The following is a 57,671-nucleotide window of genomic DNA, read 5'->3' as shown; positions in this document are numbered from 1 at the left end:
TCGTTGATCATGGCTTCGAAAAGCTGGGATTTTTCACAATTACTCCAATCGGCATTATTGCGACGATTACTGTCATTATTTATTTAGTATTAGTACGCAATGTGCTGTTGCCGAATGAAGAAAACCGTTCGCAGTCAAGTGCGGGGTATAAGCTTTCTCCAAAGAAAATTGCTAAGGAATATGATTTGCATGATAAGCTGTTCCGCGTTGTCGTTAGCGAGCATTCGACAATCATAGAACAAAAGCTTGCTGATTTGAAGCTTCCGGCAACCTACCATATTTATATTATGAAAATAAAACGCGGTGCCGCGCAGGAAGGGATTAATTTACGGCCGATGACGTACCAGGAGCTGGCGGGTCCGACAAGTGTTATACATGTCGGCGATGAGCTGTATGTTCAAGGTTTGGCCGATGATGTAGCACGCTTTGCCCATGATTATAAGTTGACTGTTCAACCGTTTGAAGATCATGCGAAAGAGCTCGTTACGAAGAAAATTGGTGTAGCGGAAGTATTATTAACACCGCAATCACGTCTTATTAAGGAAACGGTCAGTAAAATCGGATTCCGTGAAAAATATAATTTGAACATTTTAGGAATCAACCGTAAAGGCGATTACTTACTGAAAGACATGGCAGATCAGAAGCTGCGTTTCGGTGATGCGATTTTAGTGCAGGGAACATGGGATGAAATCGAGCTGTTGTCCCGCGAAACGCAAGATGTTGTCGTAGTAGGGCAGCCTCGCGAGTTAGCAGGAGCAATTGCCGCAAACGGAAAGGCACCGATTGCCGGTATTATTATGCTGCTCATGATAGGACTTATGGTGTTTGAAGTGTTCGACGCCGTTATTGCTGTATTAATCGGGGCTGTTCTTATGATTATTACAGGCTGTTTGCGCAATATGGATGATGCCTACAGTAAAATGAACTTCGAAAGTATTGTGCTCGTAGCGGCAATGCTTCCGATGGCGACAGCGCTTGAGAAAACAGGGGGGATGACGATTCTCGCAGAAGGCATTATCAGTGTGCTCGGTGATTTCGGTCCATATGGTGTACTAATGGGGATTTATTTATTAACCGTTGTTTTCGGGCAATTTGTTAGTAATACGGCAACAGCGGTACTGTTTTCGCCGATTGCCATCACTGCAGCACTTGCTATGGATGCGAACCCGTATACATTTATGATCGGGGTAGCAACTGCTGCGAGTATGGCTTTTGCGACATCGATTGCATCTCCGACAAACTCCCTTGTATTAACAGCTGGTGGCTATAAATTTATGGATTTCGTCAAAGTCGGTGTTCCGTTACAGGTTATCATGTTTATTATCATGATGATTGCAGTACCGTTGCTGTTTCCGTTTTAAATGGATAATTTATGAACACACGGAAAGATTAGACACAAATACCTAGGCCATTTCAAAATGTGCCCAGGTATTTTTTATTGTCCTAAACAGAATTCCCGGCTGTCTTCCTCACCTGCAAACGATAGCGGTAAGGGGTTAACTGATAGTATTCCCGAAATACTTTAGTGAAGTAATTGCCGTCCGTAAAGCCGACCATTTCCGCGATTGCTCCGATGCCCAAACTCGTTTCTATTAATAACTTTTCGGCTTGTTGTACGCGATACTGCTGCAAATATTTCCGGAACGGAATGCCACGTTTTTTTGAAAATACATTGCTCAAATAATTGGTGCTTATATTTAATTCATTCGCCGCATGCTGTAATGTCAGCTCAGCATTGTTATAGTCGCGCTCAATTATTTCAACAGCCAACTCCGTATAATCGGCAATTTGCTGTTGCTGCAAATTTTTCCTCGCATCGATCAAGCGTTGTGTAAATAAAATAAATTCCTGTACAATCGCATATAAAATCGGATGCTCTAAAATAAAATGGAACAGTGCGCGGTATTGCTGTTCCATTTTAGCTTGCTGCTGCAGATGATACTTCATCATAAATCGGCGGATTTGCGCTAAAATACTTGTCAAATGAATACGCACATCATCCTGATGGTAATAGGTAGAACCTTTTGTTAGCGTATATAAAAAAGTTTTAATCGCTTTTAAATCACCGTTTTCAAGGCTCGTGATCCAAAGCTGCTGTTCCTCTGGAGTTAAAAGCGGATCAAGTCTTGTCACATGAAGTGTTTGCGAGCTTTTAAAAATATGGGAATACCCTTTATAAAAGCGCTGAGCCAAAGTCTTTTTACATGCTTGATACATAGTAAGCAATGTTGTCTCCTTACCGTCATAGACAGCAATATTCAGCGATTCCCCACTGAATTTCTCCCATTCCTGGCTCATGATTCGAAGCTGTCTGAATAGATTGGTAAAAACATCGATATCAACAATACAAATCACCCGGTTTTGCAGCGGCAGGGCAATAAGGTTTTGAAAAATAGGCAGTTCAATGAGCCACTCATACAGCATAAAATTATGCTCGTAATCTGCACACTCGATTAAAAAGAAGGACTTTCCATCCAATGAGAAATTTCCTGGCTTATTTAAATACAAATCCGAATATAATTGGGTCTCGACTGGAATAGTACTGCTTGACGTTGCTGCCGATTTAGTCGAAGGGATTTTCAGCAAAGCAGACTTTAATTGCTCCAAAGGTATGGGCTTCACAAAAAGATCGATTGCTTTTAAGCGTATTGCTTTCATAGCTTGCTGAAAAATAGGCTCCGCTGTAATGCCGATAACGGGGATCGCCTGCTTTTGTATAAACTGCTCTATAGAAGGAGAAACAAGTTCCATTTCAATAAGAAGTAATTCGGGCTGAGTTTCTTCAAAAGCTTCAATTATTCTACTGCCATCTATTACGCCAATTACTTCAATTTCCCGCATAAAATAATTTTTTAAATACCACTCAATTCCTGCAATTTCTTCAAAATCCCGCTCAACAATTAAGATTTTCAATCGAACACCACCTTTAATAATTACTAATTCATATATAAATACTACAATTCATTCAATTTAATTTTACTTTATTCAAATATTACTACAATCGATGTTCCTATTCTATTTATTCCGAATTGAAAGAAAATTAGAATGATAATAACAAAGGAGTGGTGGGATGACAAAGTACCAGGAGGAACAGGAACTGCCGAAAGTGGCACAATTTGAAGTTAGCATTTTCATGAAAATGGTGTTTTGCAGTTTAATCGGGATTTTTAGTTTTTTTATCACATTCGAATGGAATGGAAAAACATCGATTTTAATCGACCATATGGTAAGTGCATTCACGACATTCACACCAACGTTAGTAAACGGGTATGTGTTGGTTCTTTTAGTACTTGGAGCATTTTATCCATTTGTCACGAAAAAGTGGAATACCTCAAAAGTAAACATGGTGCTATCAATTTTTAAATTGGGCGGACTGGTTGCCGGGGTAATGCTTATTTTTGGATTTGGTCCGGCATGGTTATTTAATCCGGATATCGGTCCGTTTTTATTAGAAAAACTTATTAAGCCGGTAGGACTCGTCATTCCAATCGGATCGGTTTTCTTAGCACTGCTCGTTTGCTATGGCTTACTTGAATTTATAGGGGTACTCATGCAGCCGGTAATGAAACCGATTTTCAAAACGCCTGGCCGTTCAGCAGTTGATGCGGTAGCTTCATTTGTTGGCAGCTATTCGGTTGGCTTAATATTGACGAACCGTGTTTATAAAGAAGGAAAATATACAGCGAGAGAATCAGCCATCATTGCTACAGGCTTTTCTACAGTTTCAGCTACTTTCATGGTAGTCGTTGCGAAAACATTGGATTTAATGGAATACTGGAACTTATTTTTCTGGGTGACATTAGTTGTGACATTCGTCGTTACAGCAATTACAGCCCGAATTTATCCGTTAAATAAAATTAAAGATGAATATTATGAAGGTTCAACACCTCAGCCTGAAAAGATCGTAAAAACTGATCGTTTAAAAGTAGCCTGGGCAGAAGCGGTTGAAGCAACAAAGACCAACCCGTCTTTACCTAGAAACTTATACATTCATTTAAAAGACGGATTTATTATGGCGATGGGGGTCATACCTTCCATTTTATCCATTGGACTATTAGGGATGGTGTTGGCAATTTATACACCGCTGTTTGACTGGTTGGCATACATCTTCGCGCCATTTACGTATTTACTGCAAATTCCGGATCCGATGCTGACAGCTAAAGCGTTGTCATTATCAATTGCGGAAATGTTCTTACCGGCAATGATTGTAACAGAAGCAGTTCTAGTAACGAAGTTTATCGTAGCAGTTATTTCGATTTCAGCTATTTTATTCTTCTCTGCTGTCATTCCGGTAATTTTATCGACAGACATCCCGTTATCAATTCGCCAAATGCTCATTATTTGGTTTGAACGAGTTGTCTTAACACTCATTATCGTTACGCCAATAGCATTTATCTTATTCTAACTTCAAATTAAAGGAGAGATTTTTTATGGTATATAAAACAAACATCCGTGCACCACGTGGTTCTGAGCTTTCATGTAAAGGGTGGACACAGGAAGCGGCAATGCGCATGCTGATGAACAATCTGGATCCGGAAGTAGCGGAAAATCCGGATGAGCTGGTTGTATATGGCGGTATCGGGAAAGCGGCACGTGACTGGGAAAGCTACGAAAAACTTATTGCAACATTAAAAGAACTGGAAAATGACGAAACGATGATTGTGCAGTCCGGAAAACCGGTTGCAGTATTCAGAACACATGAAAATGCACCGCGCGTACTGATCGCCAACTCGAATCTAGTGCCTGGATGGGCGAACTGGGACCATTTCTATGAACTGGAAGAACGCAATTTAATGATGTACGGGCAAATGACGGCAGGCTCATGGATCTATATCGGGGCACAAGGTATTTTGCAAGGAACATATTTAAGTTTTGTGGAAGCAGGGAAAAAGAAGTTTGGCACAGCCGACCTTCGTGGTAAGTGGATATTAACTGGTGGTATGGGCGGTATGAGTGGTGCCCAGCCATTAGCCGGAAAAATGGCGGGAGCGGTCATTTTAGTTGTTGAAGTGGACCGTGCACGAATCGAACGCAAAATAAATGAAGGCTACTGTGATTACCTTGTCGAAACAGTAGATGAGGCGATTGAACTTGTAAATAAGTTAACAGCAGCTAAAGAACCTGCGTCAATTGGTTTAGTAGGAAACTGTGCGGACATTAACCGTGAGCTGTTAAACCGCGGCATGATCCCGGATTTCGTGACAGACCAGACATCTGCCCACGACCCGATTAACGGCTATATTCCAAACGGGATGACATTGGAGGAAGCACTTCAACTGCGTAAAAAAGATGTAAAAACATATGAGCGCCGTGCGAAGGAAACGATGGCAGAGCATGTACGAACAATGCTTGAATTCCAGCAGGCTGGTGCGGAAACATTCGACTACGGAAACAATATCCGTGCGTATGCAAAGGAAATGGGTGTAGAAAATGCTTTTGACTTCCCTGGGTTTGTACCTGCCTATATCCGCCCGCTGTTCTGTGAAGGAAAAGGGCCATTCCGCTGGGCAGCACTTTCAGGCGACCCGGAGGATATTTACAAAACAGATGCTTTGGCGAAGGAAATGTTTGCTGAAGACACAGCATTAGTAAACTGGATTGACATGGCACAGAAAATGGTGAAATGGCAAGGCTTACCTGCCCGTATTTGCTGGTTAGGTTATGGTGACCGCCACCGCTTTGCCCTAAGAGTGAACGAGATGGTCGCAAATGGAGAATTGAAAGCACCGATTGTATTCGGCCGGGATCATTTGGACTCCGGATCAGTCGCTTCACCAAACCGTGAAACGGAAGGGATGCAGGACGGATCGGATGCTGTATCAGACTGGCCATTATTAAATGCGCTCGTAAATACGGCAGGAGGTGCAAGCTGGGTGAGCATTCATCATGGCGGCGGTGTAGGAATGGGTTATTCGCAACATGCCGGCCAAGTACTTGTAGCTGACGGCACAAAGCTGGCAGCAGAAAAAATCAATCGCGTGCTTATTTCAGACCCGGGTATGGGGGTTGTACGCCATGCAGATGCAGGCTACGACATTGCAGTTCGCACAGCAAAAGAAAAAGGTATTAATATGCCGATGCTAAAAGGATGATGAACTTTGGCTATTTTAATAAACAATGCAAATGAAGTATTAACAATGGAAAGTGATGTAAAATTACCTCGCCGACGTGAGCAGATGAGCGAGCTCGGCCTGAAAAAAGAGGTAAGTGTATTAATTGAAGGAGACCGGATTGCAATGATTGCGCCTCTTGATGAAATAAAACAGGAATATCCGCATCTAGTAAGCGATGCCGAGGTTATTGATGCACGAGGGAAGATTGTCATGCCGGGCCTTGTTGACTGCCATACACATTTAGTGCATGGGGGGACACGTGAACATGAGCTGAATATGCGCCTTGCCGGAAAGTCCTATATGGATATTATGAATGAAGGTGGCGGAATTCACTATACGACGACAAAAACACGTGAAGCGAGTTTTGATGATTTATGCGATAAAACCGTTCAGCATCTAAACGAGTTTTTGCGTCACGGCGTTACGACGGTTGAAGCGAAATCGGGCTACGGTCTTGATCTTGAAAACGAACTTAAACAGCTTTATGTTGTGAAGAAACTGCAGGAAGAGCATGTTGTCGATATTGTCTCGACTTTTATGGGTGCACATGCTGTTCCGAAAGAGTTTAAAGGCAATGAAGATGAATTCGTGAAAATTATCATAGAGCAGATGATTCCGAAAGTGGCGGAGCTGGGACTTGCGGAGTTCAACGATGTCTTTTGTGAAAAAGGAGTGTTCACACCTGCGCAATCCCGTCTAATTTTGGAAGCAGGGAAAGCTTACGGGCTGACACCGAAAATTCATGCAGATGAAATCGAACCATATGAAGGAGCCGAACTTGCTGCAGAAGTCGGGGCCATCTCTGCAGAGCATTTACTCGTTGCTTCAGATGAAGGAATTGCTGCAATGGCAAAGACCGGTACGATTGCTGTACTCTTGCCTGGAACTGCCTTCTTCTTACGCGCACCGTATGCAAGAGGCCGCCTAATGGTAGATAGCGGTGTACCTGTAGCGATTTCAACGGACTTTAATCCGGGTTCGTCGCCAACGATCAGCTTGCCGTTCATTCAAAATTTGGCGTGCATGAACATGGGAATGACGATGGAAGAAGTACTTTGTGCAACGACAATCAATGCTGCACATGCGATAAAACGTGCCGATCAAGTCGGTACGCTCGAGAAAGGGAAACAGGCGGATGTACTGATTTTAGACGTCCCAAATTATAAACAGCTTCAATATTTCTACGGGATGAATCATACCGATACTGTAATTAAAGCAGGAAACGTCGTTGTGAAAGGTGGCAGCTTAATGTGAGCAAGTTCCTAGTAAGTCCGGCAACTTCTTGGAATCGGGTTGAATCTGAAGATTTGAAGGTAAAAGACTGGATTGTGCCAAGTTATGGGGAGCTTTCAGATAACTTTGATGTGGTCATTACAGGAGTACCGCTGTCACGTTCATCGATTAGTGCTTCAGCAGCTTCGGAATATCCAGATTTTTTCCGAAAAAGCTGGAATCTGTTTACTACGTATTCAATTGATGAAGATTTAGATGTGCGGGAATTACGGGTCGCTGATGTCGGCGATGTGAAAATGCACGGAACGAATATTTTGCAATGTCATGACAATATCGAACAGGCGATGACGGGTGTATTGAATGATTGTCCTGAAAGCTTCTATGTACAAATTGGCGGAGATCATTCGATTACTGCACCGGTTGTTAAAGCATTTGCTAGTACATCCGGTAAGCGAATCGGTATTTTGCAGTTCGATACCCATCTGGATTTACGTGATACGGAATCAGATGGCCCGACAAATGGCACACCGATCCGCCAGCTGTTGGATGCAGGGGTAGTACGAGGAGAAGATGTTTATAACATCGGGCTGCACGGATTTTACAATGCCCCGAGCCTTATTCGTACTGCAGATCATTATGGTGTAAATCGTATTACATTAAAGGATTTCCGTCGTCGTGGCGCGGAGTCTGTAATAGCGAATGTGATGGAGGAACTTTCCAAGAAAGTGGATCTTGTTTACGTGACAGTAGATATGGACGTACTTGATATTGCATACGCACCGGGAGTTCCTGCTTCTACACCGGGTGGCATGCGGACAGATGAGCTGTTCGATTTGCTGTATGAAGTAGGGAAATACGAAATTGTAAAAGGTATGGATTTCGTCTGTGTCGACCCACATCGTGATACACGTGAATTGCAGACGGTAAAAGCTGGAGTGTACGCGTTTTTAACGATGATGGTATCGAGATTTGTTCATTTGAAATGAAAAGCCGACCGAATTTCTTTTTTAGGGAATTCGGTTTTTTTATGGAGGGAACATAACAAAAACGGATTAAGAATTAAATCTGGGGGTAAAGGAGGAAAGAGATTAATAACTACAGGAGGTTGTCAAATGGCTGCTAAAAAGGAACTAGCATTACATGAACAATTGGAAGTCCATGAAGTATTAATTTTTAAAACGACATGTGTTACAAAAGGGAAGTTATTCTCACCTCTTGTTCAAGACAAGAAACTTAAGGAAATCCTTGATGAGGATCTTGAACTTTCCGTGAAGGCAATTAAAGATCTGAAAAAATTACTGAAAGATGCAAGCAACTAAGGAGGCAGAGACAATGGCAACGAAAAAATCAGAAGAAACAACTGAACAGCAACTGGACCTGGATTTGGATGTATCAATGATTGACGATATGGCGATTGCTACTGACCTGCTTATCACATCAAAAGCAGCAGTTCGAAACTTGGCGGTAGCGATTACTGAAACAGCAACACCGGCTGTTAAACGAATTTTACGCCGCGAACTGGATAACGCGATTGATACACACGACAAAATTGCACAATATATGATTAAGAATGAAATGTATCATGCCTATGATTTACAAGAGCAGATGGAGCATGATCTTGAAAAAGCAGACATTGCATTAAATGTGGCGAAAAAATAATTAAATGGGCTGTTTGAAAAGTTTAACCGCTTTTCGAATAGCCCATTTTTTATGGTTTTCTAATAACCTCAGAGATCTTCTAATATCCGCATTCAACCTTCTAATAAATCTTCCATTTTCTAATAAAGTATATGAACTTTCTAATATCAATCCCCGATTTTCGAATATAGGGCAGAAAGTTTCAAATAACACCCACGAGTTTTCTAATATACTCTAATATCTTCTAATAAAAAGCCAACTGCCATACAGGAAAATTTATGAAACTATTCCCTGACCCCATTCGTAAATAATAACAATTACTTTCATAAAGGGAGGTCTGGCATGAAACGTAAAATCCTGTTCGCATTCTTCGGAGCACTGCTCTTACATATTCTATATTTCACCGCACAGCTATTAATCGGTTTAGTTCAAACATTTTTCTACAAACCGCAATTCGCACCGGATACGGTTGAACTACAATCTGAAATTACATTCGGCTTTGTTAACCAAGGATCCCCAATATTACTGCTTGGAAGCTACATTGGGGTAGCACTTCTTATATTCGCTGTGCTCATTTTAAAAAAGAAAGGCGTGAACAGCATTGATCGAAATTAACGGAAAATATACAAACGCTAAAATTTATACGAACACACCACAGGAATTAGCAATTCAGCAAATTGATGAACTCGTTAATCAGTCGTTTATGGAAGGAACAAAAGTACGGATTATGCCCGATTATCATGCCGGAAAAGGCTGTGTAATCGGCACAACGATTCAGTTGAATGACCGTGTTGTGCCGAATCTTGTTGGCGTTGACGTAGGGTGTGGGGTTCTCGTTTCGGAAATCGGTAAAGGCACAATTGACTTTAATGAACTCGATACAACGATCCGACGTTTCGTACCAAGTGGTAATGAAATCCATGAAACTGCGCTAAAAGTGGAAGATACAGAACGTTTTGCGAATGAAAACTTCATCGCACGCGGCTTGCAAAATGAATATACAGGACGCTCGCTAGGTACATTGGGCGGCGGCAATCATTTTATCGAGCTTGCAAAAGATGAGACAGGGGTTCATTATTTATTGATTCATACGGGTTCGCGCTATGTCGGGGCAAAGGTGGCGAACTGGCACCAAAAGCGTGCATTTGAGTCGTTGCAGCGTGAAGATTTATCCGAAAAAATTGCGGAACTAAAAGAAGCCGGAAAAAGCAAAGACATTCAAAAAATGATTAAAGCATATAAGAACGAAAATCCGGTTGTGCCTAAGGATTTGGCATATTTAGAAGGCGATCTGTTCCAGGAATATATTGCCGATATGAAACTGGCTCAGCGTTTCGCGCATGAAAACCGTATTCATATTGCCAAGACAATCGCGGAACATATGAAGTGGGAATTCGCGGAGCAGTTTGATTCCGTACACAATTATATTGATACGGATGCCATGATTTTGCGTAAAGGGGCAGTGCGGGCAGCAAAGGATGAAAAGCTCGTCATTCCAATGAATATGCGAGAAGGTTCACTTATTTGTATCGGAAAAGGGAATGCAGACTGGAATGAATCCGCCCCACATGGAGCAGGCCGGATTTACTCGCGGACAGCTGCGATGAAAAACTTGTCGATGGATGATTTCAAACAGACGATGCAAGGGATTTGGACAACGTCGGTAAGTGAGGAAACGCTCGACGAAGCACCAATGGCCTATAAGCCGATGCAGGAAATTATCGAGCAAATCGGCGAAACGGTGACAATCCAAAAGCACGTGACACCGGTTTATAATTTCAAAGCGAGTGATAAATGGAAGAGATAGGACGTAATTAAGCTTTCTCTATAAATAGACTACTTCTAATAAGGACAATGTAGCCATTTGGTGCCGTAAATTATTCGGTGCCAAGTGGCTTATTCTTTTCCGCCGAGTACTGTCATCGAAAGCGTTTTTCTCAATTATTAGAATTAAGGGAATATTCTTATGCTATAATCATCTAAAGTAATAATTGCCAAAAATAGAGGTAATAGCATATGGAAAGAAGCTCATTAAATTTTCGTTTTTTTAAGTATAATACCATTCTAGCAATAATGATTTTAGTCATAAGTTTATTTTTAACCTATTTTATTATTGGAGAAATTGTAGAAGAGGAAATGGGTGAGCGGGCACTGGGGATAGCGAAAGTCGCCTCGGAACACCCAGCTATTATAGAAGGGCTGAAACAACCCCAAACAACATCGGAAATTCAAGGAATTGCGCTACAGTTCCAACAAAATGCCAATGCTGAATATGTGGTTATTGGTGATGAAAATGAAATCAGGTATGCACACCCCGTAAAGGAACGAATCGGAGAAAAAATGGTTGGTGATGATAATGACAAAGCGCTAATCGATGGAAAAGACTATGTTTCAATTGCGGAAGGGACATTAGGTAAAGCACTACGGGGTAAGGCACCTGTAAAAGACGAAAACGGGAAAATCATCGGTGTCGTTTCAGTTGGCTTTTTATTTACCGATATCTTTTCAGCAAATATTATTTATTCCAAGTATTTAATAATAGTATTTTTTATTACCATTATATTATCTATTATCCTGGCCACTTATTTCTCCAATAAAACGAAAGCACAGTTATTGGATTATGAGCCTCAGGAAATTGTAAAAATACTGTCAGAGCGAAATGCTATATTAGAATCGATTCGAGAAGGCATTATTATGGTTGACCGAAACGGTAATATTACGTTAATTAATCAATCTGCCAAGGCGATTTTACGGAGTGGGGAATCTGAGGTAGGCAGAAATATTAGTGAAGTTATTCCGAACACACATTTAATTAAAGTGATGGAATCTGGCCATGAACAATTAGATCGGATGATGACCATCAATGGTGTGAAAACGTTAGTAAACCGTGTTCCGATTATTAATAAGGGGGAAGTAACCGGTGCGGTGTCCAGTTTTAGACCGTTTGAAGAAATTGATTTAGTTGCAAATGAACTATCACAAGTAAAACAATATATCGAATCCCTTCGAGCGCAAACACATGAGTACAATAACTTTTTATATACGATTTCAGGGTTGATTCAACTGAAGGAATATGATGAAGCGCTATACTTAATTCACTCAGAGCGAATTGGGAACCATGCGCTAATATCCTTTTTAAATGAAAAAATACAAGATACGTTTATTTGTGGTCTAATCATAGGATTCTATAATAGAGCAAAAGAGTTAAAAGTTACATTATTACTGGATGAAGATAGTTTCTGTGGCAAGCTAGGTCAACATCTTGAAAAGCATTTACTCATTTCAGTCCTAGGAAATTTAGTTACGAATGCCTTTGAAGCGGTAGAGCATTTAGATGAAGAAGAACGCATTGTACGAATTTATATTTATGAAGATGAAAAAGAGGTTATTTGTGAAATTGAAGATTCAGGGAATGGTATCGATGAACAAGTAATCCACAGTATATTTGAGAAAAAGCAATCCACAAAGGGCGAAGAACACCGAGGCTATGGTTTGTATATCGTCGATGAAAACTTAAGAAAATTAAATGGTTCGATCGCAATTGAAAGAGGAGAATTAGGAGGGGCACTATTCATTTTTTCAATTCCAAAAGAGGGGTGAGTCATATGGAGAATACAATTGAAGTATTAATCGTTGAAGACGATATCCGTATTGCTCAAATACATGAAAAGTTCATTGAGCAAATTGAAGGTTTTAAGACGATAGGAATGTCCCATACAGTTGAAGAGGCAAAAATTTGGCTAGATACAATAAAACCAGACCTGATTTTGCTTGATATATACTTTGCCGATAACTTGGGGACAGAACTAATTGATTATATTAGGCAAAAAGATATGGATACCGAAATTATTTTAATTACGGCAGCAGCGGAGGTTGAAATTGTAAAGAAGGCATATGCGAGCGGGGTAATTGATTTTTTATTAAAACCATTAACACTACAGCGTTTCACTGAATGCCTTCTCAACTATAAAGAGAAAAAAACAATCTTAAACTCCACCGACCGGTTGCAGGCCGAAGATATAAAAAAACTGTGGAATAACCTTACATATACAGGTGAACTCGAAAAGGGAAACAACCCTAAAGGCATTGATTCAGTGACAAAGGAAAAAGTAGTAACTTATATTCAAAACTGTGATGAAGGGATTACTGCCGAAAAGCTAGGCAATGAAATAGGGATAAGTAGAACAACAGCGAGGCGTTATCTGGAACATCTAATGGATGAAAAGGTGATTTTTGTTGAGCATATTTATGGGTACGTTGGTAGACCGGAACGCCGATACTTCATAAAAAAATAAACAATCAAGAGTATGTCATAAAAAGACATGCTCTTTTTTATGCCGTGATGTCGTGAACAATATGAACAATATAGCCAGTATGAAAATAAAAGACAATAGTTTCGTTATATATAAAAAAGACACATTATCATTTTTAATTAAGATAACGCTTACATAACGCGTAAAACAGAAGGGGGACTATTTTATGACATTGAAAAAAAAGCTACTAACTTTATTTTCAGCAGCGGCGTTAACACTTACATTAGCAGCTTGTAGTGATAGTGAGGGGACATCATCAGGCGACAAAGATTATCCAACAAGTAACTTAACAATCGTGGCACCATCCGGAGCTGGCGGGGGATGGGATTTAACATCTCGTTCGATTGCAAAAGTTATGAATGAAACAAAATTAATCGAAAAACCAATAACAGTAGAAAATAAACCAGGTGGTGGCGGTGCCGTATTCATGGCAACATACGCAACGAAAGAAGCAAAAAATGATTATATGTTAATGGTAAAATCACCACCGATTTTAATTAATAACTTAAAGGCAGAAGGTAATAGTCCTTATGGTTATAAAGATACGACACCTTTAGCACAGCTTACGAAGGATTTTGGTGCAATTGTTGTCCGTGCTGATTCCCCATACCAAACGTTAACGGATTTATTAGATGCTGTTAAAGCAGATCCAACAGCACTTACGATGGCTGGCGGTTCAGCTCCAGGTTCTATGGATCATTTAGTTACAATTTTACCTGCATACGAGTACGGCATTGACCCTAAGGCAGTAAAATATGTTTCTTATGATGGTGGCGGTGAAGCGATGGCGGCATTATTAGGGAATAACGCCGATGCAATCGGAACAGATATTTCAACTGTAACACCTTATGTGAAGAGCGGAGACGTTCGAGTTTTAGCAGTTACAGCACCAGAAAAATTAACACTTGAAGGTCTGGAGGAAATCCCGACATTATATGATCTAGGGATTGAGGCAGAGTTTACTATTTGGCGCGGTATTTTCGGACCTAAAGATATGTCTGATACAGCTAAGGATTATTGGGTTGAAAAATTAACAGAGTTAAATGATAAAGAGGAATGGAAAGCTGAATTAGAGCGTAATGGTTGGGAACAAGACTTCCGTGTAGGCGATGATTTCACGAAATTCCTTGAAGAACAAGAAGGTACGATTACTGAAATTTTAACAGCTTTAGGTATGCAAAAATAATTAAACGATGATATGGGCATGTAATTGCCCATATCTGCTTTATAGGAGGTGTACAACGATGAATTTAAAATTTGACCGTGTTGCTAGTGTTGTATTTTTGATGCTAGGAATACTGATTATCGTCGAATCCCAAAAAATATCTGCAAGTGCGTACGGCTCTGAAATTGGGCCGAGTACATTTCCGTTTGGATTAGGAATAGCTTTAATTATATTAAGTATTTTACTATTTTTTGAAACGGTTCGTCATAAGGCGATGTATAAAAGTGTTGAAGATAAAGAAGGGGAGAAATTCTCTAATTATAAGCAATTTCTAATTATTTTTATTTCAGCGGTTGCTTATGCATTTTTACTTGAAAAACTAGGTTATTTAGTTACGACCTTTGCATTTTTATTAATTTCATTCCAAACACTTGAACGAGGAAAGTGGGTTAGCTCGATTATAGTGGCAGCTGCGTTTTCAGCAATTATTTACTTCGGCTTTGTGAACGTATTAGGCGGATCATTACCTAAATTCCCACTCTAAATAGAAAGGAGGAGCTGATATGTCAACGGTACAGTACTTATTAGACGGGTTTGCTATTGCTTTTCAGTGGCATAATATTTTATTCGCATTATTAGGTGTAATTATTGGAACGGCAGTAGGCGTATTACCGGGAATTGGACCAATGAGTGGTGTCGCATTATTAATTCCTGTTACGGCTACATTAACATCTGGTTTACCAATAGAAATGGCTGCAACTAGTTCAATCATCTTGCTAGCTGGAGTATACTACGGTGCAATGTATGGTGGATCTACAACATCTATTTTATTAAATACACCAGGTGAATCTTCTTCGGTTGTTACAACGCTGGACGGGTATCAAATGGCACGGCAAGGAAGGGCTGGAGCTGCCTTATCAATTGCGGCAATCGGTTCGTTTATCGCAGGTATTATTGCGTTAATCGGGTTGGTTCTATTAGCCCGACCATTATCAAAAGTAGCAATCAATTTTGGACCGGCAGAATATTTTTCGCTAATGCTGTTAGGTTTGGCAGCGGTAAGTGGTTTAGCGGGTAAATCAATCACGAAGGCATTAATTATGACGGTTCTCGGCCTACTTTTGGGGACAATTGGAATAGATGCCGTTTCAGGAATTGCCCGATTTACATATGACCAGCCGGTTTTATTTAGCGGCATTGAATTTTTAACAATTGCTGTAGGTTTATTTGCCTTAGGTGAAGTTTTCAAAACGATTTTTGAGAAGGATGGCAATGATGAACCGATCGCAAAAATCAATCGTATTTTACCTACAAAAAAAGATTTAAAAGATAGTGCAGCACCAATTACACGTGGCTCATTCCTTGGCTTCTTTTTAGGGGTACTGCCAGGTGCTGGGGCGACACTTGCTTCCTTCTTTGCTTATATTACAGAAAAGAAGATCAGCAAAAATCCAGAATCATTTGGTAAAGGAAACATTGCCGGGGTTGCTTCACCAGAATCCGCAAATAATGCGGCGTCGGGTGGTGCGATGATTCCGCTATTAACATTAGGAATCCCGGGATCTGGAACGACAGCTATTTTAATGGGTGCGTTCATTATGTACAATATTCAGCCAGGTCCATTATTATTTGAGGAACACCCAGATGTAGCGTGGGGATTGATCGCCAGTATGTTCCTTGGAAACTTAATGCTGCTTGTATTAAACATGCCATTAGTTCGTGTTTTCGCTAAAATTATTCAAACACCGAAAAGATATTTACTGCCTATTATTATTGCAATTTCATTTTTCGGTGTATATGCAGTTCAATATACGATCTTTGATTTATTCTTACTGTTAGGATGCGGTGTTGCAGGCTATTTCTTTGCAAAAAATGATTTCCCTGTTGCCCCACTAGTTTTAGCGCTTGTGTTAGGCCCAATGATTGAAAACAACATGCGACGTGCTTTAACAATTTCTAATGGAGAATACAGTATTTTCTTAGCAAAACCACTTTCATTAATCTTCTTGATTGTTGCGGTTTTATGGATATTAATTCCGATTCTTATGAAATTACGTGGGAAAAATGTAATTATTAATGAAGAAGGATGAGTTAAGCTACTAAATCGTGTTTAACAGAAAGTTGCCGTCCAAATTGGGGCGGCTATTTTATTTGAAATAAATAGAATATGTAGGGGGACTATGTGAGATGAAAAGTGTGCGTCAATACAAATCAGGAGCGGCAGATGTTTTAATTGTGGAAGAAGTAGAAGTACCTGCTATTCAACAGGGAGAAGTATTAATACAGGGGCTATATACGAGCGTAAATTATGCTGATATTAAAACTCGAATGGGTAATAAAGGTCAAAGTACATTTCCCATCACATTAGGCTTAGATATTGTAGGCCATGTCATCGAAAGTAAAAGTTCTGCATTTCAAAAAGGGGATTATGTTTTCGCATTCCCTAAAGGGGGATCTTATCAGCAAGTAGTGGCGGCGAAAGAAACGTTAACCTTTAAGATTCCCGAAGCGATCGATCCATTACAAGCAGCTGCTCTACCAACAGTGACTATTTTATCTGAGATTTTACTCAATCAGATTGGTGAAGTACAAAAGGAAGATACAATTGTCGTACACAGCGCGGCCGGTGGTGTGGGGACAATGCTTGTGAAGTTGGCAAAACATTATGGCGTATCAAATATCATTGGAACTGTAGGGGATTTAACTAAAAAAGATTATGTTCTGAGCATAGGTGCTGATGATGTGTTTACTTACGACAGCTTTGTAGATGGCGTTAAGCAACATACTAATGGTAAAGGGGCACAAGTAATTTTTGATTCGGTTGCTGGTGATGTTACAAAGGCAAGTCTTGAATGCTTAGCTAATTTTGGTACATTAGTTCAGTTTGGAAATAGCAGTGGAAAAGCTGGCGAAATATCAACAAGTGATGTGCATAATAGCTGCCGAAACATAAAAGGTTTCAGCTTAGGTACAACTCGTAAGGAAGCTCCAGCTCGATTAGCTCCCGTAGTTGAGCGAATCATTCCATTGTTCGAAGGCGGGCAATTAAACGTTCCGATTACTCGAGTATTCGATTTAGAGGAAGTTCAGGAGGCACATCGTTTAATTGAAAGCAGAAAGCATCAAGGGAAGGTTTTAATTCGGCTTTTATAAAATGAGCTCAATTATTATAGATCCGAACTTTATGAACAATTTTAGTCATGTATGAAATATATATGTTTTAATCGGTTGTTGATTCATTGAGTTTCCCTTTCTAAGAGGCCAAAATAAAGGCTAGAAGGGGATGAAATAGATGGCAACAACGACTGCAGTATTGCATGAACGAATAGATTTCCTTACTTTATATAAAAAAGAAACAAACAAGTCAGAGGATTGGCTGAAAGAGCGGTTGGAAGAGGCTCAGAATCCGGAATTTAATTTAACGACAGATGAACTTACGTATGGGGCGCGGGTTGCATGGCGCAACAGCAATAAATGCATCGGACGCCTGTTTTGGAATAGTTTAAACGTATTTGATGAGCGCCATTTATTAAATGAAGTTGAAATTTATGAAGCGCTAATAAACCACATTGATTTTGCGACAAACAACGGAAAAATCAGACCTGCTATTACACTGTTTGAAGCGGACCGTGTGCGCATTTGGAACCACCAGCTAATCCGTTATGCAGGCTATGAAACAGATGATGGGATTGTTGGAGATTCCGATTCACTCGAGTTTACGAAAATCTGTGAAAGCCTCGGATGGGAAGGTGCACGTACAAACTATGATGTACTGCCGCTTGTTATTCAAGTGGATGATCGTGCACCAATGTTTTTTGATCTTCCAAAAGAGCATGTGCTTGAAGTGGCGATTACCCATCCGGAATATGATTTTTCGCAATTAAATATGAAATGGTATGCAGTCCCAATTATTTCAAGTATGCGTTTTAATATTGCCGGCACCGATTTTCCGGCAGCGCCGTTTAACGGGTGGTATATGGGAACGGAAATCGGGGCGCGCAATTTAGCGGATACGTACCGCTATAATTTCCTGCCGAAAGTAGCCGAAGCAATGGGACTGGACACTTCGGTGAATGCGTCTCTTTGGAAGGACCGTGCACTTGTTGAACTGAATGTTGCGGTTCTTCATTCCTATAAAAAAGCGGGTGTAAGTATTGTCGACCATCATACCGCTGCCCAGCAGTTTCAGCTGTTTCAAAAGCAGGAACATGCAAGCAACCGTGATGTAACGGGAAACTGGGTATGGCTTGTGCCGCCATTATCTCCTGCAACAACTGATCTGTATCATGAACCAATTGCCAACACGATCAAGAAACCAAACTATTTATATCAGCAACAGCCATATTAAAAATAGGTATGCAGGAAGCGAAAGCCTCTGCACACCTATTTCTTTATCTTTTATTTAACATAATTTGAATCAATTCATCACGATCGATTAAATAAACGTCATTGATGTCGGCAAGTTTTTCCGCTTGGCGGGTAAAATGACTGTTTGTGACAACCCATGCTTCTGTTGCCTCATACATCTTCACTGCGCCGATAATTTCCTGTACCGCTTTTACACCGACCGTACCGGAATAGCGTTTTGCCTGGACTGCAATAATATCTTTTCCGTCCTTTAAAATTAGGTCGGCACCGTAGTCACCGCTCGTTGCGGTATAGCTCACTTTAAAACCGCGTCGTTTAAATAACTCGCCTAAAAACCTCTCGAAATCCTCACCGGTCATTTTATCGACTTCGCGAATGCCGGACTTTCGTAACTTCCTCGTCTTCAGCGATCTTAGCCAAATTTTAAACGCGATATATAGTACGAAATAAGCGACAATTCCAATACCGATGCCTTCAGCTGTTCGCGTTACATAAAAACCAGCAGCACCGGCCGATGCGATGAAAAACAGCGGGATGACCGGCAGGCGTTTTTTATTTCGTCTTCTCTTTTTACGCAATAGTTCTGTACTCCTTTTATTTACTAACGCTATTATATCATAAAAGGGTACATACGTTTGGTTATATCGTACGATTGTTTGAGCTCATAAAGGAAGCGAAAAATAACAGAACAGAAATTATAATAAACAGCACAATCGGAATTGACCAGCTGTCAGTTAAATCATGAACATAACCAAACAGAACCGGTCCGATTGCGGCAACGAAATAACCGATTGACTGTGCGAAGCCGGAAAGTTCAGCCGCATCATACGCTGTCTTTGTACGCAATGAAAACAGCATCAGCACTAAACCAAACGAAGCCCCGCCTGCAAAACCTAATAAGATCATCCATACGACGGCTAGGCTTGTCCATTCCATCAACACACCAGTAAAACCGACTAAGTAACATATCGTAAAGAAAACGACGATTGGCCGTTGTGAAGCGATTTTACCGGCGATAATCGGAATAATAAATGTCATCGGAATTTGCGAAAACTGCATAACGGACACCATCCAACCGGAAGCTGTAGCATCAAGGCCTTGGCTAATAAAAATCTCCGGTATCCACGCAGACGAGCAGTAAAATATAAATGATTGAAAGCCCATTGCTCCAGCGACTGCCCAGGCAAGCGGGGATTTCCACATCTGCGTTTTCTTTGTTTGCGAAGAGGGCATATTTAATTCGACCTTTTCCTGACGCAAAATCGGCAGCCAAATTAGCATTGTAAGAATACCTAAAATAATCGTAATACCAGCTGCGATTTGCCAGCCTGCACTTGCAGCAATAGGATAACTGAAGCCTGCAGCAAGTCCTGAAGAAATGTTCATCGATACGGAATAAATCCCTGTTAATAAGCCGATATGTAATGGGAATTTCCATTTAAAAAAACTAGGGATAAGGACATTACCAAATGCAATGGCGACCCCGATTAATATTGTTCCTAAAACGAGTAAGGATGTTGCCCCAAGTGAACGCAATACGATCCCTACACATAGCAGAATGACGGAATAAAATAATGTCCATTCCATCCCAAACTTACGCGCAATTCGTGGTGCAAATGGTGAAACGACCGCAAAGGCAATTAAAGGGATAGTCGTTAAGAAGCCTGCAAGAAAGTTCGATATCCCAAGGTCGTCACGAATAAATGAAATAATTGGACCGATTAATGTAATCGGTGTACGTAATGTTGTCGCAAATAAAAATACGGCAACCATAAAATAGATGAGTGTTCGGTTGGATAGTATTTTTTTGCTATTTTGATTTAATTGTTCTGTGTCCATATTAATTCTCCTTTTGACTAGTAATATAGTTTTGAGTAGTGTGAATACTCTTAAAAAACAGAATAAAGGTGAAGCCATTGCTATCAAAAAAATGTTATGTTAGACTTTTAATCAATTAAATAAAACATTACCTCATGTAGATGTATGAGGTAGAGGTCGCAATCATTAAGACTAGTATAGCTGAGATTAAGAAGAATCGGTGAAGCTTTATGAAAGGAATGGTTGCCGAAGTGTTATTTTTCTTCTTGAAAATAATGCTGGGGCTGTTTTCGATAAGGAACAGAACTGTCACATGTGTGAGCATGTGTTGAGCTATCTTTCAAGTTTGATGAGGTGTAAATATAACCATCACAAAAACTTGTGGTGGTTTTTCTTTTTACGAATTTATGCGAGAGTGGCTAAAAAGTTGCGGGGAGTGGCTAAAGAATACAAGAATTTGGCTAAAAAACATATAAATTTGGCTAAAAAACCACCTCAATTGGCTAAAAATTTAAAGCAGCTAATGAAAAGCCGCACTTATTGCAACAGTATTGGCTAAAACAAGGGAGTTTTATATTCATGAGTGAGATTAAAATAGATCAGCTCGGCAACAACAACGAGCTGAAAAGAGGATTGAAAAGTCGCCATGTAACGATGATTTCACTTGGCGGAACAATCGGTACAGGTTTATTCTTAGCATCAGGTGGTGCGATTGCACAGGCAGGTCCTGGCGGGGCATTGCTCGCATATGCACTGATCGGCGTTATGGTGTATTTCTTAATGACATCATTAGGGGAGATGGCTGCCTATATGCCAACTTCTGGTTCGTTTAGTACGTATGCAACAAAATTTGTGGATCCGGCATTAGGCTTTGCGCTTGGCTGGAACTATTGGTACAACTGGGCAATTACAATTGCAGCAGAAATTGCGGCTGTTTCGTTAATTATGAAATACTGGTTCCCGGAAAGTTCTTCAATTTTATGGACAATTTTATTTATCGTAGTTGTTTTATCATTTAACTTAGCTTCTGTAAAAGCTTTCGGTGAAGCGGAATACTGGTTTGCGATGATTAAAGTCGCGACAGTCATTGTCTTCATCATTGTGAGCTTCCTAATGATTTTCGGAATTTTAGGCGGGAACGATCCGGTCGGCTTCACAAACTTCGTTAAAGACGACGCACCATTTAATGGCGGTTTCCTGGCATTATTCGGTATTTTCCTTGCAGCCGGTTTCTCATTCCAAGGTACGGAAATGCTTGGGGTTACGGCAGGAGAAACAGATGACCCGGGCAAAAACATTCCAAAAGCTGTACGTTCAGTATTCTGGCGTATTTTACTGTTCTACATTTTCGCAATCGGTGCAATTGGATTGCTTATCCCGTATACGGATTCACGTCTTTTATCAGAAGATATTGCGACAAGTCCATTTACATTAGTATTTGAAAACTTAGGTGTGGCGTTTGCGGCCTCTGTTATGAACGCGATCATTTTAACGGCGATGTTATCTGCAGGGAACTCAGGGTTATATGCAGCAAGCCGTATGCTTTATCAGTTAGCGGTAGAAGGAAAAGCACCGAAACTATTCATGAAAGTAACTTCACGCGGTATTCCAATGTATGCACTGTTAGCGACATTAGCAGTCGGTTCATTAGCATTCCTGGCATCGTTTTTCGGTGACGGTGTAGTATACATTTGGTTATTAAATGCTTCCGGTATGTCCGGCTTCATAGCCTGGCTGGGGATTGCAATCAGTCATTACCGATTCCGTCGTGCCTATGTTGCACAAGGACATTCATTGAGTGATTTACCATATGTATCGAAATTCTTCCCATTCGGTCCGCTATTTGCGTTTGCCCTATGTATGATTGTCGTGCTAGGTCAAAACTATATGGCTTTCATGGGCGGAACAATTGACTGGTACGGTGTTGTCGTTTCATATATAGGCTTACCACTGTTTGCCGCTTTATGGTTTGGCTATAAATTTAAACACAAAACGAAAATCGTTCCTTTAGAGGACTGCGATTTATCGAATAAATAATTTCTGGAACGTAATGTGAGCTTTGAGGCTTTACATTGCGTTTTTTTGTTTATGAGGATTATTTGTCCTGAATTGAGGAATAAGTGAGAGTGATTGAGGATTATGCTAGACTGTTTGAGGATAATTTGTACAAAAGTGAGGAATAATTTCCTCGAGTATGATGGCTGCAAGAGTGGTATTATAGAAGAAACAAAAATTGAGTAACACTGAAGAATAAGGAAGTGAAAACATGCCTATTTCAAAAGGTTTCTATAAAAAAGTATATCCGTGGTTAATAGCGGAAAATAGCGAAGATGTGTTGTATCGACCGTTTCTTACAAAGGGGAACCCGTACAAATCTCGTATTTTCCTAGTAAGTTCGCATGCGGTGCCGTTATTTAAAGTGGAGGACCGAAGCGAGCAGATTTTTGCGGAGTCATTAGTGAACAGAGAGCTTTTCCACGACCTTTACTTAAGTGAAATTAAAGGGGCGCCTCGGGAATTTAAAGGCTCGTTACAGTTTGAAAACTGGCTGGAAAACCAGCATCATGAACAGCTCATTTATACATCGTTAAATACGTATCAGATGGAATCAACGGATATAGCGAAAGTAACTAAAAAAGAGGATACAGCTAATTTTGAGCGAGGAAATCTCATTTTTAAAGAAGTGGTAGAAGAGTTTCAGCCGGAAATTATTATTTTGCAGGGGACTGCCGCATATGAGCAATTTAAAGCGCGGTATGCTGATCGGTTAGCTATTTTTAATGAAGATGTGACAAAGGTCCAATTACTGGAACAGACCGGCCCATTCGCGGAGATGGTTTATGAAGATGGTAAAAAAGTGTCAATTTTCGTTACCCGCAGCATGAGCTACTTTGGCGCGGACGGTTCGAAGTTCGAACAATTTAAAGAGAATTTAGCTAAAATATTAGAAAATAATGCCTAAAACCGAACATTATCCCACATATAATTTACTTTTTAACCAAATTTCCGAAAAATAAGAATAATTTTTTTATTTAAATGTTATTGCAAACTATCATTTCCATGATTATAATTGGAACATTCATATTGTTAAATTAAATATTCGCCACTCATATAATAGCAAGGATAAGGCTTGCAAGTTTCTACCGGTTTACCGTAAATAAACCGACTATGAGTGAAGCATGCTTAATGAATGTATTTGTCCAATTATTATAGATTTGCACAAAACATTTGTTATTACTTTTGAACTTACTCGGAAGTCTTGCTCCACTCATTGTAGGGAGCTTGCCTTTCGAGTTTTTTGTTTACATTCAAATGGGAAGGAGCTTTTATCATGAAGCTTTTAAAGGAAAAAATAGAAAAAGAGGGCCAAGTGCTTTCAGATACAGTATTAAAGGTAGATTCGTTTTTAAATCATCAGATTGACCCGTTGTTAATGAAAGAAATCGGCGACGAATTTGCGAGACGTTACTCGGACCAAATCATTACAAAAGTATTGACGATCGAATCATCCGGTATTGCACCTTCAACATTTTTAGGATTAACACTAGGTGCACCTGTTGTCTTTGCACGCAAACGCAAATCACTGACATTAACGGACAACCTGTATACATCAAAAGTACATTCATTCACGAAAAACGAGACAAACGAAATTTCGGTATCAAATAAGTTTATTACGGCAGATGATAATGTCGTAATTATTGATGACTTTTTAGCAAATGGCGAAGCATTAAAAGGCTTAATCGACATTGCCAACCAGGCCGGTGCAACAATTGTCGGTGCCGGTATCGTAATTGAAAAAGGCTTCCAAGAGGGCGGGAAAATTTTACGCGAGCAAGGAATGCGCATCGAATCATTGGCAAATATTAAATCATTGGCAAACGGCAAAGTAGAATTTTACGATTAATTTAGCAACTCACATTTTTAAAAGGTAATAAGTTTAGACGATGTAAATTGACTCAGCAAGAGTACACATATATTGGAGGAAAACTTTTTATGAATAACACGAAAGCAACAATGCTTGGGATTCAGCATTTGTTGGCAATGTATGCAGGAGCCATTTTAGTACCGTTAATTATCGGTGGGGCATTAGGATTCAGTTCAGCACAAATGACGTATTTAGTAGCGATCGACATTTTCATGTGTGGGGTAGCAACACTGTTCCAAGTATGGAAAGGGAAAGTAGTCGGCATTGGTTTACCGGTTGTATTAGGCTGTACGTTTACAGCGGTAAGTCCGATTATCGCAATCGGTTCTGGCGGCGGCTTAGGTGATGTTTACGGCGCGATTATCGCATCGGGTATTATCATCGTGTTAATCGGTGGTCTTTTCGGGAAATTAATTAAATTCTTCCCGCCTGTTGTAACAGGTTCGGTTGTAACGATTATCGGGATCAGCTTAATTCCAGTTGCTATTAACAATATGGCTGGCGGACAAGGGGCAGCAGACTTTGCATCAGGTTCAAATGTGGCATTAGCGTTTATTACATTATTAGTTATTTTAGTAATTTATCGCTTCACAGTTGGCTTCGTTCGTGCGATTGCAATTTTACTAGGTATGGTGTCAGGTACAGTAATCGGTATATTCATGGGCAAAGTGGATTTTGCCCCAGTTGTTGAAGCGTCTTGGCTGCACATTATGCAACCATTCTACTTAGCAACACCGACATTCAATGCTTCTGCTATTTTAACGATGACATTGGTGGCAATGGTATCACTAGTTGAATCAACAGGTGTTTACTATGCATTAAGTGATATTACAAAAAAAGATTTAACTTCAAAAGATTTATCTAAAGGGTACCGTGCAGAAGGGTTGGCATCGATTATCGGTGGTATTTTCAACGCCTTCCCTTACACAACATTCTCACAAAACGTAGGACTGATCCAAATGTCAGGCGTACGCGACCGCAAAGTAATCTTCATTACAGGCGGTATGCTAGTAGCACTTGGATTCCTGCCAAAATTAGCAGCATTAACTACGATTATCCCAACACCAGTACTTGGTGCAGCGATGCTTGCAATGTTCGGTATGGTTATTACACAAGGTGTCAGAATGCTAGCACCAGAAATCGCAAAATCAATGGAAAACGCAATGGTCGCAGCACTAGGCGTCGGTCTAGGAATCGGCGTTGCCACAGTACCAGGCATTTTCGAAAACCTTCCGTCATGGATGTCGATTTTGACTTCGAATGGGATTGTAGCTGGGTCTGTAACGGCGATTTTCCTGAATGTGTTGTTTAATATGATTGGGACGAAGCGTGTTGATCCGATGCATGTTGGGGAAATAAATTAAATAAATGGTTCTAATGATTACCCCACATTCTCGTTAGAATTAGAACGTTGTCGCCTATTTTGACTATTAATTTAGTTGAGGTGGGTGATTTTTTTTGCGTAGAAAAGTTTATAAACGTGATTTTGAAGAGGAAGCAGAGGTACAACAATTTACTTATGACCATTCGTATCAGTTTTTTTGAATGGTAAAAAAGCTCTAAATGTACGTAAGCCAACAATGATAGCTTATGAAGAACACTATCGATTTTCTGTAAATGGTTATCTTAATGCAAGAATTCGGTTTTTAAAGACTTTCTACTCGTTTTTAGAAAATGAAAATCTTATTAAAAATAATGTGATGGAAGGAATTAAATTTCTTTGTAGATGCTTATAAAGCTGAATTGATAACTGACGAAGAGATAAAAAAATTACTAAATGGACAAAACTACACCTATAATGGCGAGATAAGGGTACTTCTAAGAGAAGCCTTAAACATGTCTTCTCTTGTTTAAAGCTTCTTATTATAACTATATCTCTACAGTGTGAATAATCTTATAAAATTTAATAGGTTTAGTAATACTATAACTACCTGGAGTTTTTATTGGTGGTGGGGTTTCTTTAGAACATGAATTGGTTAGAGTCACTCCCGCCCCGTTGATTTTCTCCATTTTATCTACAAAGAAATTTGTACATAAATGATTACTATTTGAATTTAGCTTATTAAATGTAAAGTTAGGAGCATAAAAAATATTGCTATGAATTTTTAATTTTTGGATTTTTGTTTCTCTCTTAATATCTGAAACGATATATATATTCATTTTAGCAGTATTTGTTGCTTTTAGAGAATCTAATTTATCAAATATACTGTCTTTCTTAGTATCACATATCACAATATCTACTTGTGCATCATTTATGTTATCTATAATTGTATTATATTTATCATCTTTATTATTGTTGCCGCTCTCTTGAATATCATTAACATACCATACCGAATTATTCTCAAATTTGTGAGTGCCTAACTTTAAATGTGATTTACTAATTTCTGGATTAGAACAACCTTTTCGATAATTTTCGTAGTTATTTTGTAATAATTCTAATTTATTCTTATCATGTGCTGCTAATTTTAAATCACGTTGGCATTCGGGTTTGTTTTTAGTATTACCTTTACAATTTTCACTAAGATCAAAGCCATTAATAGTCCAATTATTATTTTTAAGATCAGGAATAGAAGCTTCAGAATCAAATTGATAAATAGGTAATACCCACCAATTTTCTGGTGAGTCATTAATGGGAATAGATTTACTAGAATTATCGGTAATCTCCCCCGATTCATCTAATACACCTGATTTAATTTGAGGCATATATTCTAATTCAATCTCTTGTTTAATTGTACGAGTTTTTCCGCTAATATTCCCAGTAGATTTGATAATCACACTAAGTTTTTGCCCGGGATCGGGGGAAAAGTCTTTACAAGGTATTTCAGAAGTGGAACCTTGTTTACAAGTGAATACGAAGTTTGCTTCACTATTCGGTGTTTTAAAACTATCGTAAGTTAATTCAGATTCAGTCGTAATATGATTTTTCAATTTGCTGACAAAAGAATTTAAAAATAATCCGTTAAAATAACTGGGATTGAAACAATTAGCATCATTTGAATCTGTAATGCATCGGGCTACTGCTGGAATTGTAAATTGTTCGGCAAAATCAACAAACTCCATAATTTTTACTGTTTGAACGTTTAATCCACCTTCTGCAATATAGTATACTGACTGATCAACTTTTTCATTTTTTGAAGTTAGTAAAGAATTAGCGTTTATTGTAAGCAAGCCCAGTCCAATAACTGAAATTAGAACTATTGCAAATACAACAATTATCATTGTATACCCATGTTCTTGACGAATATTTTTCATATTATAACTCCTGTCTCAAATGAATTTCGGTATTTTTACTTGAGGAGCAATCAATTTTGTTATCTAACTCTAAAGAAATGACGTTTTCTGTAATGCTAACGTTAAAACAGCCTATGCCGGAAAGGGTTTCTGTTTTTACATCGTTAGTATATTTAATTAATTCCTTTTTTTGCTGATTACCTTCTAAAACATATTTAACATTTCTATTATCGGGGAATGTTAATTTAAGTTGATATCTACCAATTTCTACATCTTTTGAGCGTCGAATGTCCTTTGTAATAACTTTTAGAGCATATGAAATATTAAATAAATCTCCTGTTTCTTCTGTTTGTTGTTTATTTTGATTTGCACTAGAATTAATAATACTGAAAATAAAGATAGCGATAATAGAGGTGATTACTAAAGCGGCAAGAACTTCAACTAAAGTCATGCCCCGATTCCTTTTTATTAAATATTTCATCAATTAATTCCCCCAACGGAAAATAGTTTCCATTACTACTGAAGTGGTACTATTATCTTTCGGTACACTTACAATAACATTAACTAAATTATTATTAGGATATTGGGTATTTGCAGCTAATTCAATCCAATCACTTTCATCATATATAAGAATCCCGTTATCATTTTCATTGGTTAATACAAATCTTTTACAATCTATTCCACAGTCGATATCATCTTTATAGGTAAAATTTTTATTTACATTACTTAACTCAATAACTTTGTTTGCAGGGTTGTTGAGCCAGAAAGCATTTCGATTTGAAATAAACCCGTAAAGCTCTTCCATTTCCTGCTGGGCAATATATGTAGCATCTACAATGGATTCAGAAGCAACATGTGTTTTTTTAGACTGTATAAAAAAACTAAAAAAAGATAATAAAATAATCGTAATCAAAACAATGGAAGCCACTACTTCCACTAACGAAACACCACGTTCTTCCTTCAAGAATCTCACCGTATCCCTCCTCTTTTCTCATAGATTTAAATTAATGAATAAATAACGGTAAATATGCTATTCGAATTATATATGTAAATATGAATAAATGAAACAATATAGGTAAATAGAAATATTTAAAAATAAAATTAATAATTTAACAAAAAATTCATAGTCATAAAGTAATCTGTCGTGTATTATAATAGTATCATAAATAGAGATTTGGTAAAAGTGATAAAAATTAGTACATAAAACAAGGTATACAAGATAATATATTGAATTAGTTATAATATCTTCCATAACCTTTTTGTATAAAATAAGTATATAAATTTTGTTTATTCTTCATATATCATATCAATATATTTTAGTAGTTACATAGACCTTATTCATTATACTGGTTAAATTAGAGCGATTATACGGAGTGAGCAAATGAAAATTATCTTTAGGTCAATAATCCCATCAACTTTAGCGGCAGTTCTATTATCAATTTGGATTCCAAACTTTATAGCAAGTTCCATTGCATCGGCCGATAATAATGCGGTTGGTTCAACTATTGGTGGTATAGAAACAGGTGATTTGAAGGGTGAGGAATTAAAAGCCATACTGACAGAGGCTGTCAATGACTGGTATGCCCAAAACCTGACTGTTACTGGTGGGGGGACTTCCATCGAAGTGAGCTCTTCCACATTCCAGTTCGATATCGAAAGTACAGTCGCGAATTATGAGAATCAAGTTCATAAGTCCTGGTTTGCCTTCTGGGAAGAGACACCGACTGTACATCTTCCTTTAACTGTTTTCCCTAGTGAGACGGTGAAAAACGAGATTAGTAATGTTTCATCTTGGGATACGGAGGCGACGTATAGCAGTGTCGAATTGAATGCTGCGTATTTAAAAACAGCTCCTGTTGAAGCGGTAGTCACTGATTTAACGGTTCTCGAAACAGACAGGATTTCGCTGTCGATTGAACCAATGCCGGAAGGGGCTATGGGGATTAATGAGCTCGTTATTGCTTTGCATGAAACGGTAATAGAGCCGCAAATGGTATTTTCGATGATTGAAAAGCTTGGAGATACGATTAACTTGGCAAACCGCGAAGCCATTAATTTTGTCGCCTCGAGTTTATATAATGCCGCACTGAATAGCAATGCGGAAATTGTAGAGCGTCATTCGCAAAATACAATCCCTTCCTATTTAAAGCCTGGCTTGGAAGCGAAAGTGGACCTACTTGCAAATGAGGATCTGAAATTCGTAAATGCTTCATCCCATCCCATCGTTCTGAAATTGACAATGGAGGAAGGGAATCTAAAGACTGAAGTATATACACCGGCAAAGGAAACGGAAGTAGATATCACGGTATCAAGGGATGAAGAGATTCAGCCCCGCACAATTACACGTTACTCAGCAGATTTGGCAATTGGACAGAATGAACAAATACAGGAAGGTGCAAAAGGTTTACGCGTCTCGGTATATCGTACGGCATTTGATGAGCAGAAGCTCGTAAGCCGAGACTATTACCCGCCTGTTGACCGGATTATCGTGAAATCTTCCAGAAAGCCGGTAGTGCAGCCATCATCAGAGAGCTTAAACAACGACCCAGCCTATCAGGTAGATTTAGATGGGGACGGTTTCCCGAATGCTGACACGACAAACGGAAATGGAGAAACGAACGATTCACAAAACACTGGATCAACCACATCAAGTAGCGGGACTCAAAATAAGAATTCGGACGCATCAAATAATTCCGCGGAAGGCGATGCAGAAGAAGACCTTCCACCTGGAAGCTATTACGATAAAGGCGGAAATTTAATCACTCCAAAATAAGGGGGGACGTAGATATGAAGGCGAAATCGAGAAAACGTTTAGGAGACTTGCTTTTAGAGTCGCGCGTTATAACCGAATCACAGCTAACTTATGCACTTGAAAATAAAAGCCGGGACGAAAAGCTCGGGGACTTCTTCATTAAAGAGAACATCCTGACGGAACAGCAGCTCATTGAAGTACTGGAGTTTCAGCTAGGTATTCCGCATATCACTTTAAGTAACCATGTTATCGCGCCGGAACTGCTGCAGCTTGTACCGAGGGAACTGGCGAAGCGTACGAATATTATGCCGGTGCGTCGGGATAAAAATAAGCTGCTCATAGCAATGGCAGACCCGATGGATTATTTTGCTATAGAAGAAGTACGGATGGCAACGGGTTGTCAAATTGAAACAAGTATTGCAGCGAAGGATGATCTGTACCGGACCATTACAAAATACTATGATCTGCAGGCTTCGATGGATGCAGCGTTAACTGAAATAGAAGTGAACACACCGGAAGTACAGCAGGAAATTACCGATGAAGATTCGGCTATCGTACGGCTTGTAAACCAGATCATTAATAACGGAGTTGCGCAGCGTGCATCCGATATTCATTTTGACCCTCATGAGACCGAATACAGAATACGGTATCGTGTCGACGGAGTGCTTCGAACAGAGCGTTCTCTTCCAAAGTATATGCAGAATATGATGACTGCCCGTGTAAAAATTATGGGCGGACTGAATATTACGGAAAACCGGATTCCGCAGGATGGGCGGTTTAAAGTTAATATTGAATTTAAAAATGTTGATATTCGCCTTTCTACATTACCGACTGTATATGGTGAGAAAATCGTTATGCGTATTTTGGATATAAGCAATGCCGCAACTGACATAGCACATCTTGGGTTTACGAAAAATAACGAAGCAATTTTCAGGAAGATGATTGGGAAACCGAATGGTATTGTGCTAATTACTGGCCCTACAGGTTCAGGTAAATCTTCTACGTTATATGCAGCACTGTCGAACTTAAATAATGAAGGCGTCAATATTATTACGGTTGAGGATCCGGTTGAATACCAGTTAAACGGTGTCAACCAGATTCAAGTGAAAGAAGAAGTCGGTTTAACGTTCGCAGCGGGATTACGTTCGATTTTGCGTCAGGATCCGGACATTATCATGATCGGGGAAATCCGGGATCTAGAAACCGCGCAAATCTCGATTCGTGCATCGTTAACAGGGCACCTTGTATTAAGTACATTGCATACAAACAGTGCGATTGAATCGGTATCCAGACTGCAGGATATGGGAATAGAACCGTTTCTCATTTCTTCTTCCCTAGTTGGAATAATGGCGCAGCGACTTGTACGTCAAATTTGTCGGGACTGTACGACAGAAATAGAGCCAACAATCCGGGAAAGACAAATTTTTGCGAACAACGGATTGGAAGTTAATAAGATACGAAAAGGCCGCGGGTGTGCAGCTTGCGGAAACACGGGCTATCGCGGGCGACTTGCTATTCACGAATTACTGCCTGTTGACCGCGGATTAAAAGATCTCATTTTAAACGGTGCAAGTAGCTATGAAATTGGCGATTATATGCAAAATGCCGGACATAACACATTACTGCAGGACGGGTTAATGAAAGTGCTGGCCGGAGTCACGACGACAGAAGAAGTGCTGCGTGTGGCCACGATTGATTAGGGGGAATGGACATGACATTGACTATACAGGAATTACTGCAGCGTGCGTATGATGAAAAAGCATCCGATTTACATGTCACTACCGGCATCCCTCCTGTTTATCGTGTAAATGGTCAATTAAAGCAGTATGGCGATGTAATTGTAACGGCAGAAATGATTGAGCAAATGGTGATAGACCTAATACCTGCCTACAAAGCAAGGGAATTCGAGGAAAAGGGTGAAACGGATTTCAATTATTCATTGGAAGATCTTTGCCGATTCCGTGTAAATGCGTACCATCAGCGAAATGTCGGGGCAATCGCTGCTCGTCTCATTCCGAGTCAGATCCCGTCAATTGAATCATTGAATATGCCAAAAGTGCTGTACGATTTGGCTGAAAAACCTCAAGGGCTCATTTTAGTAACGGGTCCAACAGGTTCAGGTAAATCAACAACGCTCGCAGCAATGATTGACTATATTAATGAAACAAAATCAAAGCATATCATTACGCTGGAAGATCCGATTGAATATTTGCATTCACATAAAAAATCGGTAGTGAATCAGCGGGAAGTCGGAATTGATACCGGCTCATTTGCGAATGGCCTGCGTGCATCACTCCGTCAAGATCCGGATATTATTCTAGTTGGGGAAATGCGAGATTTAGAGACTATTTCTACAGCGATTACAGCAGCGGAAACAGGTCACTTAGTATTTGCTACACTCCATACATCAAGTGCACCGACGACAATTGACCGGATTATCGATGTGTTTCCGCCGCATCAGCAAGGGCAGATTCGAATACAATTGGCAAATGTATTGCAAGGAATTATTTCACAGCGATTATTCATTCGAAAAGATAAAGCGGGTCGGGTTGCCGCAACAGAAATTCTGGTAAGTATTCCAGCTGTCACAAATTTGATACGAAATGAAAAAATTCATCAAATCCCAAGTGTGATGCAGACAAACCGAGCATTAGGGATGCATACATTAGAGACATCCATACAGGCGCTTGTTTCTTCGGGAAAAGTTTCGTTGGAGGAAGTACGGCCCTATTTGAATGTGGGTGATTACAGTTGACCGTATTTAAATATGTAGGACGAACAAAAATGGGAGCGACGCAAAAAGGGACGGTTGATGCAGCGAATAAAGCAGCCGCCATTTTAAAGCTTCGTGAAAAGGGCATAAACCCTCGTGAAATAGAAGAATCGAAAAGTCTATTACATATGGAAGTCAGCCTAGGCAGCAAAAAAGTAAAAACACAGGATTTTGTTATTTACTGCCGTCAGTTTGCGACACTGATCCGCGCGGGTGTATCACTTGTTGAAGCGACCGATATTTTAGCTAAGCAGGCAACGAGCAAGCCGCTGAGAAGGGCACTTGAAGCGGTGGAAGAGGATATTCGTTCAGGTATTCCATTTTCGGATGCGGTAAGGAAGCATCCGAAAGCTTTTCCCGAGCTGTTCGTCAATATGATGCGGTCAGGTGAAGCGACAGGGAATATCGACGATACGCTGGAGCGCCTGGCGAACTCGTACGAAAAGTCCTTCCGCTTAATCAAAAAAGTGCAATCGACGTTGACATACCCTGCGATGCTTTTAGTCATGATCGTAGTTGTTGTATTTTTTATGCTGATCTTTATTGTCCCGACGTTTGTTGAGTCTTTTGAATCGATGGATGCCGAACTTCCGACTTTAACGGTATGGACAGTAGCGTTAGGGGAGTGGCTGAGACAATATTGGTGGCTGCCGATTGGTGCCACAGCAATTGGCGGGTTTCTATTCCAGTACTTGTACCGGAATAATAAACAGTTTCATTACAACGTCCATTATATGATGCTGAAGATGCCGATATTTGGTCCGCTTTTGCAGAAAACCGCGATTGCAAGATTGACGCGCAATTTATCATCACTATTTAGCAGTGCGGTACCAATTTTGCAGGCATTGACAATTTCACAGAAAGTGTCCGGAAATCCCGTTGTAGGAAAAGTGGTACTCGATGCACGGACAAGCCTAGAAAAAGGGAGTACGTTAACGGAGCCGCTTGAAAAGAGCTGGATTTTCCCGCCGATGGTAACGAGTATGACGAGAATTGGTGAGTCTACAGGGTCTCTTGATTATATGCTGGAGAAGATTGCAGATTTTTATGAAGAGGAAGTAGACAGAAATGTCGATACTTTAAAATCTCTAATTGAACCATTAATGATTGTGATATTAGCAGGTGCAGTTGGTCTTATCGTAGCGGCAATTTTCTTACCGATGTTCAGTCTTTATGAACAAATGTAAACGGAAAAATTAAACGGCGTTTTGCAAGGAGGCATCGAAGCAATACAAAGCGTCAGTGCAAAAATAAAATCGAAACAAAATATAAAGGAGGAAGTAATATGTTTATTACATTAAAAAAACGTATTAAAAATGAAAAAGGTTTATCTTTAGTTGAGCTTTTAGCAGTAATTGTTATCTTAGCGATTGTAGCGGCAATTGCAATTCCAGCTATTGGGAATATAATAGATAATTCTCGTATAAAGGGAATAAAAGCAGATGTAGCAAATATTGTTAGTGCTGCTCAGATTTACTATGCAGATACTGGAACAACAACTGGATTTGTTGTGAATGGGTCTAATGGAGTTGGAGACAAATATGTAAACCTAGGGAGCGCTAGTGTTACTACTCCGGTAGCAGTTGATTCTACGGGTAAGATGACAGCGGGAGTAATAACTAAAAGTGGTAAAACGTTGACTATTTCTGGAACAACTACTTTAGAGGAACTTAAAATAGATGATAGTAATGTGACTGCTGTAGAGGGAAAATGGAAAATTGAGAACAAAAAATAACCTATTGACGATCTTAAATAATCATCCCCCAAAGAACACCCAACCCAACAGCGCTTGGGTGTTCCATTGAGTGATGATTGCGCCATCTAAACAGGCGCTTCTCAAAAAAGGCATTACATTAAAGGTTAAAGGGGAGGGTCCCTCTATGTTCAATATGAAAAGAAAATCGCATGTATCCATTGTCATTAGTGATTATGTAATGCGTGCACTCGTTTTAAAAGGCGCAACAGTGGATCAGCCCGTTATTTATGAAACGCCCTTACCGAAAACTGCGGTTCAAGAAGGGGTTATTCTCGATGAAATGGCGATGTATGAACTGATTAAAGCAAATGTGCAAAACTGGGGCGGAAGAAAGCAAAATGTGCGCTTCCTTGTGCCGGATACATCGATTTTATTAAAAACATTCGAACATCCTGCTGATATCAGCGGTAAAAACCTGAAGGAATATGTGCAGATGGAAGTGGGTCAGTCGATTCATCTGCCGTTTCAGGAGCCCCTTATTGATATACATGACTCGATTGAAGGGGATGGGAAGGCTGTTTTATTTGCCGCACCGCCTGATGAGGTCGGGAAGATGATCGGCCTCCTATTGGACAACCATTTGCATCCGCAAGTGGCTGATATTCGGGCGCTATGTAATTTAAGGTTGCTTGAACATATCCAGTTCATCGATACGAACCGTACATATTTGGTGACGGACTGGTTAATCAATGAATTGTCGATTTGCATTTATTCTAACGGGGAAGTAGAGTTTCTGCGATTCCAGACGATTGATACGAATCCGGACAACTGGCAGCAACATGTTGTTGAAAATGGCGAGGTTGAATTTAACTATACAGCTAATTTGGATGATTTCCGTACAGCCACTACAGATCAGGTATTGGAAATCGACCGTATGATGAACTTCTTTAAATTCTCTCTCCATAAAGGTGAAAGAGAAGTTGATGAAATCGTCGTTATGGGAGATCATCCGTTACTGCAGTCAATTGAGGCACTGTTGAATGAAAATCTGCCGACACCGGTAAGCATTGTCAATGATAAAGTAATCAACGAGCATTTTCCGAACTGCAAAGCAAAGCATGCGACTTTGCTCGGACTTGCTTTAAAGGAGGTTAACGAATGATTCCGGATATTAACCTTCTGCCTAAAATCGAAAAAGGTGCGACGAGTTTAAAGTTAGCCTTTATTTTAGTTGGGATTTTATCGATATTAACAATAGGCTTGCTGGCAATCACTTATTTCAGTGCGAAAAGCGAAATTGCAAGTGCCGTACCGGAACGTGATTCGTTATTGGTGACAAGAGACACATTAAATGCCGAAGTAGCTTCATCGCAAACAGGGAGTAAAGGTTCATTGGAAGAATCGGTTGCTTTTGTGGAGCGTGTTTCATATCGCGTCTCGCCGATTATCATCGAGACGCGAAATTTATTACCGACAGATACATATTTACGTTCTTATGGATTTTCTGAGACAGGCGTACAAGTAGCGGTTGATTTCGAGACATTGAATGCTATCTCAACCTATGTAAGCCAGCTGGAAAAAAGCCCGTATTTTAGTGATGTTCAAGTGGGGACAATTCAAAACTTTGAACTTAACCCTACTGATGAAGAGATTAATGATACACAGCAATTCACGGAAGTACCGCGATATAGCGTGGAAATTTTCCTTGTAATTGATCAATTGCACGTAGCTGCTGGAGGTGAAGAGTAATGAATTCCATCTCAAGTAGTAAAAACGGGACACTCCTCATTGTAATTGCATTGGCGATGGCTTTGCTGTTTGCAATGTATTACTATATCGTCAAACCAAAGCAGGATGAAGAACAGATGATTCGTTCTGAGATCAACAGCCTTCATAACGAAATTGCGGTTCTGGAGGAAACAATAGCAACAGACCAGTCACAGCAGTCCGAGACGAATGCAAACGAATTTGCTTTACGTAAAAAAGTACCGGATAACCGGGAAATTGACGAACTGATTTTATCCATTGAAGAAATACAATATATAACAGATTCGCGTATTCAAAGCATCGAGTTCAACAACTATAATGCTCTCGTATCCAGTTCAGGGCTTCAAGATCCGCTTTCTGTACCGGAAACGGAAGAAGGGACAGCAACTGAATCAACAGAGAGTGCTGACCAAACGGAGGACGCGGAAGTTTCAGAGGAATTGCCCGTTTCCACAATCGCTGTAGAAACATTGCCGCCTTCACTGAAGTTCGTTACATTTAACATCAATGTTGCTGCGCCAAATGATGTAAACTTGCTGCAGTTCATTGAAGAAATTGAAAACAAAGAACGCGTCATGCGGATTGACATTATTAATTTCGCGCTTCCGGGTGAAGAAGACAAATTTACAGAAGAAGCATCAGAAATCGTAACAGCCGATATTCAAGTTACTACTTTCTACTACGAGTAGGCATTTATTCGAATATATAATTGTGTAAAAATTAAAAGTCACTGCCTCTGTTCTAAGTTGTTGCATAGTGTCCCCTTTGAAAGTGAGGATTAAAATGCATTTGAGGATTATAGACTCACGATTGAGGATTAAGATACCGTTATTGAGGATTAATCTGTATCAAGTGAGGATAATCTGCCCCAAACTGAGGATTAAGTTTCTCATGGGGAGCTGAGTTGACACTAGAAAGCGTCCGACCCAAAATGGAAATCAACCACTTGATATATAGCAGGTACAAGTAAGGAGCATCTAAAATGGAGATTATGTATACAATATTTGCGGGAATATTTGGTTTGGTATTCGGCTCGTTTTACAATGTAGTCGGATTACGGGTACCGAAAAAAGAGTCGATTGTGACACCGCCATCTCACTGTGTCCATTGCAATCGACGTTTAAGCGCTTTTGAACTCGTACCTGTTTTTTCGTACATATTTTTACGAGGAAAATGCCGAACATGCGGTGTGAAAGTATCGCCGATTTACGCTTTTACCGAGCTTGTAACAGGACTGCTGTTTGCATTTGCTACATGGCAGCTCGGCATCACATGGGAATTGGCAGTAGCTTTATTGTTTATTTCGCTATTGGTCATTATCAATGTTTCGGATATTGCGTACATGCTTATTCCGGATAAAATATTATTGTTTTTCCTGCCGTTGCTAATTATTGGAAGAATTCTTTCGCCGCTTGACCCATGGTGGGATAGTATTGCTGGCGCAGCAATCGGATTTTCAATTCTACTATTAATCGCAATCATTTCTAAAGGTGGAATGGGCGGCGGAGATATTAAGCTGTTTTTACTGATCGGTTTGGTATTAGGAACATTCAATACGTTATTAACCTTATTTTTAGCTTCAGTGATCGGGATGATTGTCGGAATCGTCATTTTGAAAATCCGTGGGAAAGGGCGCAAAACCCCTGTACCGTTCGGACCATCAATTGCTATTGCCGCAATCATTGTTTATTTTTACGGTGACCAGCTCATTGATATGTATTTAAATTTATTATAATAAAAAGGGGTGTCCTGAAACTATTTTCGGGGCATCCCTTTAAATATGACTTAATAATCTAATATGATTTTCTCAAATGGGTGATTAGTTAGAAGCTCATGTGTTGCAAGTTCCACTACTTTTTCCACAGTATCTCCTAAAACTAATATGCGGTAATTGCCAAAATCATTATAATAGGCATCTGCTTCAACGTATTTAGTAGTTTCATTCTGTATATTTCTGCGAATATTTACGACGATTTCATAACCATCCTTTACAAATTGGATTTTTTTCAATAAAAACAACCTCCTCAACAATAGTTTATTACCGGCTAAAAGTAATTGACTAAACTTGTTGGAAGGTTGTGTAGGATCGTTAAAAATTATTCAGCATTTGGATAAATCATCGTTTTTGGATCAACGTAACGCTCAAATTCCTCTTCAGTTAAAAGCCCTGATGCGATGGCCGCATCTTTTAATGTTGTGCCTTCTTTATGCGCCGTTTTTGCGATTTTCGCCGCATTTTCATAACCGATATACGGGTTTAACGCAGTAACAAGCATTAATGAATTTTTCAGGTTAGCGTCCAATACTTCCATATTCGGCTCGATACCGACTGCGCAATTGTCGTTGAACGATTTCATCGAATCGGCCAACAGACGTGCTGATTGCAGGAAGTTGTATATGATTACTGGCTTGAATACATTCAATTCAAAGTTCCCTTGTGAAGCTGCGAAAGCGATTGTTGCGTCATTGCCGACAACTTGTGTCACGACCATTGTCATCGCTTCACTTTGTGTCGGGTTTACTTTACCTGGCATAATTGATGAACCTGGTTCGTTTTCAGGAATTGTAATCTCACCGATACCCGAGCGCGGACCACTTGCCAGCCAGCGTACATCATTGGCAATCTTCATTAAATCCGCCGCCAATGCTTTTAATGCACCGTGTGCTGTCACAACTTCATCATGACTTGTCAGTGCATGGAATTTATTTTCCGCAGATGTGAATTCAATGCCTGTTAGTTTGCTGATTTCTGCAGCTGTACGTGCACCGAATTCCGGATGGGCGTTAATGCCTGTACCAACTGCAGTACCGCCAATCGCAAGCTCCTTCATGAACTGCGTGTTCACCATAATCATTTTTTCGCATTTTAACAGCATATGGTGCCAGCCGCCAATTTCCTGACCAAGTGTAAGCGGTGTTGCATCCTGTAAATGCGTACGACCGATTTTAATAATATCGTTAAACGCTAGCGCTTTTTCTTTCAATGTCGCCTGTAACAGCTTTAAGCGCGGCATTAAGTAGTTCTCTACGATTTCGACTGCAGCAATATGTAGCGCAGTAGGGAATGTGTCATTCGAGCTTTGTGATTTGTTGACGTCATCGTTTGGATGAACTTTTTCATCCGAGCCGGCTACCGTCAGCTTTTCATTCGCCAAGTGGGCAATCGTCTCGTTCACATTCATGTTTGTCTGTGTACCACTGCCTGTTTGCCAAACGACAAGAGGGAAGTGTTCATCCCATTTGCCAGCAAGAATTTCATCGGCTGCTTCCACAATCGCATTTTTTTTCACATCGGACAGCTTGCCCAAATTATTATTGGCGATGGCCGCTGCTTTTTTCAAAATAGTCATGGCACGAATAATTTCGATTGGCATTCTTTCTGTGCCAATTTGGAAGTTTTCCTTGCTTCGCTGTGTTTGTGCACCCCAAATTTTATCTGCTGGTACACGAATTTCACCTAAAGTGTCTTTTTCAATGCGGAATTCCAACTAAATCATCTCCTTTAATATATGTATACCCAAATTTTCATGAAAAAATGGCAAATCGTGTGAGGGGATTTGCCATTCTTTCAGGAGAAAAGATAAATCCTTTTATCTTTTCGAAATATGAGAAAAGTAATTAATGAGTTTCGAATCTGAACTGGGGGGAACAGTATCGAAAAGGTTTTACTAACCTTACAATGATAATGATAATCTTTATCAATTAGAAAGTCAATACTTTTATTAAACAAATTTTTAGAAAATTCTATTTGCTGAATCTCCCAATATGTAAAACAACGCCGAAAGCACCGAACCAAATAGGATACTTTAGACGTTGTTGTTTTTGGTATTCACTTAGGAAGTCATCCCCTTAATTTTGTTAAACTATTTTTACATAAAAATCGCGACCGTTTGTCAGTTCAGGAATTTCTATATTTTTTTCGTTCTTATAATAGTCTGAAATAATATTTGCAAGACCCGCATAGCCATTTAATAATGTTCCTTGCTTAATCTCTTTAGCGATATTATGGAACTCAAAATAGTGAAGCGCATCATCGCTCAACCCGTATAAAATTCTTTCGATATCTGCAAGGGGAATGTTGATGCCTCTAGTATATCGGCACTCACGTTTATACGTATGGTGCGCGATATTAATTGGTGTTGTTTCATTAATCATCGTCAATTGGTTCATAATGTGGCCTCCTTGAATAGTAAAATATAATTTGTTTAATATATTATACCCCAAAACGAACGGCTGTAATCAGAATATTTACTAAATTTAGACATTTGCATATTTTTTACCAATCATCTCCTTGCTGCATTTCCTCAGCCACCATTTGTAAATCATAAGCATTGATCATCAACATCTCATATTCATCATGCTGTTCCATATACTTTTGGATGAGGCTAAGCACATATTTTGGGGACCCTTCATTTTCTTCATCGTAGACGAGCAATGTCGCATCCGTGTTATCGATAATAAACTTGTCCTTTTCGATAAACTGCCATGGAGCTTCATAAGGGCGCTTCGTCACGCTTGTCACAAAATCGGCCTTACTTACTATATGCATATAGGTCTCTTGTTTATGCTCATTCCAATTCTTTTCCTGTTCCAAGAATGGGGTGATAATGGAGTATTTGAGTTCCGGGTAGTTGTTTTTAAGTTCAAGTACAACTTGTGCCGCCCATGTTTCAACACCTTGCTGGCCGCTGATCACGACCCATTCTAGCCCATCTTCTATAAGAATGCGCAGCTGGTTTTCCAGTGCCTTTTTAATAACCGGGACACCAGGATGTTTGTCATTAAATATCCCCAGTTCATGTGGACGGTAGCCTGTAATATAAAGTGATTTCATCATAAGTCTCCTTTGCTTAACCATCAATAAAATAAGGGCACTATGCATAACACAGCGCCCTCTTAATATACTATTTATTCACTAAAAACATCTTTAATCTGCTCGATTGCCCAATCTAAGTCTTCTTTTGAAATGATTAAAGGTGGGGCGAAGCGGATTACTGTGTCATGTGTTTCTTTGCAAAGTAATTTACGTTCTGCCAGCTTTTCGCAGTAGGGACGAGCTGATTCGTGTAGCTCAACGCCTATGAAAAGACCGCGCCCGCGCACTTCTTTGATCACCGGGTTCTCAATTGTCTGAAGCTGTGCTTTAAAGTAGTCGCCAAGCTCCAATGAACGCTCTGTCAGCTTTTCATCTATTAATACATCAATCGCTGCAATCGATACGGCACATGCCAGCGGGTTACCGCCGAAAGTCGAGCCGTGTGAACCTGGATTGAAAACACCAAGGATATCTTCATTTGCGACAACTGCGGAAATCGGATAAACACCGCCGCCTAGCGCTTTACCTAAAATATAGACGTCTGGTGTAACATCTTCCCATTCGCAGGCAAACAGTTTTCCTGTCCGTGATAAACCTGTTTGGATTTCATCTGCAATAAACAGAACATTATTTTCTTTACATAGTTCAAACGCTGCTTTTAAGAAGCCTTCTGTCGGGATAATTATACCTGCTTCTCCCTGGATCGGCTCGACGATAAATGCCGCTGTATTCGGTGTAATGGCTTCTTTCAATGCATCAATATCTCCGTAAGGAACTAATGTGAAGCCCTCCAGCATCGGACCGAATCCGCGCTTATATTCCCCTTCCGAGGATAAAGACACAGCACCCATTGTACGACCGTGGAAATTGCCGTTACAGCCAATAATTTGCGCTTTGTTTGCTTCGATGCCTTTTACTTCATATCCCCAGCGACGGGCTGTTTTAATGGCCGTTTCGACAGCTTCAGCGCCTGTATTCATCGGCAGCACCATATTTTTGCCCGTTAGTTTACTGACCTTTTCATACCACACGCCTAATGTCGCACTATGGAAAGCACGTGACGTAAGTGTCACAGCATCTGCCTGATCTTTTAATGCCTGGATAATTTTCGGATGGCGATGACCTTGGTTTAAGGCAGAATACGCGGAAAGCATATCTAAATAACGATTGCCTTCAGGGTCTGTCACCCAAGAACCTTCTGCTTTTTCGATTACGATCGGAAGTGGGTGATAGTTATGCGCCCCGAATTTTTCCGTAGTTGAAATAAGTTGTTCTGATTTTGATTTTGTTGTCATGATGAAATCCTCCTTAAGCAAATTTACTTGTAAAACAGATAAATCCATTGCAAAAGACAGAAAAAATTTACATATACGATGCAGGTTTCTTCCAAATTAATGTTAACAGAATACCGAAGAAGATGACAACCGTTGCAAAGTAATATGGGTAGTTAATATCAATATCGAATAACATCCCGCCTAAAATCGGACCGAAAATATTCGCTAAACTTGTGAACATCGAGTTCATGCCCCCGACGAAACCTTGTTCATTGCCGGCAATTTTTGATAAATAACTCGTAACGGCAGGACGGAATAAATCGAAGCCGATGAAGACGATACATGTAACAAGTAAAATAGCAAAATATGAACTGACAACAGTCATTAAAAATACGAGAATGCCCGATAAAATCAAGCTGTAGCGAATGAGTTTAATTTCTCCCCATTTTTGTGCAAGCCGGTCAAACAGCACTACTTGCGCAACTGCTCCGAAAATCGCGCCACCTGTAATAATGATTGCGATATCCATAGGGGTAAACCCGAATTTATGATCGACAAACAGACTAAAGAACGATTCGAAAGCCGCGAGTCCAAATGATGCGACAAAAATTAAAATAAATGCGATCAAGTACATCGGTTCTAAAATGCGTTTGAACCCGGATGTTTGAACCGGTGCATTTTCCGTGTTTTCCGCATTGCGTTCCGGTTCACGCAGTAAAATAATCGATAAGATTGCTGCTGTTGTACCGAGTGCTCCTGCAAAGTAGAAGGGCACACGAGTACCGAAATCGGCTAAAAATCCGCCGATGCCGGGGCCGATAATGAAACCAGTACTAATTGCCGCACTCATGTAGCCAAGTGCTTTTGGACGTGTTTCCATTGTCGTAATATCCGCAATAAAGGCCGTAACAGCAGGCATAATAAACGCCGCACTGATCCCTCCTAACACACGGGAAATGAAAAGAACTTCTATCGTTTTCCCTAAACCGAATAGAAATTCCGAAATACCGAAAATAAATAATCCGAGGACGATCATAATTTTACGTCCATATTTATCAACCGCTTTACCAGCGAGTGGTGAAACAATCAGTTGTGCAATTGCGAATGCTGCTGTCAAATAGCCGATAACTTGGCCGCTTAACTGCAGTTCATTCATTAGAGTAGGGAGTACCGGGATAACCAAACCGATTCCTAGAAAGGCGATGAACAGGTTTAATAATAGTAACCCTAATGTTATTTTATAGTCTTTCATTTTTATTGCTCCTTATTAAGTTGTGAAAAAATCGTTAATCCGCACTTCTTAACATAAACCCTACAGTAGCTATAGAGTCAATAGAACTGTTTTAAGTAAATGTTAAATTTAGTTAAAGCAGCTTAATCTTTAATTCCACGATGAACTGGTCCTCTTCGTTTGGAGAATAGTTAAGAGGCATGAAGATTTCATAGACAACCGGAACAACCTGTAAATGATGCTCTTCTATATAATGATAAAGCTTCTGGTATTGTGTTAAATACGTGTCCCGTTCAAAAATGAACGCAATGCATACATAGCGTCCTGCAGGTATCGTTTTCACGTCCATATCAGTTGTTAAGTGGGTAATATACCGGTCTGTGATGAGCGGTGTAAAAACATGACTGTAATGCAGTTCATCCAGGCTGTCATATTGCTCGTAAGGAAAAATGCATCCATACCGATTGCTCAGCAAGCTGTTTTCAACTTCCAATGTTTTAATTAAGGAACTGTAGTACGTATTTGGAATATAGTACGGCGTCAGTTCATTTGTTTTAATCGATAAAATACGGACCGATTCTTCATTTTTGAAATAGACCGTATCCATTACATCGATCGCCAGCTGTTCTTCCATCTGCCTTTTCGTTTTATATAAGGACTGCTGAATTTCGTACATGCGATTCATTTGCTGTTCAATGACACTTTCCTGCTGCTTCAAAAAGGAGAGAAGTTCGGCAGGGGTGAACTGTTGCGCTGCTTTAATTTCCTCCAATGAGACACCGATATATTTCAATGATTTAATAATATCCAAATGGTAAAATTGTGAGTCTTTGTAGTAGCGGTAATTTGTTTTAGGATCGACATGGGAAGGTTTGAATAAGCCGATCTGATCGTAGTAGCGTAATGTTTGTATAGAGATATTCGTCAGTTTGGAAACCTCGCCGATTGAATAATGTTTTTCTTCCATAGGATGTCCTCCGAAGTACAATGTTATCGGTATCTTAACATTAATCGGGATAGGGGGTAAATTATTTTGGGAAACGGAAAAAATCACACCTCCATATTTCATGAGATGTGATTGAGGTTCAATATTTTATATTCGCAGTTAGATGTACAGGACTTTTTCTGCTGTAGAAATACCCTACCAGTAATAATACAAGCGCGACTGTAACGGTACCTCCTGCAAACAGCAGGGGGGCTTTAAACGTGCGAAAATGAGTTTCCAGACGAGATGCGATTACCGGTCCGATAATTTGCCCGATAGCATAGAACGTAGTCAGTATCGATACGACATAGTTGCTCTGCTTTGGAAACAGCTGTCTGGCATAGGCAGTCGACATTGTTACGAGTCCGACAAACGTAAAACCAAACGACATCGCCGACACTAATACGCTCCATGCAGATTGTGATAAGACAGGAAGCAGAATGCCGATAATCTGCAAGGAATAGGCTGTAGTCATCATCGAAACCGTAGAGAAGCGAGACATGCATTTCATCCAGATCGGTGCCGACGGAATAGCAGCCAGCCCGGCAAGTACCCAACTATATCCGGCATAGGCACGCAGTGATTCGATATTATAAATAATGTCGACTAAGAAAGTGCCTGTAATAATATAGCCGAGTCCTTCCAAGCCGTATGCAATAATCAGCCATGGCATAAACCCGCGCCAAATATTGTTGTCAGCAGACTTTGGTTCCTTTATGTGATTCGCAACGCTTAACTTTCGCCATAAAAAGATTGTCGTTGCTAAAAATAAGACAGATAATGCGCCAAGCCCAAGCCAGGACCCTTGCCAGTTAAAGCTTGCTTCAAAGAATGGTACGAAAAGTCCTGATAACGCGATACCCAATCCAACTCCGCTAAACAAATAGCCGCTCCAGTGGGTTAATAAATTTGCCGCTAAATAATCCATTACGATACTTGATGTAAGAACAAATATGAAGCCGCTCGTTAAGCCGGCGATAAAACGTAAAAGTATCCAGATTAAATAAGATTCAACCAATCCCATTAAAATGATTGAGAACACATTCAGAAATACATTTATTAATAGAAAGTTCTTTTTTGACTTGTAAACAAAGCCGGCACCTAAAGCTCCGATGAAATACCCTATATAATTGCTTGATGCGAGCCAACCGCCTTGTGAAAACGATAAGTTTTCATCAACACGCATGAACGGTAAAATCGGTGTGAAAGCAAAGCGGCTAATCCCCATTGCAACAGCTAAAAATAAAATGCCCCCTAAAATAACACTGAAATGTTGACGGTTCATGAACATCCCCCCTGGAAAAAACATCCCTTAAAGTAATTGTAACACTCTTAAATTCAAGAGTAATAGAGAAAATACCCGCAAAAATGAGAGAAACTAAAAAAGAAAAGAGATGAAACGAAAGTTGGATACTTCCGTTTCATCTCTATATAATCCCCTTATGAATGAGCAGGTGCTCCCTGTTTCCCTTTGTGTTTTGTACTTTCTTCTTCCTTTGCGCGTTGTTTTTTCATTTTGTTGACATTCGAGCGCATTAATAAAGAAATCCCTAATGAAATTGCAATTAAGAAACTGAATAAGTAAAACAATGGTACATAGCTATTTGCAGCTTCATAAACAGTTGATGCAATTAGTGGACCGAAAATCCCACCAAGTGACCAAGTTGTTAATAAATATCCGTGGATAACACCAAGTTGTTTCGTACCAAATAAATCACTTGCAAATGCTGGTAAATTCGAGAAACCACCGCCATAACAACTAACCACTAAGAAAATGAACAGTTGTAATAAAATAGCGTTCGTTGTGAATGGTAGTGTAATAAAGGCAATTAATTGAATCGTGAAGAAAATAACGAAAACGTTAGAACGCCCGATATAATCTGATCCTGCTGCCCAAAGTAAGCGACCGCCACCATTAAATAAGCCCATTAATCCAACCATTGCTGCAGCTGCAGCTACAGATAAACCTGCAATTTCCTGCGCCATTGGAGAAGCAACAGAAATCAACATTAAACCAGATGTAACATTAATTAAATGCATTGCCCAAAGCATCCAGAACTGCTTTGTACGAACAGCTTCACGAGCAGACATTTGTGCAATTTCAGTTGTTTTTGCTTTTCCTGATGCAACAGCTTCTTCTACTTCGCCCGGTTTAGGCGGAGCGATATAAAGTGCACCAAGCATCATTAATACAAAATAGCTAATTCCTAAAATAAAGTAAGTGTTTGAAATACCGAAAGACTCCATTAAGTTTACGGCAACCGGCGCTGTAATTAAAGCACCTGAACCGAATCCTAATACAGCCATCCCTGTGGCTAAACCACGACGGTTAGGGAACCATTTAACAAGTGTTGATACTGGAGCGATATAACCGATCCCCATTCCAAGACCGCTTAATAACCCGTAAGTTAACCAATATAAGACAACCGAATCCATAGCGATTGCAATCCCTGCGCCACCTTGACCTAAACCAAAGAGTACTGCGGCAACCATTGCTGCTTTTCTCGGTCCTAATTTTTCTACTGTACTACCAAATAGTGCGGCAGCAAAACCTGCTAACCCCATCATAATTGTAAACGCAATTGTAATTTGCGATGCATCCCATCCAAGCTCAGAAGCAATTGGATTTTTATACACACTGTATGCATAAGCTCCACCGATCGAAAGGTGAATAGCGATTGCTGATGCAGCAATTAACCAACGATTCTTTTTCAAAAATATTCCCCCTCACACAAAAATAAATATCGGTTATACGACATTTCTCTACTTGAAGTAGTTATGTCTAAAGTATGAACGTCCATGTACAATAACTTAACATTAACTTATTATGTTGCGCAAGTAGAATTTCTTAAAATAAATTATCTCGAAAAAACATATATTTCTCTTTTGGGTAACAAATCTGTACTTAAAGTAAATATTTTTTGATGGTTAAATGGCGCTTTAACGTTGATAAATCAAGGTTTCTCAAGGGTTGAGTGTTTGTTCAATATAACAATGTATTAAGGGGAGGATAATATTGTAAACTATAATAAATTCTATTTAAATAACTAAAAATACTTAGTTGTACCCATAATTTCTCTTAAATGCATAAAAGAAATTTACTAAAAATACTTTTGAACTCATAATATAACAGTTACTAATACACATGGAATTAACTCGATATATGCTTTATGCATTGATAAATCAACGTTTTGAGGGGGAGTTAGTCCAGAAAACCTTTCTCTTTACTAATTTTTATTAAGTATGTTGAAACTGTTTATAACAGATTGCAGGAAATGAAATTTTTGAAGTTACGCTGAAGAATTATGATTAAAAAAGAAAAATTTTTAGAGTATGAAAGAGTTTTTTGTTTTATTTACTTAAATAAAGCCTGTGAAAATGGCTTTAAAATCACATAAAAAATGGAACTGGAGGGATATGTATAAAAATCCTTGTTCCTTATTTATGGTCAAATAAATTAATTGACGTGTTACGTTCTGTTCTCTAAAGTCAAATTAGTGATAAGAAAAGAGGCGAATTTTTATGAAAAAAATAGATCCGAAACAATTATCCGAACGTGAAAATTATAAATTTTTGATTGGTTCCATCATTCCGAGACCGATCGCTTTTGTTACATCCGTTTCTGAAGAAGGTGTCGTAAATGCTGCACCATTTAGTTTCTTCAATATAGTGTCTTCAAATCCTCCGATGGTTTCGGTAAGTATCCAACGGAAAAAAGGGGAGAAAAAAGATACGGCAAGAAATATTATTGAAAAAGGGCAATTTGTTGTACATATTGTCGATACTGAAAATGTAAAGCAAGTAAATGAAACTGCAGCTAACTTACCGTCAAATGAAAGTGAAGTAGCACTTGCTGGAATGTCATTAGTAAAGAGTGACAAAATTGATGTTCCAGGTGTAAAGGAAGCGAAAGTCCGCCTTGAATGTGTCCTTGAAAAAGCGCTGGAACTTGGCGGCGATGATGAAACTGCAGGCTGCGACCTGATCATCGGTAAAGTCGTATACTATCATATAGAAGAAACTCTGTATGAAGATGGTCGAATTGATCCGGCAGGACTTGGCGCAATCAGTCGTCTTGCTGGAAATGACTATGCAAAAATCGGTGAGCAATTCACAATTAAACGCCCGGAGTAATAAAGGAGAACAACAAAGATGCAAATTAAAACAATTGAATTATTTAATATTGAATTACCATTAATTGAACCATTTATCGTAAGTTACGGAACTTATCCGAACATGCCGTCGATTATTGTAAAGATGACATCACAATGCGGTTTAGTCGGCTGGGGTGAGGCAGTGCCGGATGAACATGTGACAGGTGAAACATTGGAAGGCACTTATGCTGTTTTAAAAAATACGCTGGCACCAGCAATGATTGGGGAAAACCCGATGAATTTTGAAAAGATCCATGCCAAAATGGATGCGCTCATCTACAGTGCACCGGCTGCCAAAGCGGCAATTGATATCGCTTGCTTTGATCTGACAGGGAAAAAACTTGGTGTACCTGCCTATCAGTTAACAGGCGGGCGTTACTATGAGAAGTTCCCAATTACACATGTGTTAAGCATCGGAACACCTGAAAAGATGGCAAATGAAGCGGCAGAACGTGTAGAAATGGGATACAACTCATTCAAAATGAAAGTCGGACGCGATGTAGCGAGTGATGTTGCCCGCATTAAAGCAGTGCGTGAACGTGTAGGAAATGAAATTGCCATTCGCGTTGATGTCAACCAAGGTTGGGTAAACAGTTCAACGACGATGCAAGCAGTTCGTGAGCTGGAGCAGTTGAACATCGACTGGCTTGAACAACCGGTACGTGCGGATGATATTGATGGCATGGTTGAAATTAAATCGAAAACATCGATTCCTGTCATGATTGACGAAGGTTTACGCGGTGTACGTGAAATGCGCGAAATTATTGCAAAGCGTGCAGCGGACAAAGTGAATATTAAATTGATGAAATGCGGGGGAATGTATCCTGCGATAAAGCTTGCACATATGGCGGAAATGGCGGGAATTGAATGCCAAATTGGTTCAATGGTCGAGTCTTCGGTCGGTTCAGCGGCAGGTTTCCATGTTGCCTTTTCGAACAAAGTATTTACGAGTGTGGAATTAACAGGACCGTTAAAATTCTCAAAAGATATCGGAAACCTTCAATATAAAGTCCCGTATATTCAGTTGAATGAACGTGCAGGTTTAGGTGTCGATGTGGACGAAGCGGTTTTAGCGGAATTAACACGTGACCATAGTGTGGTGCAGTAAATGATTGCGTCAGGATGTTTAGGAAATGAACGATATGAAGTTTACTTATTGGATGAAACACATATTCCGGAATTAATTACTTTGCAGCAGGAAGTAATCGATGCACTGCCGGACAAAGCAATATTGCAGCCGCTTGATAATGAAGAACTGAGCTTTATTTTAAGCGGGAACGGACTGATGATCGGTATTTTCGTTGAAGGAAAATTAATCGCATTCCGGGCATTGCTGGAACCGATGATAGATGAAGAACATTTAGGCTATGATATTGGCTTGAAAACAGAGGATGAATTGCGAAAAGTACTGTATCAGGAAATTTCCAATGTGCATCCGGATTATCGCGGTTATCGTTTGCAGCGTACGATGGCAGACATCATTATGCAGCAAGTGGATGAATCGAAATTTAATACCGTTTGTGCAACGGTCATGCCGGGCAATATCGCAAGTTTGAAGGACAAGTTTTCGCAACATATGCATATTGCAGCATTGAAGCTGAAGTATGGCGGGAAACTGCGCTATGTATTTATGAAGTCACTTCCTTATAAGGAATATGAGTGGACTGAAGAACGACTTGTCCCAATGGAAAATACAGAGGCACAGCAGCAGCTTCTAAAATCAGGCTTTATCGGTATATCGATGAGTGCGGAAGGGCCGAACTGGCTTATTCAATATGTAAAATAATAAAGGATGTGGCGATAATCAGTTATTCGCCACATCCTTTATCGATTTAATTCCGTACATGTCGTATGAATACTCCTTTAAATATCATTGTCGTCAAAGCAATCTAGATCGTAGCAATCACTGTTATCTTCGTATAGGTAAGATACGTCATTTTCGTCAGATGCAATGTAAGTATAGTTTGGCATGTGTATCAACTCCTTTTCATAATTATAAAATATTCAGAAAATTAAGTAAAGTACTTTTTTAAAGGAAACCAACTTAAACAAGTGGCGATAAATGCCGTGAGATCTATATTTATAGGCATTGGTTTCGCTTTCATTTCTATGAAATTACTATTTATTTAACTCGTTTTCATACAGGTTTTCATACATAATTGGCCATTTCTTCTATGGTTTAATGGTAATCGCTAATGTCTTACAAAATTCTCTAATGTAACTTAGTAGATTTTTTCTTTTCTTAAATAGTTATAATATTCAACATGAAAGATTAATATACTATATATTAGTCAAGTTTTATATAAATTCTGTATTTTAAAGAATAATTTTCTGCTTTATGATAATATGTTTGTAATTAATTACAGATGGGGTGGGAAGCATGGAGCAACATATCTTTGTCTCGAAACTTATACCTCCGACACCAGTCAATAACTATTTAAGAAGAGCAAAGTTAATGAAAAAGCTTTCGGATTGGCCGCATGCAAAGTGTACCATTTTACATAGTAGCGCAGGTTACGGGAAAACATCGCTTATTAGCCAGTTTTTAAACGATCAGAAAACAAAATCCTCCTGGTATCAGATTACGCCGGATGATGACTCGATATTTCCGTTTTTACGTCATTTTATCTATAGTATTCAGCAGCATTTCCCGTCGTTCGGCGAAAAATTAAAAGGCTGGGATGAGACATTAAAGTTTCATAATATGGAAGAGTTACTGCAGCTTTCAAAACAAATCGCCAATGAGCTGTACCATATACAAGAACCCTTTTTAATTGTACTGGACGATTATCACCATGTCTCACACGTATTTCCGATCAATTACATTATGAATCAGCTGCTTCAATTTTTACCTGCCAACCTCCATATCATAGTCGCAACAAGGAAAATGCCTGAGTGGAGCTGTTTGTTGACGCTTCGTATGAATAATCAGCTGATTGAGTGTTTAGAGCCGGAATTTACTTTTGCAGAAGAAGATGTTCAATATTTATTTGAAGCTTTTTTTGACCGGCAAATAACGGACGAACAAAGCGAATTTATTATGCAAATGACTGAAGGGTGGGCGATGGCGATCATGCTGCTTGGCTATAAAGCGAAATATAGTCAGGAACAGCTAATAGATATCGCGGAAGGGTCGGTCGGGAATTTCTTTGCTTACCTTTCTGCGGAAGTATTCGATAAGCTGGACGAGCAACTGCAGCTTCAGCTTTTAAAGCTTGGCATTCATCAAGTTATTTCCCTTGATGTCATTACGGAACTGTATGGGATGGAATGGATTCAGCAAGTGAAGCCAAAGTTGGATGATCTTGCGTTTATAACACCATTGGCAGGGGGAACAAAATACCGTTTCCATGCACTGTTTCAACAGTTTCTACAGCAGCGGCTAAGTGAATACTATCCGGATTTGCATGAGGAATTCCATGAACAGGCAGCCCGGTATTATGCCAATCAAAATTTAGGTGTATTAGCTGTCACACATGCAACCCAGCTGAAAAACAACCGCTACTACATCCAGTTGCTGATGCAATTTGCACCACAGTTTATTGAAGCGGGGCAATTTGAATTTTTACTCGAACGGCTGAAAGATTTTGCGATTGAAGAAAAACCTTATCAGCTTCTTTATTATGAAGGGGAATGCCAGCGTTACCGTGCGCAGTATGAGCGGGCAAAAAATGCATATAATGAATGCTTTATAAAAGCGCAGCTGCAGCAGAACCGTTTATTTTTAATGCGTTCGCAGTTTGGGCTGGCCAATATTTATTTGGATACCCTTCAGCCGGTTTTTGCGGAACATCATTTACAGCAGGCAATTAGCCTATTGAATGAAGTAGAAGTGACTGATACAGAACGCCATCTTATTAATAGTTTATATACCGAAAACCTGATCAATTTAGGGAAAGCGGGGGAGGCGCTGCGCTGGAGCCAGTCGCAAAACCTGCAGTTAAGCATTAATAATATCGATGCGCGTCTTTATTTGCGCCATGGTCAGCTGGACAAAGCGAAAGAGTTGCTGAATGCGCGTGTGTCAAAACCGTTCCAATGGGAAGAAGCACATCGCACGACCGATTTACTGCTCGTTTTGATAGATGTATTAATGGGTGAAAATACACAAGCCTATAGCCGAATTATAGAAGGCGGAAAGGAAGCGCTCGTTGATATGCCGTATACACTTGCGCTGACAAAGCTGCGTAAAGGGCTGGCGCTGCTGAATATGGAGATGAAAGATTTTGAGCGTGCGAAAGGCTGTTTTGATGAGACGCTTGAGCTTCTCAATCTCATTCATGTAAAACGCATTACTGCAGAGTGTTACATGGGGCTTATTCTGTATCACCGCGATAATGTGTTTGAAGCGAAGCGCCATGCACAAATCGGACTGAGGGAAACAAATAAAGTACAAGATTTCTGGATGTCGGCCCTGCTGTTGACTGCATTGACGAAAGTGCTGGCCGAAAATAGCCAGTTTGAAGAAGCGATTGATACGGCAAAACAGGCTCTGTCCTATTATGAGCGCAGTGAGGATACGTACGGTCAGATGATTTGCTCCTTTTGGCTGGCGTATTGTTATGCCAAATTAAATGATCAAGAGCATGCGTTCACATATCATCGTCGCTTTTGGGAATTATATGTGAATGAGTATCCATTTTTCATGGAGAAGAAAACCCTTTTCGGGCCGCGCTATTTAATCGTATTTGTTCAACTCGCTAAACAGCTGCAGCAGGAGAAGCTCGTATTTAGCCAATTAAATTTAATTGCAGCACCAAGTACAGAGCTTTCATTGACGTTATTTGGTCCTGTGCAAATTTACCGTGAGAATGAAATGATTCAGGATAAAGAATGGAAGCGGTTGAAAGCGAAGGAACTGTTTTTGTATTTATACATTCACCGCGAGCAGTTTGTATCACGTCAGCAAATTTGCGATGCAATCTGGCAGCAGGATGAAGAAGCGATGCAGCGTGATTTTAAAGTTGTTTATAATGCGATGTTAAAAACGTTGGAGCCGACTAGATCGGCGCGTGAAGAAAGCAACTTTATTAAACGCCATCAGCATTTATATAAATTGGAAGATCGCTGGATTCATAGCGATGTTGCCCATTTTATGTATTATGTGCAGCGCGGACTGGAAGAAAAGACCGCCAAGCTTTCAAATGAATGGCTGAAACTGGCGATGCGGCTAGTGGATGGGGAGTTCTGTTCGGACATGGAACGGGAATGGCTGGAACCAATTCAGGCGCATTATAATGAACAAATACTGCTCATTTTAGAGCGTGTCGCCCAAAATTACGTACGTCTGCAGCAGTTTGAGAAAGTGATCAGATGGGCAGACCGAATTATTGCACTTGATGATGGTCATGAAGAAGGCTACCGGCTATTAATGCTTGCCCATTACTATTTAGGGAACCGCCGGGAAGCAATCAAATATTATGAGCGCTGTGTAGATGTACTGGACGACCAATATAAAATCACGCCGATGGAACCGACCGAGCGACTGTATGAGCTTGTGTTGAAGATGTGAATAGATTGATTAAGAGCTATGTTGAAGATTGATTTCAACATGGCTTTTTTTATTGCCGTTTTATTAGAACATTCGAGCGGGTTATTAGAAGAAGTTAGTGCGTTATTAGAAGAAGTGAAGCCGATATTAGAAGATGTGTGAAATGGAATCGATATGGAGCATGCATTCCCTAGAATTGGGGTGAAAAAAAGTTCTTGTCATATTTTTATTAGAACAATTGAACAGCTTATTAGAACAAAACGGTGGGTTATTGGAAGATTGAGCACCGATATTCGAACAATTCGAAGTGATATTAGAACAACCGCACGATATATTAGAAGATCGCAATTTTATTAGAACAAATTAATTTTTATTAGAACAAATTAATTTTTATTAGAACAAATTAATTTTTATTAGAATTAATCAGCTTTTATTAGAACAAATCTCTAGCAATTCGCGCTTCCTGGGAGTCCCCCTCACCAAATGTAACTCATTTGTAACTTCGCGATGTTACATTACGGTTAAGCAGATAGCTATGCTGAAAATTTTGCTAGGAGGGACATTGAATGAAAAAGCGTTTATGGTTAACTTTTGCGGTATTATCGATTTTCTTATTGGTTGCATGTAATAGTGATTCAACAGACGGCGATGATTCATCAACTACAAATTCAGCTGAGCAAGGTAAGAGCGGAACAACAGAAACAGCTGCATCAACAACTCCGATTAAAGTCGGTGTACTTGCATCGTTAACGGGAGCTCTTGAATCATATGGTAAGCAGACGAAAAACGGATTCGAGTTAGGTCTTGAATATGCGACAGACGGCACGATGGAAGTGGAAGGCCGTAAAATCGAAGTCGTTTGGGAAGATACAGAAACGAAACCTGAAGTAGCTGTTCAAAAGGCAACGAAGCTATTAGAGGATGACGCGGTTGATTTTCTAGTTGGTTCATCAAGTTCAGGTGACACATTGGCGGTACTTCCACTAGCAGAAGAATACGAGAAAATTATGATTGTAGAACCAGCAGTAGCTGACAGTATTACAGGTTCAGAGTTTAACCCTTACATTTTCAGAACGGCGCGTAACTCTTCACAGGATGCATACGCAGCTGCAGCGGCAATCGCTGGAGAAGGTGTAAAAATTGCAACGTTCGCACCGGATTATTCATTCGGTTGGGATGGTGTATCAGCATTTAAAGCAGCAGCTGAAGGATTAGGTGCTGAAATTGTTTTAGAAGAATATGCAGATCCGGCTGCAACAGACTTTACGTCAAACTTGCAAAAAATTATTGATTCGAAACCGGACTTCTTATTCGTAGTATGGGCAGGGGCGAACTCTCCTTGGAATCAAATTGCGGATTTAAAACTGCAGGAAAAAGGGATTAAAATTTCAACTGGTGCACCAGACATTATTGCACTTCAATTTATGGAGCCATTAGTAGGTATGGAAGGGTTTTCTGTTTACCATCACACACTACCAAAAAATGAAGTGAATGATTGGTTAGTAGAAGAACATAAAGCACGATTCAATGGTGAAGTTCCTGATTTATTTACACCGGGTGGATTTACAGCGGCAGTTGCGATTGTAGAAGCACTAAAAGCATCAGGTGGAGATGCGGATGGGAATACGTTAATTCCTCTAATGGAAGGTATGTCATTTGAAACGCCTAAGGGAACGATGACATTCCGTGAAGAAGATCACCAGGCATTACAGACAATGTACGCAATCCGCCTTGAAAAAGTAGCGGAATTTGATTATCCGGTACCAGTATTACTACGTGAATTACTTCCAGAAGAAACGGAACCTCCTATTTTAAACTAGTAAATAAGTGAGGCTGTCTAAAAAGTGTTGAACTTTCAAGACAGCCTTTTGTTATAAGGGTCTCTAAGAAATCAGGCCGCAATGGAAATCAACAAGAGAGGGTGAGATGATGGAACCGATTTTAAAGACGAACAATTTATCGATTAAATTCGGTGAGCATAAAGCGGTGGACAGCATTAATTTTGAAATGACAGCAAAGCATTTTAAATCCATTATTGGGCCAAACGGTGCGGGGAAAACAACATTCTTCAATTTAATTAGCGGTGAGCTGGAGCCGACAGAAGGGGATGTGTTCTTTAAAGGACAATCGCTTCAAAAAAAGTCATCGGTGGACCGGACGCGATTAGGAATCGGAAGGTCATTTCAGATAACAAATGTATTCCCGAATTTAACGGTGCTGGAAAATGTGCGCCTTGCTGTGCAATCGAAACGAAAAGTGCGCTTCCATATGCTCAATCATTTTTTGAAATATAAAGAGATTACGAATGAAGCGGTTGAGATTTTGGAACAAGTGTTATTAACCGACAAAATGCATCAAGTGGCGAATCAGCTTTCACACGGTGAAAAAAGAAAGCTGGAAATCGGAATGTTACTGGCACTTGATACTGAAATTTTACTGTTGGATGAGCCGACAGCCGGCATGTCATTGGAGGAAGTACCTGCAATATTGGATGTGATTCGTTCGATTAAGGAGCGCGGTGATAAAACGATTTTACTGATCGAGCACAAAATGGATATGATTATCGATTTGTCCGATTCGATTATGGTGCTGTTCAACGGTGCGCTGTTAGCCGACGGGTCACCTGAGGAAATTATGAACAATGAAACGGTACAACAAGCGTATTTAGGAGGCCTTGCATATGAATAATATTTTAACGCTGGAGCGTGTGGAGACGTTTATTTCACAATATCATATTTTACAAGGCATCAACTTTGAAGCAAAAGCGGGAGAAGTTTCGGTTTTACTGGGGCGGAACGGTGCAGGGAAAACGACGACACTTCGCACAATTATGGGTTTAACGCCGGCATCGAAAGGGGCGATCCATTTCGACGGGAAAGATATTACGAAAATGACGCCTTATGATATTGCGAATAGTGGGATTGGCTA

Annotated in this window: 51 protein-coding genes and 2 riboswitches (2 of these 53 running past the window's edge); of the genes, 36 read left to right on the top strand and 15 right to left on the bottom strand. The window is 39.8% G+C overall.

The genetic code is table 11. The features are described 5' to 3' along the window. Positions 1-1,361, top strand: the 3' portion of a protein-coding gene (locus B5473_RS04825; RefSeq protein ID WP_176142016.1) for an SLC13 family permease. 493 nt of this gene lie to the left of the window's left edge; only the last 1,361 of its 1,854 coding nucleotides appear in the window; its start codon lies beyond the left edge, outside the window; its stop codon occupies positions 1,359-1,361. Between the two features lie 82 nt (positions 1,362-1,443). On the opposite strand, the gene B5473_RS04820 is transcribed toward B5473_RS04825, so the two are convergent. Further along, positions 1,444-2,913: a response regulator transcription factor gene (locus tag B5473_RS04820; protein WP_079523932.1), complete on the bottom strand. Its 1,470-nt coding sequence runs from the start codon at positions 2,911-2,913 to the stop codon at positions 1,444-1,446. Between the two features lie 157 nt (positions 2,914-3,070). Here B5473_RS04820 and B5473_RS04815 point away from each other — a divergent pair, with 157 nt between their 5' ends. The 15 genes from B5473_RS04815 to B5473_RS04745 all read left to right on the top strand — a co-directional run bounded on the left by B5473_RS04815 (position 3,071) and on the right by B5473_RS04745 (position 18,810). After that, entirely contained in the window at positions 3,071-4,405 is a 1,335-nt protein-coding gene (locus B5473_RS04815; protein WP_079523931.1) for a YjiH family protein, read from the top strand. 25 nt (positions 4,406-4,430) lie between these two features. Further along, positions 4,431-6,092, top strand: coding sequence for a urocanate hydratase (gene hutU, locus B5473_RS04810; protein WP_079523930.1), 1,662 nt, complete (start codon positions 4,431-4,433; stop codon positions 6,090-6,092). Positions 6,093-6,137: 45 nt separating this feature from the next. After that, positions 6,138-7,367 carry an imidazolonepropionase gene (gene hutI, locus B5473_RS04805; RefSeq protein ID WP_217699910.1) on the top strand — a complete coding sequence of 410 codons (1,230 nt, stop codon included), beginning with the start codon at positions 6,138-6,140 and terminating at the stop codon, positions 7,365-7,367. Next, the gene (locus B5473_RS04800; RefSeq protein WP_079523928.1) at positions 7,364-8,332 is read left to right on the top strand and encodes an agmatinase family protein; all 969 of its coding nucleotides are present in this window, start codon (positions 7,364-7,366) and stop codon (positions 8,330-8,332) included. The genes hutI and B5473_RS04800 overlap by 4 nt, the downstream gene beginning before the upstream one ends. 126 nt (positions 8,333-8,458) lie before the next feature. Further along, a complete protein-coding gene (locus B5473_RS04795; protein ID WP_079523927.1) occupies positions 8,459-8,665 on the top strand; it encodes a spore coat protein in 207 nt (68 codons plus the stop codon). 13 nt (positions 8,666-8,678) lie between these two features. Continuing rightward, positions 8,679-9,005 carry a spore coat protein gene (locus B5473_RS04790; protein ID WP_079523926.1) on the top strand — a complete coding sequence of 109 codons (327 nt, stop codon included), beginning with the start codon at positions 8,679-8,681 and terminating at the stop codon, positions 9,003-9,005. Between the two features lie 321 nt (positions 9,006-9,326). Next, on the top strand, positions 9,327-9,599 hold the full coding sequence (locus B5473_RS04785) for a hypothetical protein (RefSeq protein ID WP_079523925.1): 273 nt from the start codon (positions 9,327-9,329) through the stop codon (positions 9,597-9,599). Further along, on the top strand, positions 9,586-10,791 hold the full coding sequence (locus B5473_RS04780; protein WP_079523924.1) for an RtcB family protein: 1,206 nt from the start codon (positions 9,586-9,588) through the stop codon (positions 10,789-10,791). Before B5473_RS04785 ends, B5473_RS04780 begins: the two co-directional genes overlap by 14 nt. 266 nt (positions 10,792-11,057) lie before the next feature. After that, complete coding sequence (locus tag B5473_RS04775) at positions 11,058-12,584, top strand: ATP-binding protein (protein ID WP_254865242.1); 1,527 nt, start codon at positions 11,058-11,060, stop codon at positions 12,582-12,584. A gap of 5 nt (positions 12,585-12,589) precedes the next feature. Further along, positions 12,590-13,279: a response regulator gene (locus B5473_RS04770; RefSeq protein WP_079523922.1), complete on the top strand. Its 690-nt coding sequence runs from the start codon at positions 12,590-12,592 to the stop codon at positions 13,277-13,279. A 184-nt stretch (positions 13,280-13,463) separates the two neighbouring features. Next, positions 13,464-14,483: a Bug family tripartite tricarboxylate transporter substrate binding protein gene (locus B5473_RS04765; RefSeq protein ID WP_079523921.1), complete on the top strand. Its 1,020-nt coding sequence runs from the start codon at positions 13,464-13,466 to the stop codon at positions 14,481-14,483. Positions 14,484-14,541: 58 nt separating this feature from the next. After that, a complete protein-coding gene (locus B5473_RS04760) occupies positions 14,542-15,006 on the top strand; it encodes a tripartite tricarboxylate transporter TctB family protein (protein WP_079523920.1) in 465 nt (154 codons plus the stop codon). A gap of 19 nt (positions 15,007-15,025) precedes the next feature. Further along, the gene (locus B5473_RS04755) at positions 15,026-16,552 is read left to right on the top strand and encodes a tripartite tricarboxylate transporter permease (protein ID WP_079523919.1); all 1,527 of its coding nucleotides are present in this window, start codon (positions 15,026-15,028) and stop codon (positions 16,550-16,552) included. 97 nt (positions 16,553-16,649) lie between these two features. After that, positions 16,650-17,615, top strand: a complete 966-nt coding sequence (locus B5473_RS04750) for a quinone oxidoreductase family protein (protein WP_079523918.1) — start codon at positions 16,650-16,652, stop codon at positions 17,613-17,615. Positions 17,616-17,754: 139 nt separating this feature from the next. After that, positions 17,755-18,810: a nitric oxide synthase oxygenase gene (locus tag B5473_RS04745; protein WP_079523917.1), complete on the top strand. Its 1,056-nt coding sequence runs from the start codon at positions 17,755-17,757 to the stop codon at positions 18,808-18,810. Between the two features lie 43 nt (positions 18,811-18,853). On the opposite strand, the gene B5473_RS04740 is transcribed toward B5473_RS04745, so the two are convergent. Continuing rightward, on the bottom strand, positions 18,854-19,408 hold the full coding sequence (locus B5473_RS04740; protein ID WP_079523916.1) for a restriction endonuclease: 555 nt from the start codon (positions 19,406-19,408) through the stop codon (positions 18,854-18,856). Positions 19,409-19,469: 61 nt separating this feature from the next. Continuing rightward, positions 19,470-20,669 (bottom strand): CynX/NimT family MFS transporter, encoded by a 1,200-nt coding sequence (locus B5473_RS04735; protein WP_079523915.1) that lies wholly within the window; start codon positions 20,667-20,669, stop codon positions 19,470-19,472. A gap of 142 nt (positions 20,670-20,811) precedes the next feature. Continuing rightward, positions 20,812-20,992, top strand: a riboswitch (Lysine riboswitch). A gap of 235 nt (positions 20,993-21,227) precedes the next feature. On the opposite strand from B5473_RS04735, the gene B5473_RS04725 reads away from it, so the two are divergent. From B5473_RS04725 to B5473_RS04710, 4 genes are all read left to right on the top strand, one after another. After that, a complete protein-coding gene (locus B5473_RS04725; protein WP_079523913.1) occupies positions 21,228-22,685 on the top strand; it encodes an amino acid permease in 1,458 nt (485 codons plus the stop codon). Positions 22,686-22,914: 229 nt separating this feature from the next. Beyond that, complete coding sequence (locus B5473_RS04720) at positions 22,915-23,610, top strand: RNA 2'-phosphotransferase (RefSeq protein WP_079523912.1); 696 nt, start codon at positions 22,915-22,917, stop codon at positions 23,608-23,610. 125 nt (positions 23,611-23,735) lie between these two features. Then, positions 23,736-23,837: riboswitch (purine riboswitch) on the top strand. A 142-nt stretch (positions 23,838-23,979) separates the two neighbouring features. Next, complete coding sequence (locus B5473_RS04715) at positions 23,980-24,552, top strand: xanthine phosphoribosyltransferase (protein ID WP_079523911.1); 573 nt, start codon at positions 23,980-23,982, stop codon at positions 24,550-24,552. 89 nt (positions 24,553-24,641) lie between these two features. Further along, a complete protein-coding gene (locus B5473_RS04710) occupies positions 24,642-25,937 on the top strand; it encodes a nucleobase:cation symporter-2 family protein (protein WP_079523910.1) in 1,296 nt (431 codons plus the stop codon). Positions 25,938-26,442: 505 nt separating this feature from the next. Here the strand turns inward: B5473_RS04710 and B5473_RS04705 are convergent. The 3 genes from B5473_RS04705 to B5473_RS04695 are packed head-to-tail and all read right to left on the bottom strand — an operon-like array spanning position 26,443 to position 28,777. After that, positions 26,443-27,825: a hypothetical protein gene (locus B5473_RS04705; protein ID WP_079523909.1), complete on the bottom strand. Its 1,383-nt coding sequence runs from the start codon at positions 27,823-27,825 to the stop codon at positions 26,443-26,445. Between the two features lies 1 nt (position 27,826). Beyond that, positions 27,827-28,285 carry a prepilin-type N-terminal cleavage/methylation domain-containing protein gene (locus B5473_RS04700; protein ID WP_079523908.1) on the bottom strand — a complete coding sequence of 153 codons (459 nt, stop codon included), beginning with the start codon at positions 28,283-28,285 and terminating at the stop codon, positions 27,827-27,829. A 3-nt stretch (positions 28,286-28,288) separates the two neighbouring features. Further along, on the bottom strand, positions 28,289-28,777 hold the full coding sequence (locus B5473_RS04695; RefSeq protein ID WP_079523907.1) for a type IV pilus modification PilV family protein: 489 nt from the start codon (positions 28,775-28,777) through the stop codon (positions 28,289-28,291). Between the two features lie 408 nt (positions 28,778-29,185). On the opposite strand from B5473_RS04695, the gene B5473_RS04690 reads away from it, so the two are divergent. From B5473_RS04690 to B5473_RS04650, 9 genes are all read left to right on the top strand, one after another. Further along, positions 29,186-30,577, top strand: coding sequence for a VanW family protein (locus B5473_RS04690; protein ID WP_079523906.1), 1,392 nt, complete (start codon positions 29,186-29,188; stop codon positions 30,575-30,577). Positions 30,578-30,591: 14 nt separating this feature from the next. Continuing rightward, complete coding sequence (locus B5473_RS04685; protein WP_079523905.1) at positions 30,592-32,256, top strand: GspE/PulE family protein; 1,665 nt, start codon at positions 30,592-30,594, stop codon at positions 32,254-32,256. Between the two features lie 11 nt (positions 32,257-32,267). Further along, entirely contained in the window at positions 32,268-33,311 is a 1,044-nt protein-coding gene (locus B5473_RS04680; protein WP_079523904.1) for a type IV pilus twitching motility protein PilT, read from the top strand. Next, positions 33,308-34,516, top strand: a complete 1,209-nt coding sequence (locus B5473_RS04675; RefSeq protein ID WP_176142015.1) for a type II secretion system F family protein — start codon at positions 33,308-33,310, stop codon at positions 34,514-34,516. The genes B5473_RS04680 and B5473_RS04675 overlap by 4 nt, the downstream gene beginning before the upstream one ends. Positions 34,517-34,614: 98 nt before the next feature. Then, complete coding sequence (locus B5473_RS04670) at positions 34,615-35,064, top strand: prepilin-type N-terminal cleavage/methylation domain-containing protein (RefSeq protein ID WP_079523903.1); 450 nt, start codon at positions 34,615-34,617, stop codon at positions 35,062-35,064. A 145-nt stretch (positions 35,065-35,209) separates the two neighbouring features. Continuing rightward, the gene (gene pilM / locus B5473_RS04665; protein WP_079523902.1) at positions 35,210-36,187 is read left to right on the top strand and encodes a type IV pilus biogenesis protein PilM; all 978 of its coding nucleotides are present in this window, start codon (positions 35,210-35,212) and stop codon (positions 36,185-36,187) included. Continuing rightward, the gene (locus tag B5473_RS04660; RefSeq protein WP_079523901.1) at positions 36,184-36,774 is read left to right on the top strand and encodes a PilN domain-containing protein; all 591 of its coding nucleotides are present in this window, start codon (positions 36,184-36,186) and stop codon (positions 36,772-36,774) included. Before pilM ends, B5473_RS04660 begins: the two co-directional genes overlap by 4 nt. Continuing rightward, a complete protein-coding gene (locus B5473_RS04655; RefSeq protein WP_079523900.1) occupies positions 36,774-37,481 on the top strand; it encodes a potassium transporter in 708 nt (235 codons plus the stop codon). The genes B5473_RS04660 and B5473_RS04655 overlap by 1 nt, the downstream gene beginning before the upstream one ends. A gap of 293 nt (positions 37,482-37,774) precedes the next feature. Next, positions 37,775-38,527 carry a prepilin peptidase gene (locus tag B5473_RS04650; RefSeq protein WP_079523899.1) on the top strand — a complete coding sequence of 251 codons (753 nt, stop codon included), beginning with the start codon at positions 37,775-37,777 and terminating at the stop codon, positions 38,525-38,527. A 50-nt stretch (positions 38,528-38,577) separates the two neighbouring features. Here B5473_RS04650 and B5473_RS04645 read toward each other — a convergent pair whose 3' ends face one another. The 9 genes from B5473_RS04645 to B5473_RS04605 all read right to left on the bottom strand — a co-directional run bounded on the left by B5473_RS04645 (position 38,578) and on the right by B5473_RS04605 (position 47,813). Beyond that, complete coding sequence (locus B5473_RS04645; RefSeq protein ID WP_079523898.1) at positions 38,578-38,802, bottom strand: hypothetical protein; 225 nt, start codon at positions 38,800-38,802, stop codon at positions 38,578-38,580. A gap of 86 nt (positions 38,803-38,888) precedes the next feature. After that, positions 38,889-40,280 carry a class II fumarate hydratase gene (fumC, locus tag B5473_RS04640; RefSeq protein WP_079523897.1) on the bottom strand — a complete coding sequence of 464 codons (1,392 nt, stop codon included), beginning with the start codon at positions 40,278-40,280 and terminating at the stop codon, positions 38,889-38,891. Between the two features lie 370 nt (positions 40,281-40,650). Then, on the bottom strand, positions 40,651-40,962 hold the full coding sequence (locus B5473_RS04635) for a hypothetical protein (RefSeq protein WP_079523896.1): 312 nt from the start codon (positions 40,960-40,962) through the stop codon (positions 40,651-40,653). A 106-nt stretch (positions 40,963-41,068) separates the two neighbouring features. After that, a complete protein-coding gene (locus tag B5473_RS04630) occupies positions 41,069-41,629 on the bottom strand; it encodes an SLOG family protein (protein WP_079523895.1) in 561 nt (186 codons plus the stop codon). A gap of 71 nt (positions 41,630-41,700) precedes the next feature. Further along, positions 41,701-42,903, bottom strand: a complete 1,203-nt coding sequence (locus B5473_RS04625; RefSeq protein ID WP_079523894.1) for an ornithine--oxo-acid transaminase — start codon at positions 42,901-42,903, stop codon at positions 41,701-41,703. A 67-nt stretch (positions 42,904-42,970) separates the two neighbouring features. Beyond that, positions 42,971-44,134 carry a multidrug efflux MFS transporter NorA gene (gene norA, locus B5473_RS04620; RefSeq protein ID WP_079523893.1) on the bottom strand — a complete coding sequence of 388 codons (1,164 nt, stop codon included), beginning with the start codon at positions 44,132-44,134 and terminating at the stop codon, positions 42,971-42,973. 112 nt (positions 44,135-44,246) lie between these two features. Further along, positions 44,247-45,080 (bottom strand): MerR family transcriptional regulator, encoded by an 834-nt coding sequence (locus tag B5473_RS04615; RefSeq protein ID WP_079523892.1) that lies wholly within the window; start codon positions 45,078-45,080, stop codon positions 44,247-44,249. Positions 45,081-45,198: 118 nt separating this feature from the next. Next, positions 45,199-46,383, bottom strand: a complete 1,185-nt coding sequence (locus B5473_RS04610) for a YbfB/YjiJ family MFS transporter (protein ID WP_079523891.1) — start codon at positions 46,381-46,383, stop codon at positions 45,199-45,201. A gap of 155 nt (positions 46,384-46,538) precedes the next feature. Further along, positions 46,539-47,813, bottom strand: a complete 1,275-nt coding sequence (locus B5473_RS04605; protein WP_079523890.1) for an L-lactate MFS transporter — start codon at positions 47,811-47,813, stop codon at positions 46,539-46,541. A gap of 807 nt (positions 47,814-48,620) precedes the next feature. Here B5473_RS04605 and B5473_RS04600 point away from each other — a divergent pair. The 7 genes from B5473_RS04600 to B5473_RS04570 form a co-directional block, all read left to right on the top strand. Beyond that, positions 48,621-49,232, top strand: a complete 612-nt coding sequence (locus B5473_RS04600; protein WP_079523889.1) for a flavin reductase family protein — start codon at positions 48,621-48,623, stop codon at positions 49,230-49,232. Positions 49,233-49,250: 18 nt separating this feature from the next. Then, positions 49,251-50,360 carry a mandelate racemase/muconate lactonizing enzyme family protein gene (locus B5473_RS04595; RefSeq protein WP_079523888.1) on the top strand — a complete coding sequence of 370 codons (1,110 nt, stop codon included), beginning with the start codon at positions 49,251-49,253 and terminating at the stop codon, positions 50,358-50,360. Beyond that, complete coding sequence (locus tag B5473_RS04590; protein WP_079523887.1) at positions 50,361-51,038, top strand: N-acetyltransferase; 678 nt, start codon at positions 50,361-50,363, stop codon at positions 51,036-51,038. Between the two features lie 594 nt (positions 51,039-51,632). Then, positions 51,633-54,764: a BTAD domain-containing putative transcriptional regulator gene (locus tag B5473_RS04585; protein ID WP_079523886.1), complete on the top strand. Its 3,132-nt coding sequence runs from the start codon at positions 51,633-51,635 to the stop codon at positions 54,762-54,764. A gap of 545 nt (positions 54,765-55,309) precedes the next feature. Continuing rightward, positions 55,310-56,563 carry a substrate-binding domain-containing protein gene (locus B5473_RS04580; protein ID WP_079523885.1) on the top strand — a complete coding sequence of 418 codons (1,254 nt, stop codon included), beginning with the start codon at positions 55,310-55,312 and terminating at the stop codon, positions 56,561-56,563. Positions 56,564-56,672: 109 nt separating this feature from the next. Further along, positions 56,673-57,431 carry an ABC transporter ATP-binding protein gene (locus B5473_RS04575; RefSeq protein ID WP_079523943.1) on the top strand — a complete coding sequence of 253 codons (759 nt, stop codon included), beginning with the start codon at positions 56,673-56,675 and terminating at the stop codon, positions 57,429-57,431. Next, positions 57,424-57,671: the 5' portion of an ABC transporter ATP-binding protein gene (locus B5473_RS04570; RefSeq protein WP_079523884.1), read on the top strand. 460 nt of this gene lie beyond the right edge of the window; 248 of the gene's 708 nt are visible here — the first part of the coding sequence; its start codon is at positions 57,424-57,426; its stop codon lies off the right edge, out of view. The genes B5473_RS04575 and B5473_RS04570 overlap by 8 nt, the downstream gene beginning before the upstream one ends.

It is taken from the genome of Solibacillus isronensis (genome assembly GCF_900168685.1).
Classification (GTDB): Bacteria; Bacillota; Bacilli; order Bacillales_A; family Planococcaceae; genus Solibacillus; species Solibacillus isronensis_A.
The sequence above is the reverse complement of the archived record's forward strand: the minus strand, read 5'-3'. Positions and strand labels throughout refer to the sequence as shown.

Bases quoted from the DNA above. Each gene is read 5' to 3' on its own strand.
- B5473_RS04815 (WP_079523931.1), top strand. From the start codon at position 3,071: ATGACAAAGTACCAGGAGGAACAGGAACTGCCGAAAGTGGCACAATTT.
- hutU (WP_079523930.1), top strand. From the start codon at position 4,431: ATGGTATATAAAACAAACATCCGTGCACCACGTGGTTCTGAGCTTTCA.
- hutI (WP_217699910.1), top strand. From the start codon at position 6,138: ATGGAAAGTGATGTAAAATTACCTCGCCGACGTGAGCAGATGAGCGAG.
- B5473_RS04795 (WP_079523927.1), top strand. From the start codon at position 8,459: ATGGCTGCTAAAAAGGAACTAGCATTACATGAACAATTGGAAGTCCAT.
- B5473_RS04790 (WP_079523926.1), top strand. From the start codon at position 8,679: ATGGCAACGAAAAAATCAGAAGAAACAACTGAACAGCAACTGGACCTG.
- B5473_RS04785 (WP_079523925.1), top strand. From the start codon at position 9,327: ATGAAACGTAAAATCCTGTTCGCATTCTTCGGAGCACTGCTCTTACAT.
- B5473_RS04775 (WP_254865242.1), top strand. From the start codon at position 11,058: ATGATTTTAGTCATAAGTTTATTTTTAACCTATTTTATTATTGGAGAA.
- B5473_RS04770 (WP_079523922.1), top strand. From the start codon at position 12,590: ATGGAGAATACAATTGAAGTATTAATCGTTGAAGACGATATCCGTATT.
- B5473_RS04765 (WP_079523921.1), top strand. From the start codon at position 13,464: ATGACATTGAAAAAAAAGCTACTAACTTTATTTTCAGCAGCGGCGTTA.
- B5473_RS04760 (WP_079523920.1), top strand. From the start codon at position 14,542: ATGAATTTAAAATTTGACCGTGTTGCTAGTGTTGTATTTTTGATGCTA.
- B5473_RS04755 (WP_079523919.1), top strand. From the start codon at position 15,026: ATGTCAACGGTACAGTACTTATTAGACGGGTTTGCTATTGCTTTTCAG.
- B5473_RS04750 (WP_079523918.1), top strand. From the start codon at position 16,650: ATGAAAAGTGTGCGTCAATACAAATCAGGAGCGGCAGATGTTTTAATT.
- B5473_RS04745 (WP_079523917.1), top strand. From the start codon at position 17,755: ATGGCAACAACGACTGCAGTATTGCATGAACGAATAGATTTCCTTACT.
- B5473_RS04735 (WP_079523915.1), bottom strand. From the start codon at position 20,669: ATGGACACAGAACAATTAAATCAAAATAGCAAAAAAATACTATCCAAC.
- B5473_RS04725 (WP_079523913.1), top strand. From the start codon at position 21,228: ATGAGTGAGATTAAAATAGATCAGCTCGGCAACAACAACGAGCTGAAA.
- B5473_RS04720 (WP_079523912.1), top strand. From the start codon at position 22,915: ATGCCTATTTCAAAAGGTTTCTATAAAAAAGTATATCCGTGGTTAATA.
- B5473_RS04715 (WP_079523911.1), top strand. From the start codon at position 23,980: ATGAAGCTTTTAAAGGAAAAAATAGAAAAAGAGGGCCAAGTGCTTTCA.
- B5473_RS04710 (WP_079523910.1), top strand. From the start codon at position 24,642: ATGAATAACACGAAAGCAACAATGCTTGGGATTCAGCATTTGTTGGCA.
- B5473_RS04705 (WP_079523909.1), bottom strand. From the start codon at position 27,825: ATGAAAAATATTCGTCAAGAACATGGGTATACAATGATAATTGTTGTA.
- B5473_RS04700 (WP_079523908.1), bottom strand. From the start codon at position 28,285: ATGAAATATTTAATAAAAAGGAATCGGGGCATGACTTTAGTTGAAGTT.
- B5473_RS04690 (WP_079523906.1), top strand. From the start codon at position 29,186: ATGAAAATTATCTTTAGGTCAATAATCCCATCAACTTTAGCGGCAGTT.
- B5473_RS04685 (WP_079523905.1), top strand. From the start codon at position 30,592: ATGAAGGCGAAATCGAGAAAACGTTTAGGAGACTTGCTTTTAGAGTCG.
- B5473_RS04680 (WP_079523904.1), top strand. From the start codon at position 32,268: ATGACATTGACTATACAGGAATTACTGCAGCGTGCGTATGATGAAAAA.
- B5473_RS04670 (WP_079523903.1), top strand. From the start codon at position 34,615: ATGTTTATTACATTAAAAAAACGTATTAAAAATGAAAAAGGTTTATCT.
- pilM (WP_079523902.1), top strand. From the start codon at position 35,210: ATGTTCAATATGAAAAGAAAATCGCATGTATCCATTGTCATTAGTGAT.
- B5473_RS04660 (WP_079523901.1), top strand. From the start codon at position 36,184: ATGATTCCGGATATTAACCTTCTGCCTAAAATCGAAAAAGGTGCGACG.
- B5473_RS04655 (WP_079523900.1), top strand. From the start codon at position 36,774: ATGAATTCCATCTCAAGTAGTAAAAACGGGACACTCCTCATTGTAATT.
- B5473_RS04650 (WP_079523899.1), top strand. From the start codon at position 37,775: ATGGAGATTATGTATACAATATTTGCGGGAATATTTGGTTTGGTATTC.
- B5473_RS04635 (WP_079523896.1), bottom strand. From the start codon at position 40,962: ATGAACCAATTGACGATGATTAATGAAACAACACCAATTAATATCGCG.
- B5473_RS04630 (WP_079523895.1), bottom strand. From the start codon at position 41,629: ATGATGAAATCACTTTATATTACAGGCTACCGTCCACATGAACTGGGG.
- B5473_RS04625 (WP_079523894.1), bottom strand. From the start codon at position 42,903: ATGACAACAAAATCAAAATCAGAACAACTTATTTCAACTACGGAAAAA.
- norA (WP_079523893.1), bottom strand. From the start codon at position 44,134: ATGAAAGACTATAAAATAACATTAGGGTTACTATTATTAAACCTGTTC.
- B5473_RS04615 (WP_079523892.1), bottom strand. From the start codon at position 45,080: ATGGAAGAAAAACATTATTCAATCGGCGAGGTTTCCAAACTGACGAAT.
- B5473_RS04610 (WP_079523891.1), bottom strand. From the start codon at position 46,383: ATGAACCGTCAACATTTCAGTGTTATTTTAGGGGGCATTTTATTTTTA.
- B5473_RS04600 (WP_079523889.1), top strand. From the start codon at position 48,621: ATGAAAAAAATAGATCCGAAACAATTATCCGAACGTGAAAATTATAAA.
- B5473_RS04595 (WP_079523888.1), top strand. From the start codon at position 49,251: ATGCAAATTAAAACAATTGAATTATTTAATATTGAATTACCATTAATT.
- B5473_RS04590 (WP_079523887.1), top strand. From the start codon at position 50,361: ATGATTGCGTCAGGATGTTTAGGAAATGAACGATATGAAGTTTACTTA.
- B5473_RS04585 (WP_079523886.1), top strand. From the start codon at position 51,633: ATGGAGCAACATATCTTTGTCTCGAAACTTATACCTCCGACACCAGTC.
- B5473_RS04580 (WP_079523885.1), top strand. From the start codon at position 55,310: ATGAAAAAGCGTTTATGGTTAACTTTTGCGGTATTATCGATTTTCTTA.
- B5473_RS04575 (WP_079523943.1), top strand. From the start codon at position 56,673: ATGGAACCGATTTTAAAGACGAACAATTTATCGATTAAATTCGGTGAG.